The organism is Sphingomonas aestuarii (assembly GCF_054457155.1).
This window is the reverse complement of record NZ_JBTKVV010000010.1, coordinates 1-56602: the sequence shown is the minus strand read 5'-3', so window position 1 is coordinate 56602 and position 56602 is coordinate 1. Positions and strand designations below refer to the sequence as shown.

Sequence of the window (56602 nt, the reverse complement as noted above, 5' to 3'; positions counted from 1 at the left end):
GATCGGCACACCATCGACCAAAGCGCTTTCCAGTCTTTGGATCAGGACCCGTTCAAATTGTTCGGCATGCGTTGCCTGATGCAGGAGATCGGCGGTCATGCCGCTGGATGACCGTGCAAGCTGATGGTCGCGGACAAAGCCGCGGTGGGACATGTCCATCAAAGGCCCCTCAAGGGCTTCCATCCAGCCCTTTGAATCAACGGATCAAGGTGCAAGATGAGCTCACGCCGATAGGCGAGAGGATCGAGGCCCGATTTTTCTCCCCAAGGCTCTTCACCCGCAAGCCAATGGCCCAGCAAGGCATTGAGTGCTTCGCTCGACAATTTTCCACGCAACTGGGTTCGAAGGAAATGGCGTCCGGCATTGGCTCGAGAATATCCAAGCGCGTCCCGCACAACCGACCGGATGATGCGCGGCGTAAGTCGTGTCTGTGCATGCGACGGCTCGATCAAGAACGGGATGGGATCAGCCGCAATCGCAATCTTTGATCGTAAGATTTCCAGATGGGCTTCGTAATGCGCCAACTGTTCCCGCAAGGCTGTCGGCATCCATAGAAGCCGCGATTTGAAATTGTCGGCCAGCGGCTTATCGTCGATGATCAGAAACCCGGTAACGGGGTCGATGGCGCGCGATGATGGGATCAGCCGCGCGGCTGGACGAAACCCGGCTGCAAACAGGCTCATCAGACAGGTGTGCAAGGTTATGGCGTTATGGGTTTCGACCCAGTCGCGACGTTTGTGCCGGGCCGGTCGCTGAAGCGGCGCAGCAAGGCGGGAAGTCAGCTTATGCAGCTGATCCATTGAAGGGGCATAGCGGCTTCCCAGGTCAAGCGGGGGCAGGGGGCTACTGGTCGGTATCGTATCAAACCCGACCAACGCCTGCGTCAACTGCGCGTGGATTTCGGCCGTTTCCATATGGGTATAATGGATCGCGGTTTGGGCGATCGGCGGAACATGGCCGGTGATCATGGCGGCAACCGCAACGTCGCCCTTTTCCTGTGATGCTATCCGGTAAAATAGCCAATTCTGCAGCTCTGAAAGCGAAGCCGATATGCCGGCCCGGCGGCCTGCCGCTCTCAAATTCATGTTTGGATTGGTTAAACTCAGGGCACTCGCCAGAAACGGCTGTTCGGGTGTGAGCATGCATCGTTCGATCAGACGACGTGTTCGATCGGTGCAGGGCAGGGGGACGAGCGCGGGCCGGGATATGGTTTGAACCGGTATGTTGGGATCCGGCAGCTGGGCGCTGCTCGGCTCTCCCGGTGGAAGCCACCAGGTCCAGTGTTCGCCCATGACCAGCGCGGGTTCCGTTGGGATGGTATCCGAAGCTGATAGTCGAACCCTGGCCAATGCCTGAGCATGACGACCGGTTGTCAGGACCGATGACAACAGGGCTGCTCCACCCAGTTCGTTCCGCCGAGGTTCGGTTCGGAGCTGCTCATCCAGATAGTTGGATAGCCGTAGCGCTGCGCCAGGGGACAGACAGGTGCCGGCATAGGGAAGCAGTTGGTTCTGACGCGAATAGGCCCTCGACCAACCTGCGATCATCTGCCGGCGGGTCTGCTGTGTCGCCTGCAACAGATAATCGGAATAGCCGATCAGGCGTGCTGACGAATATCCGCCCAAATCTGAGATATCGTGCGAGCCCACAGCCGCGCACTGTCGGCATGACCCTGTAATATTACGTTAAATTGGAGCCACTCCAAGGACTGATCCAGTCCAGATCATCGCAATAGCAAGGGGGTAGTGCCCCTTAATTGGGAGGGGAAAAGCTTCCGCTGATGTGCGGATCAAGGAGTAAGAAATGTTTACGGAAGACGGCAAGCAACAGATTAAGGCTTATGCAGCAGCGATGCAGTTCATCGCAGACCCGCACCGGGCATTGCTGGCCAATAGCCAGCCTTGCGTCGAGGTCGTTGCGGGGGAGGCTATTCCGCTTCTTCAGCTCGCTGACCTGGCTGCATCGGCAAATGCCAGCGACGCAGACGTCATTTATCTGGAATTCGAACCTGGTTTTGAGGCTGAGGGGCCGCGAAGCATTCATGTCGCGTCCGTGCAGAAAGGCGTCACGCACATCAAAACGGATTGTGCGCCTTGGGCGAGCCCAAGTGGCGAAATGTTTCTGATCTGTCAGCAGGGCAAGGGTATGGTGAGCTTCCATCCAGATGGCATGGACTACCGTCCAGGGCGACCCAAAACGTCGATCGCAAAAGGTGAAGTTCGCGGTCGCGCCAAGTTCAAGGCGCGAGCGCAATCAATCCTGGCTTCGATTGCTGAATCAGCGGGTTTGGATCCAAATTCTCGAATTGCTGCGTGACCTTCCGGGGAGGCGTCTGCTGCACAGTGGGCGCCTCTTCGCTTAATCGTCTGTCTTTGCCGAGCGCATGTGCAAGCGGCTTTTTCCAACGACCTGATCTCTGGTGATGAATCAGAGATTTGATGATTATGATTTTTAGGACTTTGCTCGACCTGCCCATAGCTCTTCCAAATGATAGGCTGCTTGATTTTTCTGATCTAAACGCCATATGTCGTTTCTAGAACGACGTGAGACGTATCATGACACGGGCGGTAACCAAAGCAGACGAAACAGGTATGGAGAAGATTGTCTCCTTGCTTGGCGGCGCATCGATATTGGAAGATCCGTTTGCAACGCCGCTTGAAGCGCATGCGAGCATCGAGAAAGGATTTCCCAGCAAATCACTTGTGGCTTTCGTTCGCACCTTTCCGATGATGGGTCGGGAAGACACGATCGACAAAGTGATGGGCGTCAGTCTCCGTACCTTTCAACGGCATAAAAAGGCAGGTGCAAAAATCCGGCTAAGTCGCGAGCAGAGCGGTAAGCTTTATAGGGCTGCCGAAATTCTCGCAAAGGCCGTGGATATCTTCGGCTCTCAAAAAGCTGCCGAACGGTTTCTCGAGGAGCCCGCTATGGCGCTTGATCGTCAGCGTCCCATCGATCTGCTCTCAACGCCCGCGGGTGCTGAACTCGTTGAACAGCACCTCACACGGATCGATTTCGGCGTTTATACATGATCCCGCTCCCCGGTGCTTTGGGAGGCACTGAGCTTGTTGGCTGGCGGCTCGATCGTGCCAAACATGCGCCTACATGGGATAGCGGTGAAGGTGCGTTTCTCGTTGGCGGTCGGTGGAACAACGCAGGTGTGCGGGCTGTCTATGCAGCCCTTGATCCAGCAACATCCGTTCTGGAGGTGGCGGTTCACAAAGGCTTCGATGTCCTCGACACCGATCCACATATCTTGACGTGGTTTCGGATCGAAACTTCCGCAGACATCCACATTATCGATCCCAAAGATGTGCCTAACCCGAACTGGCTTGTTCCTGGTCTATCGGGGGCGGGGCAAAAAAGTTTTGGTGACGAAATGCTGGCCAAGCACGAGTTCGTTGTCATCCCAAGCGTCGTTTCAAGTCACAGTTGGAACGTGATCTTCGATCCTATCAAGACGAAAAGTGCCTTCTCCCTGATCGGGCAGGAGCCGTTTGCTCTCGATCCTCGCCTGAATCCGGCGGCCTAGTCCCATCTCATTTGCTGGAACGTGATGGGGCGCGACTGCGGCATATCTCCCATTCCCTTAGCCATTCGCCATGGTCGATTTTGAGGTCATGTCAGCATCCACAGCGCCATTCGTTCGAATAGCTTGTTGCCCTAGCAAGCGCCTCATCGGTTGATCGGCTTTCGATCCCGCGCGTGGATGGTCGGGTGCTTTCCCACCGCCCTGATCTTTGGTGGTGAGGGTGAGATTTGATGATGATTGATGATAATTTTTCGATTTCGCTGGACACTCATCGCCATTCTTAACGTCTCTTAATTCGGACAAGCCAAGTTGGTGGTCAAACCGCCATGCGCCGTCATCCCGGGGTTCAGGCCCAGATTATGTGACGAAATGTTCGCCTGCACAGAGCAGTGCTGAAGCCAAGCCGAACTCAGAAAAATATCCTCGGAAGCATGTCGCTCCGGGATCAAGCCGCCGCTTCTTGCGGCAACCAACGGAAGGAAAAACCAATGCCAACCCTCTATGAAGATCGACCTTTTAACCTGCGCTATTCGGTACTCGAACATGCCGGCCGATATCGGCCCGAACTGCTCCGGACGTTTCGAACTGCCCAAGCAAATTGGCTGTATATCAATCGGCAAAAGGGTGCGGGCCTTTACGGCCCCTTGCCGGATTGGTCACAGCGTAACGACTTGATTGCGACTGGACGCTGCGGGCCGAAGCGTAGCATCGATCCTGCCCTTGCCGGGGTGAAGCTGTGGCTGGATGCCGATTTGCAAGCGCAACGATATCGTCCTTCTGAGCCGGTATGCGCTCATGCTGTGGGCTCGTTACCGATGGGGCTGAACCGTGATGCCTGGATCGATCTAATTACTGGCTTTTGCGAAGATTATCTCACCCCGACTGGGATGATCGTCGATTGGGCAATCCATGCTCGTGACGAAGACGGGGTTGCTCCAGCAATTGCGCCCCACGCCCACCTTCTGATCACCACGAGGGTCTATAACCGTCAGCATGCCGAATTTGGCCGGCTAAGGCAGACCTGGCTTCGGACGGAAGTTGCCCGCAAGCGATTGGGCGAACGCTGGTGGAACCACACGGGCCTTTACCCGCAAAGCTACCGGATGGCCGCATAAATTCGGAGGCGAAACAAAACTACGGCGTAGCGGTTCAAGAACGATGACCGCCATATCAAAGCCAGGGCTGCAGCAATCTTCGCTGACAATCGCAGCGCCACTTGTGTTCGCTATCCTGCAGATCCTGACACCGGTGTTGCCGCAACTTGGCATCGGCGAGCCGATTGGGGATCGTTCGGACATGGTGCGGAGCCTGGTGACCCCGGCGGGTTGGGCCTTTTCCATTTGGGGACCACTCTATGCCGGATCCTTGGTGTTTGCGGTTTACCAGGCGCTACCATCTCAGCGCGACAACGGCCTGCTTGCAAACATTCGGATGCCTGCCACCAGCGCCTTTCTCGGCAATGCTCTATGGGCGCTCTACACCCAGTCCTATGGGTTGAGTGCGATCTCGGTGCTCATCATCGTGGGCACGCTGGTGTCCCTGCTGGTCGTCGTGCGTCGGTTCATGCAGTGGGATAGGCCTTTCACGTCCGGCGAGCGCTGGTGCGCGGTCCTGCCGCTTAGCGCACTGGCCAGCTGGCTGACCGCGGCCACGATCGTCAACATCACTGCCGCACTCAAATTTCACGGGGTAGAAGGCGACGAGGCAACGCCGATCATTGCGGCAGTAATCATCGTGGTGGGCGGCGTGATTGCTGGGGCGGCATTGTTCAGGATTGGAGGCAATCCCTTTTATGCGATCGTCTTCCTATGGGCCTTGGTCGCAATCTACAGCTCGGGTGGCCAAGAGGCTCAATCGGTCGCACTGGCCACCGGCATATCGGCAGTGATGGTGATTACTGCGACGATAATGGGATTGCGCGCTGGCGGTGCTAGGCGATGGTTTGGACATCGTGAATGATCTAAATATGCAGGCGGCGCTCAGTTGCAGCACGTGAGAAGCTTTCAGAGCCAGCGAGAGACTGAGTTCGGGCGACCCACGTTTGATTGAGGTGATGCTCTGGCGGGACACTCCGAGAAGTTCGGCAAGGCCAACGCTTCGTTAACCATCTGAATTTACCTCGGTAATCGCTTTGTTTTTGAAGCGGCCCCTGGGGGAAACAATGAATACGATGAAGTTTGCTGTCGCGCTCGCGGCAACTGTTTTTGCTATGCCTGCACTTGCTCAGCAAGGCCCGCGCGCAGAAGTCAGGGTTGGCTACGACCGTCCAGTATTGGTGGTCGAATACCGCGATGGCACCGATGATTTTCGCGAATCCGCTGGCGTTGACGGCTTCGCCTATGGCGGTGAAATTGGCTACGACATGGTAGCAGGCCAGACGATGTTCGGTGCTTATGCTGGCATTGAGGGCTCAACAGCACGCGAATGCAACGAACTCACAGAGTTGGACGAATTCTGCATCCGGTCGGGTCGCAACATCGCGGTCGGCGGTCGCGTAGGCTACATCTATACGCCGGGCTCGGCCCTGTACGCCAAAGGCGGCTACAGCAACGGACGCATTCGGGCGACTTATGAGGACTTCGAAGGCATTCTCGACAGCGAAGACGAAGGCGAAAACCTCGATGGCTTCCATCTTGGCGCGGGGTTCGAGACTGACATTCGGGCGGGCAGCTATCTGAAGCTCGAATACGTCTACACCAATTACAGCGGTGCGGAATTGATTGTGGACACGTCGCGTCTTGAGCTGGGCCTGGAACGTCACCAGGTTTTGGCGGGCTTCGGCTTCCGGTTCTAACTCGGGTGGGGGGTGGTCTAAGGGTCGCGGACCGCCCCCGATCCATTATCATCAAAGCGCTGCGCCATTATGACGAGGAAATCAGAGATCGTCCAAGGCTGGCTTCAATAGCTTGAGACGCTCGTTTAGCGCGCGTGAGATGCTGTCGTGCACTGCGTTCGAGAAATCGTCTGGCATTTGTTCACGCGCGCGTGCCGGGGCGCTTGATGCTGCATCTAATATTTCAGCGATGGCTTTCTTGATTGGGATAGGCCCCAGACCCGCTTCTTTGCCTGTTTCAACAAAATTCCGTCCGGCAATGTTCAGTATCTGATATTTGCGCGATCGGCCAACGGACATCGCCAGCTTGTAGCGATTGTTTGGGATTTGTCTTTTGTCGAAAGCAGGCTGCGCCGACAGCACGTCGTAGAACGGGGTGAGTTCGAACCCGCCGCCGGGCCGCAGGAAGACGCTGAAGTTCTTGCCATGCCCATCCGTGGCGCCAATTAGCCAGAATAGGATCTGGCTTTTGAAAAAATCGAGTTGGTCCTTGCTTGGCTCGTCGCTGCCGCGCAGCAGTTTCAGGATATCAAGGGCGCTGGGGCCGTTCTGATGGCCCTCGATGGTCGATTGGTATTTGCGGCTCGGCGGAATACCAAGCGCTTGGCAGCAATCTTCTTGTGGCAAACGTAGCAATCGACCGTCGCTGACGTGCTGGCGGTCGAACCGCTCAACGACGAGGACGCGGCGCTTCCCGAACGTCGTAATGGCCGTCGATGCGACCTTGAGTCCGAACGACTCCAGAAGCTTCAGGCAATAATGCTCGTTATCGACGCTGTCGGTCATGTCGATCACCCCTGTCGAGGTGGGTATCTGGCCCAGTTGCGGCTTCAGAATGTGCGTGGTCGGGGTGGTGCCGGTCGGTCGCAGCCATTTATGTTCGTCCTGAAGCAGGGCCGTTTTTTCCTGCGCGCCAGCAACCGAAATGCGGAATTCATGTTCGGGATCGATCCCCAATGGGACACCGCCAAGGTTGGCGAGCAGACGCTCGATCTCCTCATCGCTGATCGGCTCTCCCGTAAGTGCCGTCCGCTCCGCCTCGATCTCTTCCGGCAGGAACTGCATCGCCCCAACACAGTCGCGGCCGATCTGCTCTAACAGGCTGTAGGCGTCGGTTCCTTGGGCACCGGTGCGCTCGGCCACCCGGCGGCGGATATCTGGGTTGTCGGGCAGCAGATTGTCGAACACGGCGACAACGGGCGCGCCCTGGTAGGCCGTGGTGCGCAGGGGCAGGGACAGCGAGATCGCGAAGCGATGCTCCCATTCGAGCCATTTGTCGTCATATTGGAAGCGGGTCGCGCCGCTTGCCTCGCGTGCGAGCAGGCCCGCGATACGACCGTTGATCAACACTTTAAGGGGCGCGTGAGTCTTGCGGCGCACCAAGATCAGAAAATCTCGTCCAGTTTCACACTGGATTTGCGCCGTGGAGCCAGTTCAAGGTCGAGATGCAATGCAGCAAGCAGCGAAAAGATTGTGTCGATCTTTGCGCCGGGGCTGCCATTCTCGATACTCGAGATGGTTTTCTGATAGGTGCCGATGAGGTTAGCCAAATCTTTCTGCGACATTGATTGCTGCACGCGCGCCTGCTGGATAAGCGCGCCCAGTTGCTTCGGCGATCGGATCACCTGATCCATAGCTTTTTCCACTCTATCCCACACAGGTTATAATCTAATTATATACCATAAAAGGTATAATGGATAAGTAAACCCTGCAAGGTATATCGGGAATATATACCCTGAGAGGTATATTTGGTAGCTATGGGTAAACCGTATATTGGACGTTGAGCACCTATTCTCCGCTCCCCAGCAGGTCTCATAGGTCGACCTGTCGTTCACACGCCCGGCGAATGCAGAGCACTTTCGCGTCGTAGCCCTTAGATCGTCTTAAGCGGCATCCCTCAATGCATAGCCAACCCCGATTCGCTTCACGGCCGAACGCCGCCGGGTGAGTAATTGGCTGACATAGCGACGTGCGGTAGCTTCGTCGGGGAAACAGCGGATCAGGGTGCGACCGACACAACCACATCGTCCCCAGCGCGTCTCCACCAACAACGCCCCGAACAGATCGCGATAGGCAACGACGCTCCAGCGACGATGCACACCGCGCGGACCGTCGATCGCGGTCATTTCTAACGGGGCGTAGGGCAGGGGGGCCATTGTGAGAGACTATCTCGCGCGGGCGCGACTGTCTTACGGATCGATTGAATCAGTGAGGTCAGATTGATTCAGTCGCTCGATCACAAACGCTAGCGTGTTTCCCCGGGGAAACACGCGATGCTTTCATGTTCGTGACGACAGCGTTCAGTTTGGGACATTCGCGGCGTGCTATGGGTTTGCACATGAAGATGAGAACCGCTGTCATCGCCTCCACAGTCGCTGCGTCCGCATTGGGTTCGATCGTGATCGCTGCCGTACCGCTCGCCCAGCAATGGGAGATCGGGCCGATCATTCGCGGCAAAAACTACTCGGTGGGAATGCCGCTTCAGCCCGTGGCCACGCCGACAGGCTGGTATTTCGATTTCCCCCATAAGAGCAGGGCCGACGGCCACGTCCACTACGTCACCTTCACGCCCGGTTCGCTGGCGGGAAAGTCGCAGATCGTGGTGCGGTACAAGGTGACAGCGGCGCAAGGCACGCGTTTCGTTCCCCAGGAGCACCCAGAGCTACCAGGGACCGTGTCGTTGTTCTTCCAGCGCCGTGGCGACACCTGGAGCGCCAAGGGCCGCTATGAGCATTACCGCTGGTATGCCCCCAACCATGCGGTGCAAAACATCGCACCCGGCGTCCATGAGATGACGGTGAGCCTGCGCGACCCGGAATGGATTTCGGTATTTGGCAAGAATCCATCCGAACACCCTGCCGCCTACGCCGCGGCGCTCCGGGATACCGATCGGCTCGGACTGGTATTTGGATCGACCGCAGCGCGGGGGCACGGGGTATTTGCGACAGCCCCCGCCAGGTTCGAACTGCTGAGTTTTGCGATCAAATAAGCGTATCAGGAAAAGGTCTTCGCTGGCTCAGTTGAACAGCGATGCCTGATCTTCCTTCCGACGGTTATGCAATCCCGATACCGGAGCATCCCGTGATTGGGAATATTCCATGAATTCCGCGCACGCCGCGAGGACCCCCGCCTGCGTACGGTTTGCTACGCCCAGCTTGGTCAGCAATGCCCGCACGCGCATCTTCACGGTGTTTTCAGTGCAGGCTTTGACGCGGGCAATTTCCTTGTTGGACATGCCCTGCGAGAGAAATTGGAGCAATTCCTTCTGAGCAGGATCTAGCTTTGCGGTCAGAATGGCTTTGCTGCGGGAGTGGTAATGAATGGCGCCGTCTGGTTCGCCGATGCAAATTCTGGGCACCTCCGCCGCCAAGGCCACAAGATGGCCCAATGCCTCGCAAGACAGATCAGTGGGCACACTGCAAGCGGGCTTTCCACGCGCGACCATCGCCGAATAAAAACCGCTATCATGTTCATCATGCATCACGATCCAGTTCCCAACAGGGATCTTGGCGGCCATCGCTGCTAGCTGCTCGCCTTCGGCTGAATGATGAGTATCCACATAGATGCCGACATCGGCCGAATTGACGACTGTCTTAAGCGCCGTCTGAAAATTGCGGGTCGATACCGAGACAGTGATTCCCTTTGCATCCAGCGCCTTACCGATCATTTCGCAGAACAATGAGCCCTGGCAAACCAGGACTACAGATAGCTGCTCGGACATGAGGCCCCCATGAATCTGAATCGTCAAACTACAGCGATCAGAAACAAACGGGTGTCCTTGCGATAACGCAAACAGACGACGCTCTGGCATTAAAAATATGGGTAAAGGGTGTTCCCTCTTGTCCCGCATGCCGAGCGAAGAAATCCGATTTGTTGCCGACCATCGATACGCAGTGCGACTCGGACCCGAGGGCGGAACAATAGATAAATAAATTCTAAACTCAATAGATATTTTCAGACACTAATGGGTGTTCATTAACACTAAAGCGCATCAGTCAGAGCATAAGCGTTTGCGCTAAGTCCATATAGATAGTTGATTTTATCGTATGACTGTTTCGCTCAACCACTTGAGCATCTCGAGCGCCCTACAGTGCGTCTCCATTATCTATCGATGCCGGTAAATTCGCTGACGGGGCACGATAGCATGCAGCAGAGACATATTTTAGGCGTCTGCGAGCGTGTTTGGGGGTCCTGTCACGGAAAAACCAACAGGAGACAGATCATGAAAACCATCGCAAAGATCGCCAGTGTTGCAGTCGGATCGCTTGTGCTTGCTGCAACGCCCGCAATGGCCCAGGATTCCGAAAGCTATGCAATTGCCCTTTCGGGATCGGTTGCCAGCAATTGTGAACTCGTTCCCGAAGGCAATGGCTCCTACACCGTCGATATGCTGGAAACCGGAAATCAGGGCGTCCTGACCATCCTTTATTCCTGCAACTCGCCCTATACCGTATCGCTGCAGTCGCAAAACGGCGGAATGCGGCATGTCGAGAGCGGCGGCGCAGTGAACATCGATTATGACGTGGAAGCCAGCTTCCTGGGTCTGGGCATTGGCGCCACCAGCACCAATTCCGCAAGCATGCAGGCGGCACCCGTCAACATCGTCACCAACAATGACTGGGTCAACATCCTGCTCAATGGTGGCACCCGTACCGGCAACCTCGATCTGTCGTTCGACAGTCTCGCTGAATATGCGGTCGCCGGCACCTACGAGGATGAGCTGACGATTACGCTGACAGCGAACCTCTAAGCACCCCCAGCATAGAGGTTTGCTTTGGGTCGGGAGGAACGCGTCTTCCCGACCCACTTCAGTCACCAGGCATCAGATGGGGGATCTGTCATGTCACCACGTTTGAAAATCATAGGATTACTTGTTGCAGTAGCAGCGATCGCAACGGCCGCTCACGTGGCTGCTTACGACCTCAAGCCAATTGTTTTTCAGCTGGCACCATCCGGCCCAGGCTCAAGCCAGGCCATGATGATCACCAATTCGCACGAAGTCCCGATTGCGATCGAAGTGCGCGCCTATGGGCGAAAGCAGTTAGCTGACGGCGGGGACGTGCTGACGCCAGAGGACGACGATATCGTAATTTATCCGCCTCAGATGGTGATCCAGCCAAAAACCAGCCAGAGTTTCAAGGTCCAGTGGGTCGGGGATCCAACGCCAAAGCAAGAGCTCGCCTATCGGATCGTAACAAACCAGCTTCCCATCAAATTCAAACGCGCCGAGTCGAACGGTCGCGTCGCCGATGTGACGATGAAATATCGGTATGAGGCAGCGCTTTATGTAGTTCCCAAGGGAGCAACGCCATCGGCCTCTCTAACCTCGGTCACGAGAGTTACGGAGGCTGGTGGCGGGGCTTCGCTCGAACTACGAATCCGTTCGGACGGCACGCTTCGCGCCATTCTTGACCAGCCATCGCTCCAACTGACCACGGCCACAGGCCGAAGCGTTACGTTGACCGGTGATCAGGTCAAACCCTTGGTTGGCCTTAACATCCTGCCTGGCGTGGAACGTGTTGTGCGTATCCCTGCGCCTGCGGATCTTGAGGCTGGGCCGCTACAGGGGCAGCTGCAGACCAAGTATACGACGCTTTAAAAGGGATATGTCGTGCACATCTCCCTTCACATGCCGGTGGCAGCAGCGAGTCTGTTGATGAGCTGCGCCACCCCGGCGCACGCAATGCGACAAGAAGTGCCCGAAACGCCCACTCCGACCGATGCTTCAAAACCATCGGATCAGGAAGTGCCGCGGGTCACCGATACCCAGGATACGGAAGCATTGTTTCGCCAGGTTTTTGGCACCGATCGGCCAGCGCCGGCGGCGGGCGAATATTCCGTGCTGGTCGATGACATCAATGTTGGCGATTATCGGATAACGCCCGGAAAAAGCACCGAAGGCAGCATCGATGCCAGCTTGGTTCGAAACGCCTTGTTGCCGATCGGGCTGCCCGAGTTGGCGACAAAGCTGAAAGCCATCTCCCAAAAGCCCATCGTTCAGTTCGAGGAATTGCGAGCGGTCGGGTTGGATGTGGCATTCGATCCGGGGCAACTGGTGCTGCGGATTCGCGTGCCGACCCGCTTGAGAAACGTTCGTGAGCTGGCGTTGAGAACCGCACGGCAACGTCAGGATATCGAGTACGCCGATCAGGCGGTCGTCTCAGCCTATGCCTCTTTCCGAGCAGGCGTTGATGTCATCGCTCAAACGACCACGCGGGATCGGGGGTTTAGCGGCAAGGCGGTCGATATTGACCTGGGGGCCAATCTGTTCGGTGTCGCTGCCCAAGCTCGGTTCCGATATAATGAGCGTCGCCGCAATAGTTGGTCTCGTGGCGATATCCGTCTGACCTATGACGATGTCAGCCGGTTAATCCGTTACGAATTGGGCGACCTAAGCGTGGGGAGGCGACCCTTCCAGCTTGCTCCTCGAATGGCTGGGATCTCTGCCTATCGGGAGTATCCGATCGATCCCTATCGCAACATCAGGCCAACCTCCGAACAAGGCTTTGAACTCGATCGGCCCGCCAGAGTGGAAATCGTCCTGAACGGCGTTCCCACCCGCAGCTTCGACTTGCCCGCGGGCCGGTTCAGTCTGCGGGACTTTCCACTGGTCCCATCGGCCGCCAACGATATTGAGCTGCGGATCACTTACGCCACCGGCGAAGTGCAGATCATCTCTTTTCCCGCTTATTATGACATCGAGCTGCTGAGTCCGGGATTGGTAGACTTCGCCCTGAATCTTGGCGTTCCCTATCAGGATGATGACCGCGGCCGGGTTTACGACGACGGCAATTACAACCTGCTTGGCTATGTCCGCTACGGATTGAGCAATACGCTGACAATCGGCGCCAATATTGAGGGCGACCGATACTTTAATCTTGTTGGGGCAGAGGCGATCTGGGCGTCGCCCATCGGATCCTTTGCCCTCAATGTCGGGACGAACGTCAATAATCTCGGGCTGTCCAGCAGTCGCCTCGCGCTTCAATATGCCTGGAGAGATGCCAACGCGCAGACAGGTCGCTCGATCGATGCTCTACTAACGGTAACCGGCGAGGATTATCGGTCGTTAAATCAGATTTTCGGCAGCAATCTGATCACGATGTCCGCATCGCTTCGCGCGGGTCAGATGATCAACGACCGAATGCGCGTACAAGGCTATGGTGGATATGAAGAGGTAAGGGGTTTTGGAAGCCGCTACTATGTCGGCGCCAATCTCTCATATCAGCTGCCTTGGGGGTCACTCGCCATTGGTGGCGAATATCGAAAAAGCCCCGAAGAGACAGGACCCGTTTTTCGGGCATCGCTGTCTGTGCCGTTGGGCCGGGGAGCGCTCAACGCCAGCTACACCACGCAGAACAATTCAGCGCGCGTCGAATATAACCGATTGGCCGCCTTGGGGGTTGGCGCGATCGGCATGAGTGCCGGGATCGAGCATCGTGACGACTTCGATCGGCAGTTTGCGCGAATGACCTATATCGGCAATCGTTTTGAGGCCTCGGCCGATCTGACCCGCTCCACAGGTCAAGGCGGACAGCATGATCTGCGAACTGGCCTGTCATTCGGTTCGTCCATTGTCATGGCAGATGGGACCTTTGCGATCGGACGCCCGATCAGCAACAGCTTTGCGTTGATCGATCTCGTATCGGACGCTGCTGACTATCAGATTGCGGTAGAGCCGCGTCAGGGGTTTGGCTCTACGACGACCCGGTACACCGCGTATAGTGGCGCACTTGGGCCTGCGGTCATCCCCAATCTTCCAGCCTATTTCGATCGGACCATTCAGGTGGACGCGCCATCTGCGCCTGCCGGGACCTCTGTTGGTGGCCAGGTGTTCGTCGTGCGGCCTGGATATCGCAGCGGCTTCAAACTCCTCGTGGGCAGCGAAAACAACGTCTCCCTCATCGGAACGCTGGTGGACAAGGCCGGCAATCCAGTGGGCTTTGCATCGGGACAAGCCCGGAAAATGGGGGGGGATGACAACGACGAGCCGTTGCTCGTGTTCACCAACAATAGCGGACGGTTCTTCCTGGAAAATGTTGCCGCCGGTGCCGCTTACGAACTCACCATCACCTCAGGCGAAGTGAGCACGCGCACGACGGTCAATATCCCCGCGGAGACCGTTGGAATTTATCGGATCGAGCAGCCGATCGCACTCGACCTGACCATGCCTGAGCGCAAAGGAGATCAGCCGTGAGCCCCGATCGTTATGCCGCCTTGTGGTGTGCCGCAGTCGCCATGCCACTTTCTTCAAGTCTGGCACTGGCTCAGGACCTGCCCATCGACGCGGAATGTCGGTTGGAAATACAGGTGGAAAATGACGTGGAATGGCGCGGGCTTTACGGCCGCGGCTATGAGGTGTTCGATCAGGGAGGGGAGTTTGAGGTCGTACCGATCACCATTCGGCACGAAGGGGCCGCGTGCCGCTATTTCATCACTGCATCCGGGCTGACCGCAGGCGGAGATCGTTTTCTGACCGGGCCGCAAGACCAGCTACAATTCGACCTGTTGCGCGATCCCAATGGGCCGTCCGTGCTGTCTCCCGATTTCTCAGGCAACCAGTTGAGCCGCATTGCTGGCGCATTCCAAGCCGGGGCGTCCGCGGTCTCAATCCCGCTCTATGTTGCCGTTCCCGCCGGTCAATTCGTGCGTGGCGGCAATTATCAGGGCCAAGCGGCCATACGTCTGTTTCGGGACGATAACGGACCGGAGCTGGCAGACGAAGGGACCGTAGGTATCGCGGTTCCAGTTGCGTCAGTGCTAAAAGTAGAAAGCGTCGATGCTGGTCCAGGGGTCAAGGATTTAACGGTCGATTTGGGCGATTTGGCCCAAGGCGCGCGTCAGACCGTCACCTTTGCGATCCGCAGCAATGCCAATGTGACCGCGCGATTTGAATCCGCCAACAATGGGACCCTAAAGCACTCTGCAGGTGCCCCCCCGATCAAATACCAGGCAGCGCTGGCGGGGAGCCCGGTCGACCTAACCGGTGGAGGATGGCAATCGCTGTCGGTGTTTGGTCAGAATGATATGTCGGTGCCGTTGGACTTTATCGTCACCCCTCAGCCCTATGCCGGTGCGGGGGACTATACGGATATGGTAACGGTTACGTTTCGGGCAGATTGATGCGCTAATCCGGTGCTATAACAGTTCGGATTTGGACACTAAAAAAGCCGCGAGAAGTTTCCAACTCGCGGCTTGAAAAAGAACCCAAAAATCAGGTTTTGGCTTTTGGCTTACGACCAAGGCCGATTTTCTTAGCCATTGCGCGACGTTGTTCGGAATAACTCTCCGAAACCATCGGATAATCTGGCTTGAGATTATACCGCTCACGATATTGTTCAGGGGTCAGTCCGTGTCCGGAAAGATGACGACGCAGCGTCTTGTACGGCTTGCCATCGATCATCGAGATGATGTGATCTTTCGAGGCCAACGACTTGCGAGCAGATACCGCAGGAATATATTCTTCCGAGCTGGCATCACTCGCGTCACCTGTTGCTGAACCGCTCGAATTTTCCAGTTCGGTCAACGTTGCATGCATGGAACGCAGGAAAGCTGGAACTTGGTCTGCATCAACGCGATTGTTCTGGTTTGACAACCAGGCTGCAGTCAGTTCAGCGGCAAGCTCGACAGTACCGTAATTTGCTTCTTCAGACATATTTGACCCCGTTTAATTACCGGTGTCATAACAAACCTATTACCAGTTTCAAGTGCGATCAGTGGATTTTGCAGGCTAAAAAATAAAGCTACTGATCGGCTTTGGAGCCCCATAGCTCTGAATTGTGGCATCGAGCAAGAATGGCTGAGATCGAGAATATTCAATTACAAAGGCTTTCGGACCAGACCTCACCCGCCGAACATGATTAATCCAAACTTTCAATTGGTTGAAATCATGGGACGGAAGTCGTCTATGATCAGCCGGAAGAGGACAGATTTTCCCGATAGATTTCACCCTTGTCCAAGGTCCGGACAATTAATTCAGCATCCCATTCCGGCGTCACCCGCAACCGGACCATGACGGTCGGCTGATTGGGCTTCAGTCGTGCAACACCACGCTGGGTGGCACGATTGGCCCCGCCGCGTCCCGCTCGCGATGCGACGGTGAGTTCATATTCGAGTTCGACCGGGACAGACGTGTCACCCTCTACGATCAGCCACTCGATCCCATCAATTTCCCGGACCTCCATCTTGATTGGGTGAGAATGGATGGAGGCGGCCTGTGCTTGCATGGACGATTTTCCGATCATGGGTGTTGTGGTCACCGACAGAGCGCCGAGTAGCCAGACAGAAGCGATGTTCATTGCGGTGTTCCCTGGCGCGCGATCGCTTCGATGATGGCGGCCGTCGCAGCATCCATTGTCGGTTCCGCTTCCAACGTCTCCGGGGGCGTGGGTTGCGCGGAATCGAGCACGGTGGAAGCGAGGGCCTGGTCGGGGAACGCGTTGGCATCGCCGCGTGTCGCTAATCGCCGAATGGCTCCCGCCGATGCCTCTGCCTGCGCCTGATTTTCGATCAGGATGCGCTGTTCGGGTGATAGCGGGGTCGGGGCGGGGCGTGCGAATTCGGCTGAACGCGTTTCGATAACCCGCGAACATTGGGCCGGTAGGGGGGCCTGCGCCGCCAATCGCGGATCGCAACGGTCGTCACCTTCCACCGCTGACACCGCGGTATTCCGTCCTTCTGCGGGGGTGGAAAGCGGTGCACTTGGTTGTGCCGTTCGCCCACCGCTATAAAGCTGAGGCGAGCGTTCGCGTTCGCCAATCGTGGAAAGTTGATTGACCGGCGCTGGCCGGGCTTCGCGGGGGCCGGCCTGAAGGGTCACGCCTGCGGGATCTTGTCGGGACTTTTCCGGCTGAGTGATCTGCGCCGAACCGCTCCTGTCGGCTGCGGGCGATGATTGCTGCGATCGTATCTGGTCGATTTCGCTGGTCGATTGGGCGGCCGCGGGCAAGGCTAGGAGCAGCGTGGACGCAACAGCAATCAGTGGTCCAAGCCCATGCTTCATGCCGCTTCTCCTGCCATCAACCGCCGCCGCCGGCGCCACCGGTCTGATGGATGGCGATGCTCGCGCCGCCCATCTGCTCGACACCCAGATTGGCATTGGAATTCCCTTCCTGCGTCCAGGTCAAGCGATTGCCATCGCCCAACTGGCTGGCCGTCATCGCGTTGACGTTGCCATCCTGCGTCAAAGCCGCGCGATTGTCGCTACCATCCTGGGTCAGCGCCATTAGGTTGCCGCTACCAGTCTGCGCCAGGATCGCGCCGTTATGGCTGCCGGCGCCAGACTTCTGGTCGAGCAACGCGCGGTTGCCGACGCCATTTTGCGTCAGATAGGCGACATTCTGGCCGACGCCCTTCTGGGCTGCGAGCGATTGGTTGTCGTCGCCGTCCTGATCGATCTCGAGATAGGAGGTCGCACTTCCCTTTTGCTCGACATCGGCGCGGTTGCGGTCGCCGCGCTGGCCGATGCGGGCATAGGCGTGCGCGGCGGTCTGGACGATTGTCGCACGGTTGGCGTCGCCGATCTGGTCGATAATCGCCGTCCGGTTGGACACTGCAGGCATGTCGATCAGGATGGGCGGGGAAGGCTGGGGTTGATGCGGGTTGCCACCACCCTTGCCTTTGCCAGCGTTGCCCTGATGTCCGGCATTGCCGTTATTGCCGTTGCAGGGGTTACCGGTGCCCTTGCCGGGACCCGATCCGCACGGATTGCCGGGGGGAACATGTGCCGTCTGCTGCGCGAGCGCTGGAAGCGTCGCGAGCAACGCGCCACCCACCATCACTGCCAGAACATGTTTTGCCATGGTCGCCTCCCTCGGCATGAAACTTCGAAAAAGGGGCCGGTGCGCGTCCGGGGGGACCAGCGCACCGGCCATCAGGGTTTTACATCGGCGAGGCCGTGCCACCCTGAGTTACAGTCGCGGAATTGAACGCACCGCTCTGATTGATCATCGACTCGTTGCCGCCCATTGTCTGGGTAACCGTCGCGCTATGGTTGTTGCCCGACTGGATGATCGTTGATTCATTCGACAGGCCGTCCTGCGTGACGCTGGCCATGTGCATGCTGCCCGACTGGTCAATGTCGGAGATGTTGCGATCTCCGCCCTGAACCAGAGTGGCCGAGTGGTTAGAGCCGCGCTGTAGGATGTCAGACTGACCAAAAGTGCCCGTCTGGGTAACGTCGGCGGTCTGATTGGCACCGCCGAGCGTGCCCTGATCAATGCCCGAACGGTTGTCCGAGCCGATCTGTTCGACATAGGCGGTCTGGTTGTCGCCAAGCTGTGCAATGGTGGAGCTGTTCCGTTCGCCCGCCTGATCGACTTCGGCGAGGTGCGAACCGATCAGACCCTGATCGATCGACGAGCTATTGAAGCTGCCGCCCTGACGCAGCACGGCGTCTGAGAGAGCGCCGCGCTGAGTCACTGCCGATGTTCCGTTGTCGCCGCTTTGGGTAACAGTTGCGTCGTGGAGCGCGCCAAAGGTGCCGCCCTGATCGATCGTCGAAGTGTTGTCGCTGCCCGACTGACGGACGAACGCGTCCTGGCCACCACCGCTCTGCGTAACGGTCGAGGTGTTGCGATCGCCCGACTGGATTACGCCGCGGACATTGGCATTGTCGCCAACATCGTTGGCAAGTCCACCCTGGGTAACGGTCGACTGGTTGTCGTCGCCGGTCTGCTCGACGTTTGCCCAGTTTGCGCCAGCCCCGTTCTGCAGAATGTTGGAGCGGTTGCCTTCGCCACTTTGAGTCAGGATTGCGCTGTTGGCGCCCGACACCTGATTGATGACCGATCCGTTGTTGGTGCCGCGCTGAAGCACGTTTGCAACGTTGTCGCTACCCGACTGCGTGATATCGGAAGTCAGCGTCGAGCCGTTCTGGTTTACGGAGGCGTTATCATCGTCACCGGTCTGCAGAATGTCCGAGCTGTTGCCGTTACCGGTCTGGTCGACGGTCGCGATCGCGTCGTCGTTGAACTGGCGGATGCGCGAATAGGCGTCGCCATTCTGGGTGACGGTAGCGCTATTGCGGTCGTCGCTGGCATTTCCGAAGAAGCCGGTTCCGTTGTCCTGGCGAATTTCGGATTCGGCGCTGTTGCCGCTCTGCGTGACGCTGGCGGTGTTGTTGGCGCCGCCCTGATTGACGGTCGACGAGCCGTTCGAGCCGGACTGGGAAACGGTCGCCGAGCCGTTCGATCCGGTCTGCCCGACGGTTGAGGTGTTGCTTTGCGCAAAGGCGGGAGCCGCTGCGAACAGGGTCAGCGCCGACGCGCCGATGAGAAGATGACGTTTCATGATGATAATCCTTGAAAAATGAAACTGGCCGGGGCGACGCGATCAGGCGCCGCCCCGAAGTTAATCAGAGGCCGCCGCTCTGCGTGACGGTCGCGATGTTGCTGGAGCCGCCCTGCGAGATGGTCGAGGTGTGACCCGACCCCGACTGATCGACGAACGCCGAGTTGTTGGCACCGCCCTGCGTCACGTTCGACAGATGGCCGGAGCCGCCCTGCGTCACCTCGACCAGGCCGTTCGAGCCGGTCTGGGTGATGTTCGAGTTATTGAACGACGAACCGGCAAGCTGCAGCAGCGATGCTTGGTTGTTGCTGCCGCCCTGTTCCAGCGTGGACGTGCTGTCGCTGCCATACTGACGGATATTGGCGGCAAGAGCGACCGTCGAAGCGCCGGTCTGGTTGACCGTCGAGGTGTTGGCCTCACCAATCTGCTCGACGAACGCCGTCGTCAGTGCGGACTGAGTCACGGTCGACGAGTTGATGTCGCTCGCGCCTGCTGCCGCGTTGGTGTTTTCCTGACGAACCGTCGCCGTTGCACCGGCCGCCCCGCCCAGCTGCGCGACGCTCGACACGTTCTGCTGGCCGAGCTGGCCAACATCGGCGGTAGCGGCAGAGTCCTGCGTGATCGTCGAATCATTGGTCGGGAAATAGGTCGGATCGGTGCGATCCGCCCGTTGATCGACGATCGCGCTGGCGCCACCGACATTCTGGGTCACGACCGAACGGTTATCGCCATAAGCACCGCCCTGATAGACCTCGGCTTCCGATGCACCATTCTGGGTGACAGTCGATTCGTTGAAGATACCGATCTGGGTGACTTCGGCCTGCGCCGCGCCGCCATTCTGCGTGACGCGCGACAGGTTCAGCTGTCCGCGCTGATCGACATCGGCCACTGCGCCGGCAGCGCCACCACCCTGATTGATGGTCGAATAGTTCGCGCGGACTGGCTCACCGCCACGATCAGTGCGGGGACGACCGAAATTGTTGCCAATTTCTTCCTGACGCACGATCGCGGTCGCACCCGATTCTTGGGTAACGAACGAGTCGTTCTCGTTGCCGAACTGCTCAACGTCTACATTGCCGCCGACACCCGACTGGTTGATCATCGATGCGTTGCGATTACCATCCTGCAGCAACGACGCGGAATTGTCCGCCCCGGTCTGCGTCAGCATGGAGCTGTTGTCATCGCCGTTCTGATTGACATTGGCGATGAGGAGGCTTGGGGTAGTGCCGCTGGTCTGGGTCAGCGTCGAACTGTTGCGATCGCCGTCCTGCAACACCGATGCGCTGGAGTTTTCGTTGCCACCGTTGGTGCCAAGCGTTTCTTGACGCAGGTTTGAAATGTTGTTGTTACCGAACTGCGACACTGCTGCTTCGGACCAGGTCGTCGGATTCTGATCGATGTCCGAGCTGTTGTTATTACCAACCTGAACAACGCCAGTTGCTGCCGAATTCAGCGGCACACCTACCGTGGCTTGGCGGCCAGCCTGATCGATGTTCGAAAAGTTGCCATCGCCGGTCTGGTTGACTTCGGCGTCGAGCTGCGGCCCATCCTGACGAATGATCGAAGTGCTGTCGCCATTCTGACGGACGTCGGCACGGTTGCGATTGCCGCTGACCTGATTGATCGACGATTCTGCACCATTCCCGCTCTGTTCGACGCGGACGCGGTTGCGGCGGCTAAACTCTAAGCCGTCACCATCTTGCTGAACGGTCGATTGGGCATTGGACCCGGACTGGGTGACTACGGCTTCGTTCCAGGCGTTAGTCTGGTTAACAGTTGAGGTGTTATTTTGCGCCATTGCCGGCACCGCTGCGAACAATGCCGCTACGGAAACCGATGTGAGAATTGAACGTTTCATGGTTGTCATGCCTTCTACGAGGGGTGATAACCATGCTGGCCCGAAGCATTTCTGCTTCGAGGTCGCATGATTGGTTGCACACACATTCACTCATGCTCGCCCGTCGGAACTCCACTTCCGGCGGGCGAACCTTGTCTGGCTTGTATTGGTCTTGCGAACGCCAGACGGCTCGCCGGACCTTGGGGGTGGGCCGGAACGCTTTTACGCCCGACCAATCCCTGGTTTATCGACCTGCGCCAGCACCTCCGCCATTTTCCATGTCGGGGGCACGCGGCACTTCCTTCACCGGAACCTCGCGCGGGCGCAGCTTCATCGGTGCGGCCTTGCGGGCGGTGTCCATCGCCGATTGCACCTGCTGGGGGCTGAACATGCCGTCGCGTTCCTGGCGATAACGCCAGAGCATCGGCCAACCCGCTTGGGTGTCGGCAAAATTCCAGAGATTGAGGTCAACGCCCTCCATGACGAGGCCGTAAACCGCCTTTTCGATTGCCTGTTGCAGCGCGATATGATCGGGCTCGTTGGTGGTAAGGCCGATTTCGGCCTCGAGTAGTTCCTTGAAGCCCACGAAGCGAAACGCGTTGGCGCCCAGCGACTGCGATGCGATCGTCTTGGACGCGGTCACGGTAGTCAGCACTTCGCCGGTGCGAACTGAAATCGCGCGGAGATATACGGTGACCGTGTCTTGGCGATACTGGGTCTTGGCGCCAATACCCAGGAATGCAGCCCCCGCGCCACCGGTGACGGTATTGGTGTCGTAGCTGATGATTCCGCCTTCGAGCAGAACGCCGGCAAACAGCATGGCGGGCAGTGCCTGGGGATTGACGTTCGTCTCACCCAGATAACGTTCGCGCATCTCGCGAATGATCTGGCGTTCGTTCAGCAGGTTGCGAAGTTGCTCGCGCTCGACGATCGTGAACCATTTGCGGTTACCCGCATCCTGAAGCGCCCGCACCAGGATCGATGCGCCACCCTGGGTCACCGCACGCGACAGCGTTTGCGTACCGCCTTCGCCGACTCGGTACTGGCCAGTTTGATCCGTGAAATTATAGACGGCGATCGCGACCGGGCGCGACGGCTGCGGCAATTCCATCAGCAATTGCTGGGTCTGGGTGTAGCGCGGATACATGGCCATCGGGTTGGTCGACGGAATATCCGCGCGCCCTTCCTCCAGACTCATGCATCCACTTGCCAACACGGCCAGTCCTATCGCTGATAAGCAGGTTCTGAACACGACGTTCCCCCCCGGAAGCGTTTGATTTAACCCAGGTCGATAAAGGTCGGGACGACGATGGTCGTCGTTTCCCCGGTCGCCTCGGTGAAAATGGTGATGGTGACGTCGTCCAGACCACGCACGAAGCTGATCGTCTGACCGCCAAAGCTGAACGTGCCTCGCTCCTGCGGGTTTTCCCCGAAGATCGCGTCGACGAGCTGGGACGACAGCGCCGACAGCAATCGCGACTGAAGTTGGCGGGCAAAGATGTCGGCTTGCGAATTGGACGTGGTCGACCGCGGATCGCGATAGTCGTTTTGCGCGTTGGCCGTGCCAAGAATATGATTTGAATTGAACGGATTGCCGCCGAACGTCGGGCTGTAAGGCTGATAGGTCAGATCTTGCGCTGACACGCTTGCCGGTAACGCGAGAAGCGTCACGGCAATTGCCGAGTAAAGAATTCTCAATTTCCCCCCCCAACAGGAAGTTTGCAAACCCGACCCGTTTGTTAATCTCTTATTAACGTGCCTTGGGATGGAGGCGCATCCTCCATATGGGGTAGCGGGACGATTTTCTCGAACAGGTCCCGGTTTGGTACATGGTCGATTTTATTAAGCATCCGTACCGACCGGCGTCAGGCTGACATTAGTGCCGGCACCGACATGACGATCCGAACGATTTCGGTCTGTCGCGAGCATCCCATTTTGGCGGTGATCGACTTGAGCTGACTGCGAACGGTCGTAAGTGAAGTCGATCTCAGTCGAGCAATGGCCTCTGGATCTAAGCCGCGCGCCACAGCGCATGCGATTTCCGCCTCTGCGGCACCTAATCCAAAAAGCGATCGCAAAACGGGCATTGCGGCGTTGATCCTGGCGTCCGGGTCCGCAATTAATCCAATCAAGACTTGTTCGTCGGCAACCAGTCGCTTGGTAATTGTCATCATGTAGGGGGAGCCGCTGTCGCGCTCGATGCTGATCGCGCGGGTGTCGTCAGGGGCGGCAGCGCCCAGATCGGCCATTGCGCGTGAAAATCGCGCCATGTCCTGAGGTCGGCAAGCGTATATCCGACCGCTGCGAAGGCGCAACCCATCACCGTTTTTCAAGAACGTCCGCCCGGCACTATTCGCCTCTAACAGGCAGCCACTGGTATCGAACAACAGAACAGGCGTTGCGACCATCTCAACCACGGCACGAGAGCGGGCACAATCGCGCAACGCCGTGCGAAGCTTGTCGCGCGCGGTGATGGCTGCAATCAGCGGCTGCCCCAGCATCTGCAACTCATCGAGTGCTTCGTTTGAGAAGGGCGTATCGGTTGGCGCCCGTTTTACATCGATGGATAGCTCGAACGGGCCGCGCCCGAATTTTGCGGTGAGACTGTGAAAGTCGGTTTCCGGGTTCGTCGTCTGGCGATCACCGATCCGGCGGTTCCAGTCCGTCCCTGAAGCTGCATTGTGGCGCGATTTCGCAGAACCGATTTGTGGCCGAGAAGATGCTCGACTTCTTCTGTCCGAAACTGCGATTTGCGCAAATTGCGCGCGATTTCGCTCAAGCAACAGCCGCGCGACTTGCGACAACGCCTGATCATCCTCCAGCGCACTCAAAATCGGTACGATTTCCGCAGCCATCTCTATTCATCCCAAGGCGCGACCCAAGGCATGGAAAGTTAAGCAAAGCGCACTGACCCCCACCGGCTTGCGCCGGGCTATCGGTATATGGCTGCCAGCTTAACCGTGGAAACGCAAATTATCTGCCATTCTGGCGCAATAGGCTCGCAATTTGGCTCGGCGGTCGATTTGGTCAGGGGTTCACCTCACAAACTGCCCCGTCTCCGAGCCTGAAGTCTCAAAAGGCAAACAAATCCAATTTCAGCCGGAGACGATTTCGGTCCACCGCGCCCGTATCCGTGACGTCGCATTAGCTTCAAATTTGCTGCCAAGATTGAACAGCGCTCTTGGTGTCCAAAAGGGCGAGAAAGATTGGATTGGGCATCTATGCCATCGCCATGTGGAATGGTAGAAGGAAATGCAGTCTTCTATAAAGGTGCACGATGAGTCTTAACGTCAAAGATCCCGAAGCGCACCGGCTTGCCCAGGCCATCGCTCGAGAGACTGGCCACAGCATGACCCGCGTAGTGACGGAGGCGTTGCGCGAGCGGTTCGCCAAGATTGAGCGCTATAAGGGAAGGGCTAGCGTAGCCGAGCTGTTGGCAGTCGCCGATCGCGCCGCCGCACACCTGAAGCGGCCCTATGCTGACCATGCCGAACTGCTTTACGATGAAAACGGCCTTCCGAAATGATCCTCGACACGTCCGCCTTGGTAGCGATCCTCTATCGCGAACCCGAGGCGATGAACTTCACGCAGCTTGTCCATGACGCCGATGCTTGCCGCATTAGCGTGGCGAACCATGTCGAGTTATCGATGGTCATCGAAAGTCAGCTTGGTCCCGAAGGAACACGCCAAGCCGATGCCTTCTTCCGGCGTGCTGGCATTGGCATTGAGCCCGTGACGGCCGCGCATGGCGAGTTGGCGAGGCAGGCGTTTCTCGACTTCGGCAAAGGCCGTCACAAGGCGGCGCTGAATTTCGGCGACTGTTTCGCCTATGCGCTCGCTAAGGCGACGGGTGAGCCGCTGCTGTTCAAAGGCAATGATTTTGCCCTGACCGATATTGATTCAGCCGCATAAAAAGCAACGTCGAACTACCCAACACAATCTCGCCGAGCGCGTCCAACTTATGAAAATTGCTGGGCAAGTAGGGCAGAACGGGTCACTTGGGATTGTGGGCGAGCAGACCGATTGTCTGGTCGGTAGCCCCGGTCTTATTCACCCGGCTTCTCGGTAGCAGGGCGCAGGAAACGATAAACCGATCCGCGCGAGATACCAAGTTCGCGCGCGATGTGCGCCGGGCGCATACCGGCATCGGCGAGATTGCGGATTGCGCCCGGGTCGATCCGCGCCTTTCCGCCTTTATAAGCGCCCCGTGCTTTTGCAGCGGCGATCCCTTCCGCCTGGCGTTCACGGCGGAGGTTGGTTTCGAACTCAGCGAACACACCTAGCATGTCGAGGAAGGCCTTGCCGGCGGCTGTGCCCGTATCGATCGGCTGCTCCGTGGCCTTGAGCGCAATCCCCCTGACTTTAAGGTCGTGCACGATATCCTGAAGATCTTTCATGGAGCGCGCCAGACGATCGATCCTGGTGACGACAAGCGTGTCGCCCGTTCGCAAGAAATCGAGCAGCGTCTGCAACTCGGTCCTCGACCCTCGCTCGGACCCGGACTTTTTCTCCGACCGGATCGTCTGACACCCGGCAGCACGAAGCGCCCGTTCCTGTATGCCCAAATCCTGCTCGACGGTCGATACGCGTGCGTAACCAAAAAATGTCATTGGCAGCCCCATCTGTTCGATCAGGCTCTAGACCCTTCGGCAAGACTGTTCAATGCGCGTGAGAAGGACCCTGATTGAACGGAAAATGCGTTTCACGAGAACTGTTCCGGCAGGGTATACCTGTTTGATCAGCTTTGGTCCTTGAGCCATAGCGTCGTAAGATCACACCTTGTCGGCAAAGAGCTCGTTCATAAAATGCCGGTGCACCGACCGCTTACGATTTAAGACGACGTCGATTGATGCGACCGCAGCTGGGTCGAAAACCATGCCAGTTTTGATCGTCGCCACAGCACATCATCTGCAGTGCGCGCCCATTCGTGGTCGCGCATCCAGCTTACCTCAATTTCCGTCAGTCCCGCCCCCAGATCGGCGCCCATCCCGGCAGCATCCGAGACGCCGTCGAGCATCTTGAACAATCGCGTCCCATAAGCACGGGCCATCCGTTCCGCACGCACGGCGCCTAAGAACGGATAGCGGGTATGTACTATGTCCAAAAACTGTTCGAACGTATCGACATCACCTCCGGGCAGCAGTCTGTTGGCAGTGTTGGAGGACGTCGCTCGTCCTAATTTACCCAACTGCTGCATGGCGTCCTCACCTAACGCGCGAGCAGTAGTGATCTTGCCGCCATATACAGTCAGTAAAGGGGGGCCGTCATCGTCAACGATCAGGCTATAATCGCGAGTGACTTGGCTAGCGCTACCGGCGCCGTCATCGACCAACGCGCGGACCCCTGACCAGGCGTGGTGAATGTCGTTCCGTGCGATCTGAGGAAGAAACGCACGGTTGGAGGCGGCAATTAGGTAATTGATCTCGTTATCATCGACGACCGCTTGTTCGGGAGTCTCGACTGCGACATCCGTGGTTCCTAGCGCAGTATAGCGGTCGAGCCACGGCACCGCGAACACGATACGCCGGTCCGGTTGCTGGAGAATATAAGCATGGTCACCGGCATAAAGGCGATCGACAACAATATGGCTGCCCTTAACTAGCCGCAGTCCTAGACCAGGCTTTGCATCGATGCGCTGAGCGACTTGCGGCACCCATGGTCCTGCAGCGTTGACAAGCGCACCGGCCTTTTCGCTACGTCCGTCGGAAAGCGTGGCTTACCAGCCTTCTGGCGTGCGCTGAGCGGAGACCAGTGCAGTGCGAGTGGCGATGTGAGCGCCCATTTGAGCGGCATCGATTGCTTTTGACAGCGTCAGGCGCGCATCGTCCACCCACGCATTCGGAATAGACAAAGCCTTTACTGCCGCCCCGAAGTGGTGTGCGGTAAAGCATATCGGTTTTCCGCACACCACGCGATCGAGGCAGCGACGAGCGCCCACCTAGCAAATCATATACATACAGCCCGGCCCGGACCATCCACCACGGTCGCACCGCGTTATCATGGGGTAAAACAAATACCATCGGTCGGATCAAATGTGGCGCGGCGCGTATTAGGCGCTCGCGTTCATAAAGCGCTTCATGAACAAGTTTGAATTCGTAGGTCTCGAGATAGCGTAAACCACCGTGGATCAACTTGGTCGAGGCTGATGAGGTATGGCTTGCGAGATCGTCCTTCTCAACCAGCAACACCGACAAACCGTTGACTGCCGCCTCGCGTGCTATCGCGCAGCCGTTGATCCCGCCGCCGACAACCAAAAGGTCATATTCCACGCCGTTTCCTAAAATTAAGGCCTTCCAAAAACCATCAGGCTCGTCAAAGGAATGAGGCACACATCAGCGATGAGCAGCGACACTCCTACCAGCATTTGGCGGGGTAGCGCGACCCTGATCCAGTTGGACGCGAAGGTTAGGCGCACCCGACCGTCTTCCTCCTGTTCCACTACGAACCGTTAAAACGATCTGGGTCATCAGCCGGGTTTATGACACGCGAGGTGTCTGACCAGATCAGCCTTAGATTGCCATAGGACGAGCGCCGCTAGGCCTGCGGCTTAGCCTCTAGTTCTTAACGCTCCTAGGTCGTGAACTCATAAACGGGGATCAACGATCGAGGCTTTGGAGTGACCGTTGACGTTGGCCGATTGAGCGAACAAGCTTTGGTGATGAGCAATCGAAGGAGATGGTTTCCCAGCGGCGGTGCCCTTGCCGGGGTGGTCGGATCCTTCTCTGTGTTCCTGTTCATCGGCATGCCGATGATGGTGATGGTCCTTCAGTCTGGCGGCGGATGCGAAGGGTTGCCCCATCCTTGCGAGCCCGACAACACGCCCCTCTATATCGCGCTCGTCGCACTGCTTTTGCTCGTAGTTGGCACTTGGTGAGGAGTGCGGAGGCTCGTGAACTTCTTCTACCACGGCGATTGAGCGACCTCTTTCAGTCGCTAAGGTACGGCGCTTGCCAACGAGTGGCTTTCCATGCGCACGCAATCGTGATTCAGGCTTACCATGAGCCGATACGACCTGACCGACTTCGAGTGGCGAGTGATCGAGCCGCTGTTGCCCAACAAGCCGCGAGGCGTTCCACGCGTTGATGACCGCCGCGTACTGAACGGCATCTTTTGGGTGCTCCGGTCGGGCGCGCCGTGGCGCGACCTGCCAGAGCGCTACGGCCCGCGCACCACCTGTTACAACCGCTTCGTGCGATGGCGAAAGGCGGGTGTTTGGGATCGGATGATGGATGCCATCAGTGCCGCCCACGATGGCGAGATCCAGATGATCGACAGCACTTCCGTTCGCGCCCACCAGCAGGCCGCGACAGCAAAAAAGGGGGTCCAGATCATTGTCTCGGTCGATCACGCGGCGGGCTCACGACCAAGATCCACGTCGTCGTCGATGCGCAAGGCCTCCCGATCCGGCTCGGACTGACCGCCGGGCAGACGCACGACGGCCAGATCGCCGACACGCTGCTCGACCATCTCGGTCCACGTACTATCGTGCTGGCCGACAAGGCCTATGACGCCGACCGCATCCGCAAGCTGATCCAAGACCAAGGCGCTACGCCAAACATCCCACCCAAGAGCAACCGCAAGTGGAAGCCGTGCTTCAGCAAGCGGCTCTACCGCGGGCGCAACCTGATCGAACGGTTCTTCTCCAAGCTGAAGCACTTCCGCCGCGTCGCCACCCGCTACGACAAGCTCGCCGCCAACTTCCTTGCCATGGTCCAACTCGCATCAATGCGCCTGTGGCTGCGCACTTATGAGTCTACGGCCTAGTTCGGCTTAAATACCAGCGGTAGGTGTCTTGAATACCCGACCTTAGCTTGATCGTAGAGCGCCACCCTAACGCTTCAAGGCGCGCAGTATCCAACCTTTTCCGTGGCGTGCCATCCGGTTTAGCCGGATCTCTAAGTACTTTTCCGTCATAGCCCACTACGTCCGCAATTAAGTCAGCCAGTGATCCAATCGCGACCTCCTCGCCGCTACCAATGTTTACGATGTCAGCTGCAGAGTAATTCTTTGCCAAGAAAACGAGCGCGTCCGCGAGGTCGTCAACATGCAGGAACTCTCGTAGCGGTTTCCCGGACCCCCAAATTGTGAAGCTGGGGCTATCCGCCTCCTTAGCTTCATGAGCCTTTCGAATAAGTGCGGGAAGAACATGGCTAGAGGTCAAATCGAAGTTATCAAAAGGGCCATAAAGATTCGTGGGCTGCGCCGAAATAAAGTCTAGCCCGTATTGCTTGCGATAGGCCTGGCAAAGCTTAATCCCGGCAATCTTGGCAATTGCATACCATTCGTTGGTAGGCTCGAGGGCGCCGGTCAGTAACGCGTCTTCATGAATAGGTTGCTCAGCGTATTTTGGATATATGCAAGACGAACCGAGGAAAACGAGTTTCGATGTTCCCGACGCGCGTGCGGCCTCAATGATATTCGCTTCGATCATCAGGTTGTCGTACAAAAACTCCGCCGGACGAGTGTCGTTAGCGTGAATTCCTCCGACTTTCGCCGCTGCTACAAACACTAAATCTGGGCGGGCCTCCGCCATCCAGTTTTCGACGTCCTGTTGACGGCGCAGATCAACCCGTTCGCGTGGGGCGGGAATGATTTCACAAGCTTCTCGGCTCAAGCGTCGGACGAGGGCTTGACCGACCATTCCGCGGTGACCCGCGACCCATACGCGCCGACCATGCAGACTAAACGATTCCACCGGCCTTAAACTCCAGAGCGGGGTCGAAGTGCCGCTTCCTCGTCGATACGGCGCGTCTTTGCTTCACGTTCGACCGTACGTAAGTCTGCGACCATCATGTCGGTGACCAACTCTTCGAACGTGGTGGTCGCTTCCCAGCCTAGTTCGGCCTTGGCCTTTGCAGGGTCGCCAATCAACAGCTCGACCTCGGTCGGACGGAAGTAGCGCGGATCGACCTCAACCAGAACGCGGCCGGATTGGGCGCAGGTGCCAACCTCTTCCACGCCCGAACCCTGCCATACGACTTCGATGCCGACATGAGCGAACGCACGTTCTACGAACATACGCACAGTTTGCGTTTTACCCGTAGCCAAAACAAAGTCGTCTGCTTTGTCGTGCTGGAGGATGCGCCACATGCCTTCGACATAATCGCGGGCATGCCCCCAATCACGCTTAGCATCGAGATTACCTAGCCAAAGCTTGTCCTGGATGCCGAGATGTATAGCCGATACCGCTCTCGTGATTTTGCGCGTAACAAATGTCTCACCACGGATTGGGCTTTCGTGGTTAAACAAAATTCCGTTGGAAGCAAATATGTCATACGCCTCACGATAGTTTACTGTGATCCAGTACCCATAAAGTTTTGCGGCGGCATAGGGGGATCTTGGATAGAAGGGTGTTGTTTCGCGCTGTGGAACTTCCTGAACAAGACCATAAAGTTCTGAAGTAGACGCCTGATAAAATCTTGTTTTCTGAGTTAAACCCAAAATCTTGATCGCTTCAAGTAGACGCAGTGTTCCGATCGCGTCCGCGTTCGCTGTATACTCGGGCGTATCGAAACTAACTTGAACGTGGCTTTGAGCAGCCAAATTATAAATCTCATCGGGTGCGACTTCCTGAACAATCCTAATCAGGTTGGTCGAATCCGTCATATCACCGTAATGGAGATGCAGCTGCGCGCCGCTTTCATGCGGATCTTGATAAATGTGATCAATACGGCCGGTGTTGAATGACGACGACCGGCGCTTGAGCCCGTGGACCTGATAGCCCTTGGCCAACAGCAGTTCTGCTAGATAGGCACCATCTTGTCCGGTGACGCCAGTGATAAGCGCGGTTTTTGCCATAGTACTTCCGATAAGTTGAGGAGCGTTTGGTGTGGATAATTATCTCCGTCCTTAGCGGACGGACAAGCATCAGGTCTAGCGCTGAAAGCCGCAGAACAATTGCCCATTCAAGCATGCTTTTTTGGTAAAAATTAAAATCCCGCCTCAATCTCTTCGCGTCTTAGCGCGACGAAATCGACGATCTCACTCATTGGCGTGAACTCGGCTACCAGATCGCTCAGCACGGTCCGGGCGGACACCGAATCGCCGGCCTCAATCAGCTCGATGAGCCGGCCAAGGATGACCTGCAATTCGCCCCATTCGATAAAGTTTTCGTGCGCGCGCAATATGCGGGGGTGGCTGGACGGGCTGGGATTGTTACCGATAAGCAGTTCCTCATACAGCTTTTCACCCGGCCGCAGTCCGACATGTTCGATGGCGATATCGCCATCGCGGGCACCTTCCTCGCGCACCTTTAACCCAGACAGCTCAATCATTGACCGTGCTAGGTCAACGATCCGTACAGGCTCGCCCATGTCTAACACGAATACGTCGCCCCCCTGCGCCATACCTCCCGCCTGAATGACGAGTTGAGCCGCCTCGGATATCGTCATAAAATAGCGGGTGATATCCGGGTGAGTGATGGTGATTGGCCCGCCTGCCGCAATCTGGCTGCGAAACAGCGGCACAACTGAGCCACTGGATCCCAAGACGTTGCCGAAACGCACCATGCAGAATTTGCCCGGCACGCCATCCGCGTCGATCGCCTGCAGCAGGATTTCTGCAAGACGCTTGGTAGCACCCATGACGTTGGTCGGGCGCACTGCCTTGTCGGTGCTGACCAGCACAAAATTGGCAACGCCATGCGCTCGCGCCGCCGTGGCGACATTCAGCGTGCCCAGGACATTGTTGGCAATGCCGTCAATCAGATTATGCTCCACCAAAGGCACGTGTTTGTAGGCGGCGGCATGATAGATGGTGTGGGGCTGCCAGCTTCGTATGATCTCATCGACCCTGCGCGCATCCCGAACCGTTGCCAGCAGCGGCACGACCGACCGGACGGTGGCCGTGCCATCGGCCATTTCACTTAGCAATGACTGATGGATGGCGTAGAGATGATATTCACTCGAATCGAGCAGCAGCAGGATGTCAGGACCGAGCCGCGCGATCTGGCGACAGATTTCGCTGCCGATCGATCCTCCTGCCCCGGTCACTAGCACCACCTTTCCAGTCACGTTGCGGCGAAGCAGTGCCTCGTCGGGCGCGATCGGAGCACGCCCCAGCAAATCTTCGATCTCTAATTCCCTCAGATCGCTGAACGAGACGATCCCGCGGGCAAGGTCGTCAACGCCTGGCATCGCGCGGACATGAAGCCCGGTGCCCTTCAGCGTGCTGATGATTTCGTTACGCCGCGCGCGAGACGTCTTGCTGATCGCCAGCAGCACGTCGGTGACGCCCTGACGCTCGACCAGACGCGACAGGTCGTTCGGTGCATAAACCCGGACCCCGTTGATCGTTGCTTTCCGCAAGGTCGTGTCGTCGTCGATGAAGCCCACCACGCGGACTTGTCCGCTGACCTGCAGCGCCGATGCCAGCTGTCGCCCCGATGCGCCTGCTCCATAAATTGTCACGCGCGGCTTGTCCGCTTCGGCGACGGCGTTGCGATACTGGTGACCCAGCCACGCACTGGCCAGGCTTCGCGAGCCTGTGACAAGCAGCAACAGCAAGATCGGTTGGATCAAACCGATGGTTCTGGGTACGCCATCGATGCTAATGAAGGTGAAGATCAGCGCAAAGGGGAGGGCAAATACAGAAACGGCCTGCACGATGGCGACTAGAGCCGCTGCCCCTGCATATCGGAAGATTGCTCGATACAAACCGAAGACGACGAATAACGGCAATGCGATCAGGATTGTCGCGATGGTCGGATACAGGATCGGACCGAAGAATTCAGGCCATTCACTGGTTCGAAGATAATAGGCGAAATGCACGCTGGCCGCGCAAAGCACGGCGTCGGCCGACAAGGCGACGGCACGTTTGGTGCTGCGCGGAAGCGCCAGCACTCTGTTGGTAACCGACACTTCCCCCACACGAATACCTGTATTTTGCTGCGCAGGACCAAACGATGGATGATGCATCCGCGAACGCGCCTCTAGTGCGTGACCGATCGATCACCAAGCACCTTCACCATCGTTCTGGCAAGGATAAACAGGTCGAATGCCAGCGATCGGCGTTCCAAATACTCACGGTCAAATGCCACCTTGGCGGGGATCGGCAATTCGTCACGACCGTTGATTTGGGCCCATCCGGTTATTCCAGGCGCCAGCTGGTTGACCCCCGCCTGATCCCGAAGCGCAATTAGATCGTCCTGGTTGAACAGTGCCGGGCGTGGACCCACCAGGCTCATTTCGCCTGTCAGTACGCTCCAGATCTGGGGGATTTCGTCCAAGCTGGTGCGGCGTAGAAAGCCGCCGATAGGCGTCAGGGCCGACCCAGCATCGACCATCAGATGCGTGGCGACCGCCGGTGTGCCGATCTTCATCGTGCGAAATTTGGGCATCCGGAAAATCTGCGCGCCCCGTCCGACGCGGTCGGACCAGTAAAGCGCCGGGCCGGGCGAAGTGCATTTGACCGCGATAGCGACCAGCAAAGCCACCGGAGCGAGCACCAGTCCGGCTGCGACCGCGACCGCCACGTCCATAATACGCTTCGCGTTCACGGCCTCGGTTCCTTAAACATTCGCTCAAGAGCCCTATGCAACTGCTCGGAGGGTTTCCAACTTAATTGCCGCACGGCTTGCTCTGTCTCTACTCTCAAATCTCCAGTGAGACGGCGCACCTCGTCACGCTTTCCCAGCAACCCGCCAACCCCTTGGATTGCTGAAACCGGCACCGGAACCAAACGTGCCGGTTGGCCGATCGCTTGCCCAATAGCCTGCACCAGCGATCGTGTGGAAACATCTTCCCCATCCGCTAGTGTCAGAATAGTATCCTCGACTTTGCACCGGCGTAGTGCACATAGAATTGCCTCCGCGAAGTTGCGGACGGAAATCAAACTGCGGCGATTGTCTAATTTTCCAAACGGCAAAGGCACGCCACGTCTGACAGCGGCTACCAAACGACCAAAATTTCCACCCACATGAGCCCCATACACTAAGGGTGGCCGAAGGATAACAAGGTCCATATCAGTTTGTGTTGTTAGCCTGAAAAGCAAATTTTCTGCTTGAAGTTTTGTTCTGCCATAGTCGTCTTCGGGAGCGGGTGTATCTCGACCAGAAAAAATATGGCCGTTAAATGTTTGTTCGCCATTTACCTTAATTGAACTGGCAAAGACGAATTTGTGGATACCGGCCAAAATTGCGGCCTGCGCGATGATGTCCGTGCCGCTGACATTTGTAGCAGAATACTCTGCTGTCGCACCCCCACCATTTCGCATCACGTGCGTGCGCGCAGCTAAGTGAACGACTGACTGTACATTAGAAAGTCGTTCAGCTAAGTTTAGAACATCGGCCTCCTGCAAATTTCCGACTATAATTTCGTTAGCCAATCCGTTATGATAGCGAACAAGAGGAATTATCTCGATATCAAAAGCCTTGGATATCTTTATTAATTCCCGACCGACAAAACCGTTGCCCCCCGTTACTGCTACTCTCACCGAAAAAACTCCATTGCTTTCATCGGATATTTACTCATAACCATCGCCAGGTTGGAATAAACGCCGTTATCGCGACAAGCTTTTACGACTTCCCGGTTGATAATAAGTCGAGATCGCCAGTTTTCCGTACTCGCGCCGCCGAGGCGCATATGCACCAAAACTTCCGGCAGATGCGCAAACGGCAATCTGGCGCACGTAAGAGCTCGGAGCACGAAATCGAAGTCTGCCGCGATCTTCATATCTGTACGGTAGCGGCCGACACGATCATATGCCTTATGGGTAACGTACATACCGGGATGGGCCGGCATCCACCCCCAACGCGCTCTCTCCGGCGTGAAGCGCGCGCTATTGTACCGTCGAACAGGCCGAAGCTGGTCATTGACGAAGGCGACGTCCCCTAGAACCGCCTCGACATCACCGTAGCGCATGAAATGATCTGCGACTTTGGCAAGCGACGCGGCGTCGGCAAAAAAATCATCGGCGTTCAAAATTCCGATGACATCGCCACTTGCGAGATCGATGCCCTTGTTCATTGCGTCATAAAGACCGCGATCAGGTTCTGATACAAACACGGTGCTTTTGTCTGACATCCGTTCGACGACGGATTGAGTGCCATCGCTTGACAGGCCATCGATGATGATATGCTCAACATTGTCAAATGTTTGCGACTGGACGGACCTAACGGTATCGGCAATCGTCAAAGCTGCATTAAATGCAACCGTAATCACGCTAATTTTCATGTCGGATCAACCTTCGAGGCGCTTGGCTCCGCCGTTTAGTGCTGATGACCCCGGATTGACCGGTTGGCAACCGGCAAGAGCCATTGTCTGCAGTGAACCTAGCGTGGATCGGGCCGTCGATTGCTGCCCATCTGCCGATACACGAAAACTATCCCAATTGATTGTTGCGGTTTGTCGGTGCCTGGCTGTATGTATAGCGTCTTGTTGGCGGGCACGCTCTTTTATTCGATTGCCACCCCGACTTTGAACTGGTGCTGATCGTACGCGAGGAACGCCCGACCGCCACCCGTCGTCTCGTATCGACTAAGAGTTTGATTTGGAACCAAGCTGCTTAATTCCGTTTTGCGATACAGCGTGTGAAGGGGTGGGCGAAGGCGGCGAAGATCCGGGTGGTGGCCAAGACGATTGTCTGTTCAAAATCCTTGGAGAAGCGCCGGTTGCGATGGAGCCATGCGAGAGTTCGGTCAACGACTTAGCGGCGCAGTAGGATTTCAAAGCGCTTTCGGTAGCGCTGATGCTCTGACTGTTGATCACTCCGGTCCTCGGGCTAGCCACGCGACCGCTCGTCTCGCGCAGATAGTATTTCAGCTAATGCCAAAAGCCGTTACCGCGCCACGGAGGGAACCAGCGTCGTATAGTAGGAACAGCCGCAAAACAGGGCACAGAATGCACCACCGCACGTCGCCGCGCAATGGATACAGGATCGCCTCAACGACTTAGCGCATCGGCCACTGGCACGGGCGGCCTACATGCGAAGGACGCGGGGGGAACAGCTCCAGCAGCGCACACTAGGTGTTTGATCCCACGGTTCGATGGTGCGATCCTTTCGTTGGAATGGAAGGAAGCCGCATGGGACAGGTACGTCCATGGCGTAGAAGTGCCCACACGATCCGCACCATTTTGGCCGCAAGAGCGACGATGACGGTGTTTTGATGCGCCCGCGAGAGCAGGCCGCGCACCCAGGCGCCCAGACGTGTATTGCTCTGGCTCATCGTCGGTAGCAACGAACGTGCACCCTAGGGTCAGGACCCATTGATGTGAGCGTCGCGATCTGATTCAGGCTCCGCGAGGAGACCGGAATGAGTGACTTGTTTTGGCTGACGGATGAGCAGATTGAGCGGCTGCGGCCGTTCTTTCCCAAGAGCCACGGCCGGCCGCGGGTAGATGACCGACGGGTTCTGAGCGGCATCGTCTTCGTCAACCGCAATGGACTGCGCTGGCGCGATGCACCCAGCGCCTACGGGCCCCACAAGACGCTCTACAACCGCTGGAAGCGCTGGGGTGAGGCAGGCGAGTTCACGCGGATGATGGAAGGGCTGGCGGCGGCAGGCGCCGAGCCGAAGACGGTTATGATCGACGCCACCTACCTGAAGGCGCACCGCACGGCATCGAGCATGCGGGTAAAAAGGGGGGCCTTGGCCGCCTGATCGGCCGCACCAAGGGCGGCATGAACACCAAGCTCCATGCCGTAGCCGATGCGAACGGACGCCCTTTGAGCTTCTTTATGACCGCCGGTCAGGTCAGCGATTACACCGGTGCGGCCGCGTTGCTGGACGACCTGCCCAAGGCTCGGTGGCTGCTAGGTGACCGCGGCTACGACGCCGACTGGTTCAGGGATGCGCTCCAGGCCAAGGGCATCCAGCCCTGCATCCCAGGGCGGCGGTCCCGCAACGAGCCGGTCAAGTACGACAAGCGCCGCTACCGGCGCCGCAGCCGCATCGAGATCATGTTCGGCCGCCTCAAGGATTGGCGACGGATCGCCACCCGCTACGACCGCTGCCCGACCGCCTTCTTCTCCGCCGTCGCACTCGCTGCCACCGTCATCTTCTGGCTGTGATCAACGAGTCCTGACCCTAGATGGCCTCGACAGTTGCAACTATTTACAAACGCATTTATCGGGACGCCGCGTCAGTCGACAGCGGCGCCCTCTCATCAGGAATAGAATATGCTCAATTTCGGCGTGGTGGGCTGTGGAAGAATTTCCAAACGGCATCTTGATTTACTTGGAACGGGGCAGATTTCTGGCGCGAAGCTGACGGCGATTTGCGACATTCTGCCAAATCGGCTCGCTGAGACGCGTGAACGTCATCCTGTCGCGGCCTATGGCTCGCTCGATGCGATGCTTGCCGATCCCGATATCGATGTGGTCACGATTCTGACGCCTAGCGGAATGCACGCCGAACACGCAATTGCGGCGGCCAAGGCCGGCAAGCATGTGGTCGTAGAGAAGCCAATGGCGCTGCGTTTGGAGGATGCCGATGCGATGATCGAAGCATGCGACCGGGCGCGAGTGAAGTTGTTTGTTGTCAAACAGAACCGTCTAAACGTGCCGGTCGTCAAAGCCCGCGAAGCGCTAGACTCGGGACGGTTCGGAAAATTGGTACTCGGGACTGTGCGCGTCCGCTGGCGGCGCGACCAGAGCTACTACAATCAGGACAGCTGGCGTGGTACCTGGGCTCAGGACGGCGGCGTACTCGCCAATCAGGCCAGCCACCATGTCGATCTTCTAGAATATTTTATGGGCGATGTGGTTTCAGTGCATGCGCGTGCGTCTCGTACCCTTGTTGACATCGAGGCAGAAGACACAGCCATCGCAACGCTGCAGTTCGCCAATGGCGCGCTTGGCATCGTTGAGGCAACCAATGCCGCGCGGCCCCGGGATCTGGAAGGGTCGCTGTCCATCCTCGGCGAAGGTGGCACGGTCGTGATCGGGGGATTTGCCGTCAACAAGATGGTGACATGGGAGTTTACCGAGCCGCAGTCGGGCGATGAGAACGTGCTAGAACAGTTCTCGGTCAATCCGCCGAACGTATATGGTTATGGGCACCAAGCCTATTACGAACATGTCGTCGATTGCATGAACAACGACACAGCAGCGCTGGTCGATGGGCTTGAAGGGCGGCGCAGTTTGGAACTCATCACCGCGCTCTATGAGTCGATAGAATCCGGCCAAGATGTGCCCCTGCGCTTCCGCTCACGCCATTCGCGGCTCGGCGGCTGAAATGGGCGAAATCAAACGTCATTTTGCCAGTGTGCGCGGTGTCGTCACTGGCGATGGCGTCACCATTGTCGAACCGACCAACCTGTATGAATGCATACTGGGCGATCGCGTGTTCGTGGGACCGTTTTGCGAGGTCCAAAAGGGCGTCGTGATCGGTTCGGGTACGCGCGTCCAAAGTCACAGCTTCATCTGCGAATTGGTGACGATTGGTGAGGATTGCTTCGTCGGGCACGGCGTGATGTTCGTGAACGACCGGTTTGCGGGTGGTGGCCCTGCGCGCGGCGACGCACGCAGATGGGAAAGTACCGCGATCGGCGATCGCGTATCGATCGGATCGAATGCCACGATCATGCCGATCTCGATCTGCGATGATGTCGTTATCGGTGCAGGCGCGGTTGTAACAAAGAATATCACCCAGCCCGGTAGCTATGCGGGCAATCCGGCGCGCTTACTGCGCGCCTATTCCTGACCCGTTTTTGCGGAGAGCATATGTCTATCCCTTTTGTCGACCTGTACGCCCAATATTTGTCGCTCAAGGATGAGATCGACGCCGCGATCGCGCGGACCATCGCGGACAGCAGCTTTGTGCGCGGTCCCGATGTCGAAGCGTTCGAGGTTGAATATTCTGAGCTGATGGGCGCCACACACACCGTTTCATGCGCGAATGGTACCGACGCCATTTACATCGCGATGAAGGCTCTTGGCGTAAAGCCGGGTGACGAAGTTATCACGACCGCCCAGAGCTGGATATCGACGTCGGAGACGATTGGTCAGCATGGTGCGACCCCGATTTTCGTCGATATCGATCCCGTGACCTCGGTGATCGACGTGTCGAAGATCGAAGAGAAGATCACGAGCCGAACCGTCGGCATCATCCCAGTCCATCTTTACGGCCAGATGGCAGACATGCCCGCATTGATGACGGTTGCAAAGAAGCATGGTCTGTGGGTGATCGAGGATTGTGCACAATCGCACCTCGCGACCATGGATGGCCGTAAAGCTGGCCGCTATGGCGATATTGCGACCTGGTCTTTCTACCCCGGCAAGAATCTGGGTGCGATGGGTGACGCTGGCGCGATCACCACCGATGACGCCGCCCTCGCTCGCCATATGGCCTGCTTTGCACGTCATGGCGGATTGGTGAAGGGCCAGCACGAGATGGAGGGCATCAACTCCCGTCTTGACGGGCTTCAGGCTGCTGTCCTGCGCGTCAAGCTGCCCCATCTCACCGAATGGACCGCCAGCCGCCGTGCTGTGGCCAAGCGCTATGACCAGCTTCTTGCTGGCACGCCCGGCATCACGCTTCCGACCGAGGTCCAAGGGCGCGAGCATGTCTATCATCTGTATGTCATTGAAACGGATGACCGCGAAGGACTGGCTGCAGCACTCAAGGCGCGCGGGGTGCCAACGGTTGTGAATTATAGATGCTCACTACCCTTCCTCCCCGCCTATGCCCATCTCGGTCATACGCCAGAAGAGTTTCCTGTGGCGTACCGGCTCCAAAGTCGCGTCCTGTCCCTGCCTATTTTCGCCGAACTAACAGAGGCGCAGCAGGATCGGGTAGCGAACGCCGTGCGCGAGTCAGCTACGGTCGCAGCATGAACCGGTCACGCGTCTATGCAATGCCGGTGCTTGGTCGTTACGGACTGACACATGGACTGCTGGCATGGGCGCGTTGCCGTGTTTGGTGTGAGCAAAATGGGGCGGCGATGATTGCCCCCTTCTGGCTCAAGTTGCGCGTTGGTCCCTATCTTCGTCGTGAGCGCGACAAACGAAATTATTTTATGCTGTTCAACGGCGGTGGGGCGATTTCCGGTATCGGTCGCCTTTTGACGCTAGGTCGGGCTCGCCGGATCGAGGTCGGAACGGAATGGCCCGCCAATCCCTCTGAAGAAGGAGGGAGCCCTGTCCTGATGCGCTTTCACAACGCGATGAAGGATAACGAGAAAAAGTCTTTCTCACAGATATTGGGGCACGGTGCCTTTTTGCGCAGGGAAGTGTTGGCCATGACGCGTCAACGCTACCATCCGTCCGTGCCGAACGACCCTTTCGTTGCAATTCATGTGCGAATGGGCGATTTTACACCGATTTCCTCACAAGGCGAAGTTGGCGCGGAGGCCACCAACACAAGGCTTCCGATAGACTGGTACGGTGATCGCTTGGACGCGCTTCGCCGTAGCTTGGGCCACGAAATCCAGGCCATCGTTTTCTCGGACGGATCCGATGAAGATTTGGAACCCTTACTTAGACGCAGCGGTGTTAATCGTGCGGCGAAACAGCAGTCCATCACCGATCTGCTTACCATAGGTCACGGCGTCGCATTGATCGCGTCCGGATCTGGCTTCAGTTTGTGGGGCGCGTTTCTTGGTTCCGTACCGAGAATTTCGTATCCGGGTCAATCGATTGTGCCAATTGACAAGGATGAAACGCGCGATATCGAACTGAGTTTTGGCGAAAACATTCCTCAAACTTTCGCTAAGCATGTGCAGTTGCGAATGGCGGACAAATGACGTGATTCGCGCAATTGCTACTGTATTGCGCGGAAGCATTCTGGCGCAGGCTATCGGCTTTGCCGTCTTGCCACTTCTATCTCGCAACTTCGCACCCGATGCGTTTGGCCACTTTCAAGCATTTCAGGCAATATTTTCATTCCTGCTTATTGCAGTTAGTTTAAGGTACGAAGTAGCAATTCTACGCGCTTCAGATGGAGAAGAGCTATTCTCCGTCATATGGCTTTGTGCTGTTCTCACCGTGACGACATCGATATTAGTCGGTATATTATTAGCGTTTGCATATTTTTTGTCATGGCCAAGCTTTATATTTTCAATCGGGTTTCCATTATGGCTAATTCCGGTAGCGATGATGGTTTCTGGCATCACTCAGCTTCTCGGATATCTGGCTACAAGAGCACATGCCTATAATGTAATCTCGGCGAGCAAAACCGGTCAGGGAATTGCCAATGCCGCACTGGGGTCAAGCCTCGCGTTATATGCGCCAATATCAAGCGGGCTTATACTTGCAGACCTTGTGGGTAGATTTGCCAATCTTGTGATTCTTTTTCGTGGATTGAGATTTGTAATTCCGTCTAAAAATACCTTTGATATTTACTCTATTAAATCGGCTTTTTTTCGGTTCAGTGATCTTTCGGTAGTATCGTTACCAAGTACATTGATCAGCACTGCCGGAACATCAATTACCCCATTGTTTATATATGGTAGTTTTGATGCGGTCACGTCGGGGCAGTTTGGACTGGTTGAGCGGTCAGCGGGTTTACCGATTGCGTTGATCGTCATTGCTGTTTCACAGGTGCATATGGCGCATCTGGCATCCGATCTCCGCAACAATACCGGAACCGCTCGACATAATTTCCGTCGCATTACACTTTTGCTTGGCTGTGTAGCTATTGTTCCGGCCGTTCTGTGCGCGATCTATGCTGAAACGCTATATGCGACCATTTTTGGACCCGGTTGGACCCAAGCTGCGAAGTTTGCGCAATTAATGATGCCTGCTTATCTGCTTGCACTGGTGACGGGCGGAATTAATATGACGCTGACCGTCGTTGGACGTCAAAAAACTCAGTTTGCATGGGACGCCTCCCGGTTCGTGGCTATGGCGTTGCTATGGATAATCGCCCCGGCGATGGACTGGTCGATCATGTCGATCATCGCAGTTCATTCGGCGATAATGAGCATCTTCAGCATCATCATGCTTGTCATATCATATCGCGCCTTGCCGGATGGAACAAAGGCGCTAGATGAAACTGCCGGGATACGCGTTTGTTCTACTAATGGCGCATCGGAAACGGGGGCGTCTCATGACAACATCTCGGCCTAATCGGTTTGGACCGGCAAAATGATCACAATTGTTGACTACGGCGTAGGAAATATCGCTTCGATATCGAACATGTTTGAGCATGTCGGCGTCGATGCGCGCCTGAGCGGCGACCCATATTCCATCGAGCGCGCCAACCGCCTTTTGCTGCCTGGCGTCGGGTCATTTGCTCACGCGATGAAGGTGCTGGAGCACAAGGGTCTTGATACCGCGATCCGTGCCGCTGTGGGCAACGGTGCCAAGGTGTTGGGGGTCTGCCTGGGCATGCAACTGCTTGCCCGCTACAGTGAGGAAGGCAATGTCGGCGGACTAGGATTGATCGCCGCAGACGTTCGCCGGATCCAGCCCTCGACCGAGAATGTCAAAGTACCGAACATGGGCTGGCGTGAGATTGTTCCGGCGACGAGTTCATGGCTCGCAATCCGCGGTGACGCAGTGGAGCGTTTCTATTTCGCGCACAGCTATCACATGATTTGCGACGATCCGGCCGATATCGCCGCAACAATCGATTACGATGGTCCAAAAACCGTGGTGGTGGCGCATGGCAATGTTTACGGAGCGCAGTTTCACCCCGAAAAGAGTCACCGGTTCGGTATGCGTCTTCTCGCCGACTTTGCAGCGCTTCCGTCATGATTCCGCCCCGACTCATTCCCGTGTTGCTGATCGATCGCGACCGTCGCGTGGTGAAGACGATCGGATTTGGCGAGCGAACTTATATTGGGGATCCGTTCAATATCATCCGGCTGTTTAATGAGAAACAGGTCGATGAAATCTGCGTGCTGGATATCGATGCGTCCGCCGATGGTCGCGAACCTGATTTCTCGTTCGCTGCCGCAATGGCAGCCGAATGTTTTATGCCGCTAAGTTATGGCGGCGGCATTTCGACTTTGGTCCATGTCCGTCGTCTGATTGGGGACGGAATCGAGAAAGTCGTGTTGCGTTCGCATACTGGCGAAAGCTTGATTAACGGCATCACACGAGAGTTCGGTGTCCAAGCCGTCGTCGCTTGTCTCGATTATCGGATGTTAAACAATCTCCGATTGGTCCAACCCGGAAACTCACCGCTGGAGCAGGAGGCCGCCCGTCTGGCAGCAGCTGGCGTCGGTGAGATGATCCTCCAGTCGATCGATCTGGACGGCGCGCGAACAGGGATGGACATCGCGGGCATCGCCGCTTTCGCTCCACAATCGCCAGTGCCCGTCATCGCGCTGGGCGGCGCGGGTGAGGTCCGGCATCTGAATGCGGCGATTACCGCAGGTGCGGATGCGGCGGCGGCAGGCAGTGCATTTGCGTTCATTGGACGACGGCGTGCCGTGTTGATAACTTACCCTGACTATATCGAGCGGCAGGAGGTGATGCGCTTATGATCCCCACTGCCAAGTCGTCCATTTGCTCGTTTTGCGTGATGACCGAGGATGCCGACGGCGTCGCGATCGGCGCCGATGGGCAATGTAATTGTTGCAAGGACGCGCTTGCTCGCAAGTCCAGCGAATGGTGGCCTGACGCTGAAGGTGAGCGCCGGATGGCTGCATTGGTCGGGCGGCTGAAGGCGGAGGGAGTTGGTAAACCGTACGATGCTCTGGTTGGGCTGAGCGGTGGCGTCGATAGCGCGTATCTGGCTCATATTATGGCGGCAAGGTACGAACTTCGGTTGCTGGCGGTGCATGTCGATGCCGGATGGAATAGCGAACCCGCGGTCCACAACATCGAAAAGCTCGTCCGCGGCCTTGATCTGGATCTTGTAACCTGCGTGATCGAGTGGTCCGAGGTGCGCGACGTTCAGCGCGCATTCTTGCGTGCAGGCGTGCTGAACCAGGATTTTCCGCAGGACCACGCCTTTTTTGCGATGCTACTGCGACTGGCGCGCCAATATGGCGTCAAATCATTTCTGTCGGGGGTGAATTTCGCGTCGGAAAATCTGCAAATTCCGCATGACGCGCCCAGTTCGACCGACGGCAAGCATGTCTACGAAATCCACCGCCAGTTTGGCCAGCGCCCGCTGGACAACTATCCGATCATGACAATGCTCGAATATCTGTGGACGACTAGGGTGCGGGGCATGCCGAAACGCTATCGCCCGCTCGATTATATGAATTACGACAAGGAAACCGCCCGCGCTGAATTGGAGGCAGTGTACGGGTGGCGCGATTACGGCCCCAAGCATAGCGAATCTCGCTTCACTAAATTCTACCAAGAAGTCTATCTTCCGCGGAAGCTAGGGTTCGACAAACGGCGCTTGCATCTGTCGTCACTGATCGTGTCGGGCCAACTGACGCGCGATCAGGCGCTGGAAGAACTGTCTCGGCCTATTACCAGCGAGCGGCAGGCCGAGCGAGATGCAAGATTCGTCGCTAAGAAGCTTGAGATGTCGCCGGAAGAGTTGTTCGCGCTAATCGACGCACCGGTCGTCTCCCATGACCGCTATGGCAGCGACAAGGCGGTTACGGACCGCTTGCTGAGCGTCCGTGCCAAGTTAAGGAAATTGGTACGCCGATGATGTCTGCCCAGACGCTGTCGGCCGATCGCCACCAACCCGCTGCGCTACAACGCGCGGTGGCGTCAACAAGCTATCTATGGCTAGGCAACATTCTCGTCGCGCTTGCGCTGGTCGGTTATCCACTGGTCTCGTCGGTCACGCAGGCGATCGGCGTGGGCTCCAGCGAGGTCAATATCGGTTATCGCGCGGTAGTCATGGCGTTGAGCCTGTTTCTGACCGGCTGGTCACTGGTGCGTGGCACCTACCGGGTGGACCCCCTGATCGGATTGTTCTTCGCGCTTTATTCGATCCGTCTGATGATCGATCTCAATTACTCGATGCTCTCATCTATTGAGGATGATGCTGCGTTCTTCGTGGCGACGGTTTTAATCCCGACGCTGGCGATGGGGGGGGCCAAAGATTGGTTCCGGGAACGCAGGACTCTGGTCGCGACCATGATCCTTGGCGGTATCGCGGGGCTGTTTATTGCTTATCATCTCGCAACCGGGGCATTGTCCGCAGAACTGGCCGAGCAAAGCGGGGGTCGCGCGACCCTTGAATTCCTGAACCCCATCTCAATTGGATACCATGGATTGTTCATGGCGATGGCGGCGGTGATCCTGATCGCGCAGCATCGCCGCCGAACCTTGGTCGTGCCCTGTCTATTTGTAGCGGCGCTGGGCGCATATCTACTTATCGCATCGGGATCCCGAGGACCAATCCTGGCGATGTTGATCGGACTGATCGTTACAGGTGCAGCCAATCGCCACGCCAATGCGACCTATGTTGTGGGAGCCATGTTGGCGGCAGGTGCCATAGGTTATCTTGGCCTGCCAGAAGGGGTAATCGACCGATTTCGCGACATCGGCTCAGACGCATCCGCACTGGACCGTCTGTATGCCATTCAGTTGTCGATCGATGCCGCGCTCGAAAATCTCTGGTTTGGATATGCCTATATTGAGCCAGTAACGGGTCTGTATCCTCATAACCTGTTGATAGAGGCTGGACTAGCGATGGGGATCATCGGCCTCGTTTTGATGATATGGATCCAAATTTGGCTGCTGTGGAATGCGTGGCACAGGGCGATGACGGGGCAATGGATGTTACCTTATTTGGCGGCGCTGATGTTCACCAATGCATGGATATCGGGGGCAATCTGGAACTCCTCTATATTCTTTATTGTGACATTACTAATGCGGTCTATCCCCGCCCAGAACATAGGTAGGTCGTCATACTAGCTGGGTTATCTCTCATGAGAATACTTCAAAATATTAATTTCTATTCTAGCAATGCAAAGATCTTCAGCCAAAGCGCATCGAGTGGAATTGGTTATATTGAACAGAAGCGCTCGATTATTGAAAGCTTGTTATTAGGCTCACATATTCTTGAGCCTGTTCTCGACTGTGATGAATCAACGTTTTTGTCCGCTGGCAATTTGCTTGCGTTTCAGAAACAGTGGGCACGTGAACATGGCTGGAACAATCCCAAATCCGAAAGTGAAATCCTACTGGCTCAGCTAGAAAGCCATCGATCAGAGGTTTTCTATAATCTTGATCCTGTAAGGTTCGACGATAATTTTATCGCAAAACTTCCGGGGTGTGTAAAAGTCAAAATCGCATGGCTGGCAGCACCATCGCGTAGCGCCACGTTTAATAGGTATGACCGCATCGTAAATAATTTTCCTAGCATCCTACTTGGACAAGCGCGCAGAGGGTTAAATAGCGAATATTTTTTCCCAAGTCATGATGAACGCTTGAACAGGTTTTCCAACAATTCCAATCGAGAAGTTGACATCGTTTTTGTCGGCGGGTTTTCTAGACATCATCTAAACAGGACTGCAATGTTGGGGGAGCTTGCTATTTTATCGGAGAAATACAAAATTGCCCTTCATTTGGACTTGTCGAAGGCGACGAAAATCGCGGAAACTCCATTTGGCTTTATCCCACCGCTTAGGCGTTTCCGGAGATCGGCTCCAATAAAACGGATCTCTCAACCCCCCTTGTTTGGACGGTCAATGTTTGAAAGGTTCTCAAATTCAAAAGTGGTCGTTAATGGCGCGATAGATATGGCCGGTGGAGACCGTGGAAACTTACGGTGCTGGGAAGCTTTAGGTTGTGGTTCACTCCTCCTCACCGACAAGGGAAGCTATCCCGCAGGATTTGAACAGGGCAAGACTCATATTGAGTATGACTCTGGGTATGGAATATCTAACGTACTCGAAGACCTTCTCTCAAATCCCGAGCTTATATCTAGCGTATCCCGAGCTGGGCATCGAATGATTTCGTCCGTTTACTCAAAGTCGAACCAATGGAAGTCGTTTCAACAAATAATAGGTGGTGTTTGATGCTCGATCTCTAAATTCTTTAAATATGCTCACCTTATAAAGGGTTTTCGCATAATGCCTGTTAAACTACAAATACGGTGTTGGTAAATAGAATGACATCGTATAAAATAGTGTATTCACACGACATTTTCGACGCCCAATCTGTGGGAGGGATCAGCCGTTACTATCGCGAGATTCGCCGTGAAATTCAGTCTCTGGAAAATGGGCCGGGAGTAGTCTTTTTTAGTGAACTTTTGGGGGCGTTACCAATCAGTCGCAGATCTATCAATAATCTCTTTTATATTATGTCTCGCGAGATAAAGCTTTGGCAATATTTAAAGAAAAGTTGCAACGTTTTACTGCATCGCACATATTACCCGATTTTCGATTTTTCTCCACGGAATGTATCCGTTATTCACACAATTCATGATATGTACGATGAAGAACACGATCGGTTTTCATTGCGAAAATCGATTCGAAGTCATCTGAAATATAGAGCCGCTAAAAGAGCCGATTTTATTATATGCGTTTCCCAGTTTACGATGGATAGACTGAGTTTTCTGTGGCCGGAGTTTTCAAAAAAGGCCCGGCTTATCCATCATGGTGTAACGCGACTTCCTCACGTTGAGGCGCGCGAACCAAATATACCTTATGCTTTGTTTGTTGGAAAACGGGATAATTACAAAAACTTTTTATTAGTGCTCAAGGCGATATCCAAGGTGCCTGACATAAGGCTCGTCTGCGTTGGAGGGGGAATGCCATCGCATGACGAAACTACTGAAATACAGAGACTGGAATTGCGGGATCGAGTTATTTTTACCAACGCCAATGATGCGCAGCTAGGTGAGCTTTACACGAATGCGGAGTTCTTTGTATACCCGTCATGTTATGAAGGTTTTGGCCTTCCAATATTGGAGAGTTTTGCAAATGGGTGCCCTGTAATTCTAGCTAATATCCCTGTTTTCAGAGAAGTTGCTGGATCTGCCGCAGTATTTGTAGACACTGACGATTGGCTCGGGTGGGCTGAAACGATGCGTAGTATCATGGGTGATCGCGTCTTTAGGGCGCACCTGGTTTCAGCAGGCTATCAGAGGGTGAGCAATTTTCAATGGGAATCCGCTGCGGCGCGCCACATTTGTGTCTACGATGAGCTCATGGATACCAGTAAATAATCGGCAGCATAGCAGGCCCGGAAGTTTGTTAGGTACGCGCTTCTCTACTATTTGGGGTTAGCAAAGCGCGACTGTTGAGCAGGGCAAAGGAGTTGGTAGTCCGATGCTTTTATCCGATCTGCCAGCTCACCAAGAGCAGATGCTCTGTACAAGACCGTAACTGAAAACGTTACTGCGCTTTCATACGTGGGATTAGTGCTGAGTTGTAATTTCAGAAGAAATCTTCTGCCCAGGCAAACAAGCGCGCAGCCCGGTACCCTACTTCCTTCGGGCCTTACCACCAGCACATCTTACGCGCCTGATCTGAAATTGGGCATCGTGGACAAAGGTTGACGTGCGGCTTGCGTGTTGATTCAAGGCTGTCTTTTGGAGGCGGTTGGGCGAGCGGATTGGGGTGTCGGATGAAGAGTGGGCGCTGATCGGGCCGTTGCTGCCCGTTGAGCATGGTCGTGGGTGCCGTCCTGCCGGAGACAACCGACCTTATTTTGAAGGCATGATGTGGATGGCGCGGTCGGGGGCGCAGTGGCGCTTGCTGTCGGACGAAGATGGCAAGTGGAACAGCGTGTTCCGGCGCTACCGGCGCTGGGTCGAGACCGGCGTGTTCGATGCGTTGCTGGAGACGCTGGCCGAAATGGTGGAGCGCGACACCAGCGCCGACATGATCGACAGCACGGTGGTTCGGGCGCATCATTGCGCCGTCGGGCTAAAAAAGGGGATCAAGAGACCCAGGGGCTCGGCCGCTCACGCGGCGGCTTCACCACCAAACTCCACGCCCGCTGCGATGGACACGGTCGCCCGCTCTGCTTCGTCCTGACACCGGGCCAGACGCGCGACGTGCACGGCTTCGGCCCGCTGTTCCGGATGCTCGGCGACCGGATCGAGGCGCTGCTCGCCGACAAAGGTTATGACGCCGACGCCATCCGCGCGGAACTTGCCACTGCTGACGTCGAGGCGGTTATCCCCGCCAAGAGCAATCGCCGCATCCTCATCTCGTACGATCGCGCGAAATATCGCTGGCGTAACCTCGTCGAGCGCCTGTTCAGCAAACTCAAGAACTGGCGACGCATCGCCACACGCTACGACAAAACCAAAGAATCCTACCTCGGCTTCGTCGCTCTCGCTTCAATCAAGCTCTGGATACCCTTTGTCCACGACGCCTAAGTTGAGTGGTATCGGCGCGTTAGCTCGACAGCTGCCCTGGACGCCTGAATCGGGGGTGCGACAAACTTCCGAAGGTCGTCGATGTAGACCGACACCACTCGCGTACACTCTGCACGCGCGAGCAACACGTTGCCAGCGATTTGACCAATGCTACGTGTTTAATCTCGGCATCTGGTGGATCGGGTTTACGTTGAACCGGCCTGGCTCTGACGTGCAGACCTTGGCGATGTATTCGTAGGGTGTGAGCCCGCTGAGCGTCTTGAGGCGGCGGGCAAAATTGTAGGCTACCGTGAAGTCGGTGAGGTGGGTCCGAAGCTGGTCATGGCTGTCGTAATGGAAACGTTTGACGGTCGCCTCCTTGATCGTCCGGTTCATCCGCTCGACTTGGTCGTTGGTCCACGGAAGGTTCGGTCTCTTGAGCCGGGGCTCAATGCCGTTTGCCTCGCAGATCATGTCGAAGCCCATCTGCCGCGACCAGGCGGTGTTGCAGTTGCGGGGTTGCTCAGCGAACTGAATGCCATTGTCGGTCAGAATGGTGTGGATGCGACAAGGCACGGCTTTCAGCAGATGGTCGAGGAACTCCCACTCAGTGCGCCTGTCGGCCTTGTCGATAGTTGAATGACCGCGAACTTGCTCTTGCGGTCGATGCCAACGAACAGGTAGAGCCTGCCTTCGGCGGTTTGCACTTCGGCAATATCGACGTGGAAGAGGCCGATGGGATAGCGCTTGAAGCGTTGCCGCTTCGGTTTGTCGCCTTCGACGTCAGGCCGACGGGATATGCCGTGCCGCTGAAGGCAACGATGCAGCGCTGACCGGGCCAAGTACGGGATCGACGGCTGCAAGGCGTAGAGGCAGTCATCGAGCGGCAGTAACGTGTAACGGCGGAATGCCACACCCATTGCCCCCTTCGCCTCGGACAAGGTGGTGGAATGAGGGGCCTTCGGCCCGGTCTTCAGATCCTCGACCGTCGCCCGCTTACGCCACCTCGCGACCGTCTTCGGATTTATCCCCGGATCACGGCTCAGCGTCGAGAGCGAAGCTTGCGATCGCTGTATTGCTGCTCGGACGGCGTGCGTGGTCGTGGCGCACCCATGACGTACCTGTCCCATGCGGCTTCCTTCCATTCCAACGAAAGGATCGCACCATCAAACCGTGGGATCAGACACCTAACGCCATCGCTGCCTTTAAGGCTATGGCGATCTCAAGGAGGTGTGTGCACGGACGGCGATTTGGGGCAGATCCCACACCTGGTTGGTGGTCGGACTATATGGTTTGCAATCCCGCAACCGCGCTCGACAGAACCGGTTACATTTGACTTTGTCATAGGTTCGACTACGCCGCACAATTATGAACGGCACGAAATTAAGGAACGGTTGGAGCCGACCGGCCTTCTCGTTGATTCTGCTCTTCGCCTTTATAACCGTGTTGTGGGTGAGTGGGGGGAGCTCGCGGGGCGACGTGCTCGGCCAGACAGTAGTCAGGGCCGCAGCTTGGCTGTTTCTGGTGATGGGCGTTTTGGGGCTCGGTACGATTGAAGTGCGCGACTGTCGGCCTGTCGCCCTGCTGTTGCTGGGAATCGTCGCCCTCCCGTTATTACAACTTTTGCCGCTTCCGCCATCGGCTTGGTCTCGATTACCGATCGGCGAGCTGTACAGCGCTCCTGTTCTCGATAGCCAACTTTGGCGGCCGCTGGCGATGTCACCAGGTGCGACGCTTAATTCGCTATCTTCGCTCATCGTGCCGCTGACCACGTTGCTTCTGATGGCCGGACTTGCGCAGGAAGACCGGCATAGGGTCGTCCATTTGCTGCTCGTTATGGTAGTTCTTTCGATATTAATTGGGCTGATACAGCTTTCTGGAAGCGGTTTTTTTAATCCGTTAGTCAATTACCGAGCGGGCAGCGTCAGCGGCACCTTTGCCAATCGTAACCATTTCGCACTGTTGCTGGCGATAGGCTGCATGATCGCCCCACTCTGGGCGCTGACCCGTCGCGATCAGGCCGGCTGGCGTTTGCCGGTGGCCATTGCGCTGACGTTGCTGGTTGCACTCACGATTCTAGCAAGTGGTTCACGCGCTGGCGTGTTGCTTGGGGCACTTGCCCTGATACTGGCACCCCTGATAACGCGGGAACAGGTCGTCCGCATTTTTCGAGGCCTGCCACGATGGGCAATGCCGACTGCGATTGGCGCGATATTTGCTGCCGCGATCGTGATTATTGCGATCAGCTTCTACGCAGGCCGCGCGGAGTCGATCGATCGGCTGGCGTCAGCGGATATTGACAGCGACATGCGCAAATTGGGGCTGCCAGCGGTTGTCGAAATCGCGACATCCTATTTCCCATTCGGCGTGGGGTTTGGCAGTTTCGACGCTGCCTTCCGAATTGCGGAGCCAAGCGAAATTCTACAAATCTATTACTTCAATCATGCCCATAATGATTGGCTTGAGCTGGTGTTGGAATCAGGCGCATTCGGTCTAGTTGTGGCAGGGGCGGCAACGCTTTGGTGGCTGGCAGCTAGCTGGAAGGTTTGGCAGCACAGCAAATCCGTTTCTCAGACAAGGGTAAATGGGCGTTTCGGGTCTGCGGCGCTTTTTCTAATCATGCTCGCGAGTGTCGTCGACTACCCTGCACGGACCCCCATGATCATGGCAATTGCGGTCGTCGCAGCCTGTTTGCTGGCCTGGGGATCTAAGGCACATGGCAACGATAGTTTACCCGGTGAAGACCGGTCCCTATAGACACCTTGTTTCCCAGAAATTTGGAACCGCCGCGCATGCGCAAAATCTGCATTTCTCTCTCCCTCCTGCTGTGCGTCAGTGCTTGCGGATCGCCCGAGCCGATCCGTTCCAGCGGTGAACTGACTGTAGTAGAAGGAAGCAGCATATTGCCTGCGCCCGACCGTGGCGATTTGACCGCCGCAGATCGACCTGCACTGATTGGCCCGTTGGATACGATTGAAGTCGATGTGTTTGGGATCCCAGATCTACGCCGCGAAATGCAGGTTGATGCAGGCGGGCGAATTGCCATGCCGTTGGCAGGAACTGTGGATGCCCGCGGCAAAACTGCGGAAGAGCTGTCGCGAGCGATCGAGGCCGCATTAAGCGCGCGTTACGTCCGCGATCCCCAAGTGACGGTCAACATCAAGAGTTCGGTCAGCCAAGTCGTTACAATTGATGGTCAGGTGGTCGAACCGGGCCTTTATCCGGTGACAAACCAAATGACGTTGATGCGAGTAATTGCCTCCGCGAAGGGCTTTTCGGAATTTGCTCGGCAGGAGGATGTGGTCATCCTGCGCACAGTGGGGGAACAAAGGATGGCGGGGCTGTATAACGTCGCTGCCATCCGCCGCGGTGCATATGACGATCCCCCGATTTACGCCAACGACGTGATTATCGTTGGCGATTCTCCGCAACGTCGCCTGTTCCGCGACTTCGTTGCAGTGTCGCCGCTTCTGGCGGCACCCCTGATCGCCGTTCTTCAGTAAGGCTGCGTTTTTCGATGAATCTCGTCACGACCAATTTGCCAGGCGGCGCTGGCTATGCTGCACCGCTTCCGAGCGACTCGCGCATCGCCCATGCCGACACGACGCCGGTGATCCGCCAATATCTGCGGATCGCGATACGGTGGCGCTATGTCATTATCGGCATCACGGCGGCGTGCGTCATCCTTGGCTTGATCGCCACTTTGCTGATGACGCCTCAATATACGGCGACAACCGAAATCGAGATTCAGCGCGAATCGAACCAGTTGACCAACTTCCAAGGCGCTGAGACTGAAACCAGCATCGCCGATCAAGAATTCTATCAGACCCAATACGGCTTATTGCAGTCGCGCACGCTGGCCGAGCGGGTTGCGGCTCAGTTGCGGTTAATTGACGACCCTGCATTTTTCGAGCGATTCGGCGTTGATGCAGATGAACCCGGCTTCGAGCAGGCGGGGGGACGCTATACCGCCGCCGGTCGAGCGACCCGTCAACGCGTGGCAGGCGAATTGTTGCTCGACAACTTGGCGGTATCGCCAACGCGCCTGTCGCGACTGGTCGATATCAATTTCACGAGTCCTGACCCACAATTCTCTGCGCAGGTGGTGAATGCCTGGGCAGAAAATTTCATCCAGACGAACCTGGAACGTAAGGTGCAGGCGACAGCATACGGCCGAAACCTGCTTGAGCGAGAACTTACACAAGCGAAGGAACGGCTTGATGAATCGCAACGACAACTGGTTGGCTATGCGACTGATCAACGCCTGATCAATCTGCCGACACAGGGCAATACTGAGGGTACAACGTCCGAACGTTCGATCGTGGCCGACGACCTGGTCGCTCTGAACACGGCATTGTCGCAGGCCACTGCCGATCGCATTGCCGTCGAAGCGCGCTACCGCCAAGCCGGACGAGCAGGTGCGTCGAGCGAGGCATTGCGCAATCAGGCAATCAATAATCTGCGTCAGAGGCGCGCCGAGCTGGCGGCCGAATACCAGGAATTAATGGTACAGTTCGAACCCGAATATCCCGCGGCTCGGGCCATCCAGTCGCAGATTAGTCAGCTCGATCGCAGCATCGCGAGCGAAGAGACGCGGGTGTCGAATTCGCTACTGGCCGATTATCGTCAGGCGCAGGAGCGCGAGCAGGGACTTCAAACGCGCGTCGATCAGCTTAAATCCAGCTTCCTGGACGACCGGCGGCGCAGCATCCAATACAATATCTTCCAGCAGGAAGTGGATACCAACCGCGCGCTGTATGACGGCCTGCTTCAGCGATACAAAGAAATCGGCGTCGCCGGGGGCGTTGGCGTTAACAATGTGTCCGTCGTCGATCAGGCTGATGTGCCGCAGCGGCCGTCTAGTCCACGCTTGCTCGTCAATCTGGCAATTGCACTGCTGGCCGGACTTGGTCTTGGCGCTGCCGCGGCCTTCGCACTGGAGCAGATGGATGAAGCCATTGCCGACCCTGCAGAAGTCGAGCGTCGCCTTGGTCTGCCGCTGCTCGGATCGGTGCCCAAGGTCGATGGCATGACCCCCAAGGAGGCCTTGCTCGACCGCAAGTCCGAACTGGTCGACGCCTATCTGGCGATCCAGACCAACTTGGCCTTTACCACCGAGCATGGCGCCCCAAGGTCGCTCGCTGTTACATCCACGCGGCCTGCCGAGGGCAAATCGACCACTGCGCTTGCGGTGGCGACGATGTTTGCCCGTGCGCAAAAGAAGGTCATTCTGGTCGATGGCGACATGCGCTCCCCGTCGGTGCATCATCTAGGCGGCGTTGATCATGACCGAGGGTTGAGCAATTTCCTTGCCGGACAGGATGACATCGCCCCGCTGCTGTTCGAGATGCGTGACCTTGGTTTTACGGCAATGTCAGCTGGCCCCATTCCGCCTAATGCGGCGGAACTGCTGACGGGCAACCGGCTCGCCCTGCTGATCTCGCGGCTGCTCGAAACCTACGACCATGTCGTGATCGATTCGCCGCCGGTTATGGGGCTTGCTGATGCCCCGCTGATCGCAAGTCGCGTCGAAGGTATTGTTTATGCGGTCGAGTCACACGGCATCCGCTCAAGTCTGGTCAAGACCGCACTGGCAAGATTAGCGGCCGCGAATGCGCGTATCTTTGGCGGCGTGCTCACCAAATTCGAAGCGCGCAAGGCGCATTACGGTTATGGATATGAATATGGGTATGGCTATGGCCGTGATGGCAAGAACGATGCCTGACGCTGATGGGTCGTCGTAAATCCCGTCTGTCCTCGCGGACGCCTAGAGAATGGGGCATCCGCGCCGCCATCGCGGCGATAGCACTTGTGCTCGCTTATTTTGCGGTTACCCATTCATTAGCCCAGGTGCTGCGCACAAAAGCCCCGGAGCGGGCTTATGCTATGTCACCTTATGATGGTCGAATTACTGCTTATCTCTCAGGCGAAATGTCAGGGCCAGAAGCGACGACCGAACAACGGGCGAAATCCGATAGGCTCGCGCTGCGGGCGTTGCAGCAAGATGTAACCGCTGTTGCCGCGGTCGCGACGCTTGGCCTGAACGCGCACATTCGTGGCGAATTGGCCAACGCGCGCCACTATTTTGCGTACTCTAATAAATTATCACGACGCGACTTGCGCACGCGTTTGTGGTTGATTGAGGACGCCGTCGCGCGCGAGGACGTTGCCGGGGCACTCCGGAATTATGATATAGCCCTGCGAACATCTCGCGCTGCGCCGGATCTACTTTATCCAGTCTTGGCGTCGGCAATCAACGACCCCGCAATCCGGACTGAATTAGTCAAAATATTCGCCAACGGACCAGAATGGGGCGTCCATTTTCTTAATTATCTCGCCACTCAGGGAGATGATCCTGAGGCAGCGGCACAACTATACATTGAACTGAGCCGTGCGGACTTGGCCATATCGGATTTTGCTACATCGGGCATAATAAACAAATTAATCGATGAAGAGAACTACATCATAGCCTGGACGTATTATAGCGCGGCTAGGAATATCAAAGAGCGCGATAGGGTGCGAGACCCCAACTTCAAAAGCACGTTGGCGAATCCATCTCAGTTCGATTGGACCCCAATGGGTGGTGAGGCTGGAATTTCCACGGTAATCCGGGGGGAAGCATCTGGTGGCGGCTTCGAATTTTCGGCTCCTTCTAGTGTTGGTGGTCCTCTTCTTCAACAATTGCAGATGCTATTACCGGGTACCTATTTGCTAGAAGGACGAAGCATCGGGATTGATCAAGACATACGTTCTCTACCTTATTGGAGCCTGACATGCATCGATGGCCGAGAATTGGGCCGAGTAGTTGTCGCCAATTCTCGTCAATCGAGTAGAGGATTTAGCGGACGTTTTATCGTCCCTGCGGACTGCCCTACGCAACGTCTCCGTCTTGTAGCGCAGTCGTCCAGTGCTATCGGCGGACAATCTGGAAAAATTGAAGAAGTGCGTATTCGCGCTGTTCCATAGTTTCGGGAACAACGTCTAGTTCTCGACAACAGC

At 56.7% G+C, this 56602-nt stretch carries 57 protein-coding genes and 4 pseudogenes (1 of these 61 cut by a window edge); 33 read left to right on the top strand and 28 right to left on the bottom strand.

From position 1 onward, the window contains the following. Both ACX0GZ_RS14120 and ACX0GZ_RS14115 read right to left on the bottom strand, forming a co-directional pair. A protein-coding gene (locus tag ACX0GZ_RS14120) for a site-specific integrase (protein ID WP_458817392.1) crosses the window boundary here: on the bottom strand, positions 1–99 show its 5' end (the start). 2718 nt of this gene lie to the left of the window's left edge; the window shows 99 of its 2817 coding nt (coding positions 1–99); its start codon is at positions 97–99; its stop codon lies off the left edge, out of view. Positions 100–158: 59 nt separating this feature from the next. Beyond that, complete coding sequence (locus ACX0GZ_RS14115) at positions 159–1625, bottom strand: hypothetical protein (RefSeq protein ID WP_458817391.1); 1467 nt, start codon at positions 1623–1625, stop codon at positions 159–161. A 178-nt stretch (positions 1626–1803) separates the two neighbouring features. Here ACX0GZ_RS14115 and ACX0GZ_RS14110 point away from each other — a divergent pair, with 178 nt between their 5' ends. The 3 genes from ACX0GZ_RS14110 to ACX0GZ_RS14100 all read left to right on the top strand — a co-directional run bounded on the left by ACX0GZ_RS14110 (position 1804) and on the right by ACX0GZ_RS14100 (position 3532). Further along, positions 1804–2316, top strand: coding sequence for a hypothetical protein (locus ACX0GZ_RS14110; RefSeq protein ID WP_458817390.1), 513 nt, complete (start codon positions 1804–1806; stop codon positions 2314–2316). A gap of 239 nt (positions 2317–2555) precedes the next feature. Beyond that, the gene (parS, locus tag ACX0GZ_RS14105; RefSeq protein ID WP_458817389.1) at positions 2556–3032 is read left to right on the top strand and encodes a type II RES/Xre toxin-antitoxin system antitoxin; all 477 of its coding nucleotides are present in this window, start codon (positions 2556–2558) and stop codon (positions 3030–3032) included. Then, positions 3029–3532 (top strand): RES family NAD+ phosphorylase, encoded by a 504-nt coding sequence (locus ACX0GZ_RS14100; protein ID WP_458817388.1) that lies wholly within the window; start codon positions 3029–3031, stop codon positions 3530–3532. The genes parS and ACX0GZ_RS14100 overlap by 4 nt, the downstream gene beginning before the upstream one ends. Before the next feature lie 57 nt (positions 3533–3589). On the opposite strand, the gene ACX0GZ_RS14095 is transcribed toward ACX0GZ_RS14100, so the two are convergent. Then, the gene (locus tag ACX0GZ_RS14095; RefSeq protein ID WP_458817386.1) at positions 3590–3835 is read right to left on the bottom strand and encodes a hypothetical protein; all 246 of its coding nucleotides are present in this window, start codon (positions 3833–3835) and stop codon (positions 3590–3592) included. Positions 3836–4020: 185 nt separating this feature from the next. Between ACX0GZ_RS14095 and ACX0GZ_RS14090 the strand changes: the two genes are divergently transcribed. Together ACX0GZ_RS14090 and ACX0GZ_RS14085 are read left to right on the top strand one after the other, a co-directional pair. Then, positions 4021–4647, top strand: a complete 627-nt coding sequence (locus tag ACX0GZ_RS14090; RefSeq protein WP_458817384.1) for a MobA/MobL family protein — start codon at positions 4021–4023, stop codon at positions 4645–4647. Between the two features lie 43 nt (positions 4648–4690). Then, positions 4691–5491 (top strand): hypothetical protein, encoded by an 801-nt coding sequence (locus ACX0GZ_RS14085; protein ID WP_458817383.1) that lies wholly within the window; start codon positions 4691–4693, stop codon positions 5489–5491. 30 nt (positions 5492–5521) lie between these two features. Here ACX0GZ_RS14085 and ACX0GZ_RS14080 read toward each other — a convergent pair. Next, positions 5522–5608, bottom strand: a pseudogene (locus ACX0GZ_RS14080) (hypothetical protein); the annotation flags it as partial. A gap of 94 nt (positions 5609–5702) precedes the next feature. Between ACX0GZ_RS14080 and ACX0GZ_RS14075 the strand changes: the two are divergent. Then, complete coding sequence (locus ACX0GZ_RS14075; RefSeq protein ID WP_458817382.1) at positions 5703–6326, top strand: outer membrane protein; 624 nt, start codon at positions 5703–5705, stop codon at positions 6324–6326. A gap of 81 nt (positions 6327–6407) precedes the next feature. Here the strand turns inward: ACX0GZ_RS14075 and ACX0GZ_RS14070 are convergent, their stop codons facing one another. The 3 genes from ACX0GZ_RS14070 to ACX0GZ_RS14060 form a co-directional block, all read right to left on the bottom strand. Then, entirely contained in the window at positions 6408–7745 is a 1338-nt protein-coding gene (locus tag ACX0GZ_RS14070; protein WP_458817381.1) for a type II toxin-antitoxin system HipA family toxin, read from the bottom strand. Between the two features lie 5 nt (positions 7746–7750). Next, the gene (locus tag ACX0GZ_RS14065) at positions 7751–7999 is read right to left on the bottom strand and encodes a helix-turn-helix transcriptional regulator (RefSeq protein WP_458817379.1); all 249 of its coding nucleotides are present in this window, start codon (positions 7997–7999) and stop codon (positions 7751–7753) included. Positions 8000–8248: 249 nt separating this feature from the next. Continuing rightward, entirely contained in the window at positions 8249–8491 is a 243-nt protein-coding gene (locus ACX0GZ_RS14060; protein ID WP_458817378.1) for a WGR domain-containing protein, read from the bottom strand. 155 nt (positions 8492–8646) lie between these two features. On the opposite strand from ACX0GZ_RS14060, the gene ACX0GZ_RS14055 reads away from it, so the two are divergent. After that, the gene (locus ACX0GZ_RS14055; protein WP_458817376.1) at positions 8647–9354 is read left to right on the top strand and encodes a hypothetical protein; all 708 of its coding nucleotides are present in this window, start codon (positions 8647–8649) and stop codon (positions 9352–9354) included. Between the two features lie 27 nt (positions 9355–9381). On the opposite strand, the gene ACX0GZ_RS14050 is transcribed toward ACX0GZ_RS14055, so the two are convergent. After that, entirely contained in the window at positions 9382–10086 is a 705-nt protein-coding gene (locus ACX0GZ_RS14050) for a response regulator transcription factor (RefSeq protein WP_458817375.1), read from the bottom strand. A gap of 501 nt (positions 10087–10587) precedes the next feature. On the opposite strand from ACX0GZ_RS14050, the gene ACX0GZ_RS14045 reads away from it, so the two are divergent. The 4 genes from ACX0GZ_RS14045 (at position 10588) to ACX0GZ_RS14030 (ending at position 15485) form a co-directional block, all read left to right on the top strand. Next, positions 10588–11115: a hypothetical protein gene (locus ACX0GZ_RS14045; protein ID WP_458817373.1), complete on the top strand. Its 528-nt coding sequence runs from the start codon at positions 10588–10590 to the stop codon at positions 11113–11115. A 90-nt stretch (positions 11116–11205) separates the two neighbouring features. Beyond that, positions 11206–11964, top strand: a complete 759-nt coding sequence (locus tag ACX0GZ_RS14040; protein WP_458817372.1) for a fimbria/pilus periplasmic chaperone — start codon at positions 11206–11208, stop codon at positions 11962–11964. A 30-nt stretch (positions 11965–11994) separates the two neighbouring features. Beyond that, a complete protein-coding gene (locus ACX0GZ_RS14035; RefSeq protein WP_458817371.1) occupies positions 11995–14559 on the top strand; it encodes a fimbria/pilus outer membrane usher protein in 2565 nt (854 codons plus the stop codon). Continuing rightward, positions 14556–15485: a COG1361 family protein gene (locus ACX0GZ_RS14030; protein WP_458817369.1), complete on the top strand. Its 930-nt coding sequence runs from the start codon at positions 14556–14558 to the stop codon at positions 15483–15485. Before ACX0GZ_RS14035 ends, ACX0GZ_RS14030 begins: the two co-directional genes overlap by 4 nt. A gap of 91 nt (positions 15486–15576) precedes the next feature. Here the strand turns inward: ACX0GZ_RS14030 and ACX0GZ_RS14025 are convergent, their stop codons facing one another. The 9 genes from ACX0GZ_RS14025 to ACX0GZ_RS13985 all read right to left on the bottom strand — a co-directional run bounded on the left by ACX0GZ_RS14025 (position 15577) and on the right by ACX0GZ_RS13985 (position 24344). Next, the gene (locus tag ACX0GZ_RS14025; protein WP_458817367.1) at positions 15577–16017 is read right to left on the bottom strand and encodes a Ros/MucR family transcriptional regulator; all 441 of its coding nucleotides are present in this window, start codon (positions 16015–16017) and stop codon (positions 15577–15579) included. Between the two features lie 256 nt (positions 16018–16273). Next, the gene (locus ACX0GZ_RS14020; protein ID WP_458817366.1) at positions 16274–16660 is read right to left on the bottom strand and encodes a hypothetical protein; all 387 of its coding nucleotides are present in this window, start codon (positions 16658–16660) and stop codon (positions 16274–16276) included. Continuing rightward, positions 16657–17364: a hypothetical protein gene (locus ACX0GZ_RS14015; RefSeq protein ID WP_458817364.1), complete on the bottom strand. Its 708-nt coding sequence runs from the start codon at positions 17362–17364 to the stop codon at positions 16657–16659. Before ACX0GZ_RS14015 ends, ACX0GZ_RS14020 begins: the two co-directional genes overlap by 4 nt. A 16-nt stretch (positions 17365–17380) precedes the next feature. Continuing rightward, a complete protein-coding gene (locus ACX0GZ_RS14010) occupies positions 17381–18163 on the bottom strand; it encodes a hypothetical protein (protein ID WP_458817362.1) in 783 nt (260 codons plus the stop codon). Between the two features lie 79 nt (positions 18164–18242). Further along, positions 18243–19652, bottom strand: a complete 1410-nt coding sequence (locus tag ACX0GZ_RS14005; RefSeq protein ID WP_458817360.1) for a hypothetical protein — start codon at positions 19650–19652, stop codon at positions 18243–18245. A 64-nt stretch (positions 19653–19716) separates the two neighbouring features. Continuing rightward, positions 19717–21510 carry a hypothetical protein gene (locus tag ACX0GZ_RS14000; protein WP_458817359.1) on the bottom strand — a complete coding sequence of 598 codons (1794 nt, stop codon included), beginning with the start codon at positions 21508–21510 and terminating at the stop codon, positions 19717–19719. A 223-nt stretch (positions 21511–21733) separates the two neighbouring features. Continuing rightward, the gene (locus tag ACX0GZ_RS13995; RefSeq protein WP_458817357.1) at positions 21734–22705 is read right to left on the bottom strand and encodes a CsgG/HfaB family protein; all 972 of its coding nucleotides are present in this window, start codon (positions 22703–22705) and stop codon (positions 21734–21736) included. Positions 22706–22767: 62 nt separating this feature from the next. Beyond that, a complete protein-coding gene (locus ACX0GZ_RS13990; protein WP_458817403.1) occupies positions 22768–23160 on the bottom strand; it encodes a curli assembly protein CsgF in 393 nt (130 codons plus the stop codon). A 194-nt stretch (positions 23161–23354) separates the two neighbouring features. After that, positions 23355–24344 carry a helix-turn-helix transcriptional regulator gene (locus tag ACX0GZ_RS13985; RefSeq protein ID WP_458817355.1) on the bottom strand — a complete coding sequence of 330 codons (990 nt, stop codon included), beginning with the start codon at positions 24342–24344 and terminating at the stop codon, positions 23355–23357. A gap of 422 nt (positions 24345–24766) precedes the next feature. Here ACX0GZ_RS13985 and ACX0GZ_RS13980 point away from each other — a divergent pair, with 422 nt between their 5' ends. Together ACX0GZ_RS13980 and ACX0GZ_RS13975 are read left to right on the top strand one after the other, a co-directional pair. Beyond that, positions 24767–25015, top strand: coding sequence for a type II toxin-antitoxin system VapB family antitoxin (locus ACX0GZ_RS13980; RefSeq protein WP_458817353.1), 249 nt, complete (start codon positions 24767–24769; stop codon positions 25013–25015). Beyond that, entirely contained in the window at positions 25012–25401 is a 390-nt protein-coding gene (locus ACX0GZ_RS13975) for a type II toxin-antitoxin system VapC family toxin (protein WP_458817352.1), read from the top strand. Before ACX0GZ_RS13980 ends, ACX0GZ_RS13975 begins: the two co-directional genes overlap by 4 nt. A gap of 134 nt (positions 25402–25535) precedes the next feature. Here the strand turns inward: ACX0GZ_RS13975 and ACX0GZ_RS13970 are convergent, their stop codons facing one another. The 3 genes from ACX0GZ_RS13970 to ACX0GZ_RS13960 form a co-directional block, all read right to left on the bottom strand. Further along, on the bottom strand, positions 25536–26099 hold the full coding sequence (locus ACX0GZ_RS13970; protein ID WP_458817351.1) for a recombinase family protein: 564 nt from the start codon (positions 26097–26099) through the stop codon (positions 25536–25538). Positions 26100–26320: 221 nt separating this feature from the next. Further along, positions 26321–27142 carry an FAD-dependent oxidoreductase gene (locus ACX0GZ_RS13965; protein WP_458817350.1) on the bottom strand — a complete coding sequence of 274 codons (822 nt, stop codon included), beginning with the start codon at positions 27140–27142 and terminating at the stop codon, positions 26321–26323. Positions 27143–27182: 40 nt separating this feature from the next. Then, positions 27183–27758, bottom strand: coding sequence for an FAD-dependent oxidoreductase (locus ACX0GZ_RS13960; protein ID WP_458817349.1), 576 nt, complete (start codon positions 27756–27758; stop codon positions 27183–27185). A 368-nt stretch (positions 27759–28126) separates the two neighbouring features. Between ACX0GZ_RS13960 and ACX0GZ_RS13955 the strand changes: the two genes are divergently transcribed. Together ACX0GZ_RS13955 and ACX0GZ_RS13950 are read left to right on the top strand one after the other, a co-directional pair. Beyond that, the gene (locus tag ACX0GZ_RS13955) at positions 28127–28363 is read left to right on the top strand and encodes a hypothetical protein (RefSeq protein ID WP_458817348.1); all 237 of its coding nucleotides are present in this window, start codon (positions 28127–28129) and stop codon (positions 28361–28363) included. A 123-nt stretch (positions 28364–28486) separates the two neighbouring features. Then, a protein-coding gene (locus ACX0GZ_RS13950; RefSeq protein ID WP_458817346.1) for an IS5 family transposase occupies positions 28487–29253 on the top strand; the annotation gives its coding sequence in 2 pieces (ribosomal slippage) (positions 28487–28811 and positions 28811–29253; 768 coding nt in all). On the opposite strand, the gene fcl is transcribed toward ACX0GZ_RS13950, so the two are convergent. From fcl to ACX0GZ_RS13915, 7 genes and pseudogenes are all read right to left on the bottom strand, one after another. After that, positions 29243–30184: a GDP-L-fucose synthase gene (fcl, locus tag ACX0GZ_RS13945; protein ID WP_458817344.1), complete on the bottom strand. Its 942-nt coding sequence runs from the start codon at positions 30182–30184 to the stop codon at positions 29243–29245. The genes ACX0GZ_RS13950 and fcl overlap by 11 nt on opposite strands. Before the next feature lie 5 nt (positions 30185–30189). Then, entirely contained in the window at positions 30190–31287 is a 1098-nt protein-coding gene (gene gmd, locus ACX0GZ_RS13940; RefSeq protein WP_458817343.1) for a GDP-mannose 4,6-dehydratase, read from the bottom strand. Positions 31288–31418: 131 nt separating this feature from the next. Continuing rightward, positions 31419–33404, bottom strand: coding sequence for a polysaccharide biosynthesis protein (locus tag ACX0GZ_RS13935; protein ID WP_458817342.1), 1986 nt, complete (start codon positions 33402–33404; stop codon positions 31419–31421). Positions 33405–33418: 14 nt separating this feature from the next. Continuing rightward, the gene (locus ACX0GZ_RS13930; protein ID WP_458817341.1) at positions 33419–33985 is read right to left on the bottom strand and encodes a sugar transferase; all 567 of its coding nucleotides are present in this window, start codon (positions 33983–33985) and stop codon (positions 33419–33421) included. Further along, a complete protein-coding gene (locus tag ACX0GZ_RS13925) occupies positions 33982–34920 on the bottom strand; it encodes an NAD-dependent epimerase/dehydratase family protein (RefSeq protein WP_458817339.1) in 939 nt (312 codons plus the stop codon). The genes ACX0GZ_RS13930 and ACX0GZ_RS13925 overlap by 4 nt, the downstream gene beginning before the upstream one ends. After that, positions 34917–35660 carry a glycosyltransferase family 2 protein gene (locus tag ACX0GZ_RS13920; protein ID WP_458817338.1) on the bottom strand — a complete coding sequence of 248 codons (744 nt, stop codon included), beginning with the start codon at positions 35658–35660 and terminating at the stop codon, positions 34917–34919. The genes ACX0GZ_RS13925 and ACX0GZ_RS13920 overlap by 4 nt, the downstream gene beginning before the upstream one ends. A 788-nt stretch (positions 35661–36448) precedes the next feature. Beyond that, a pseudogene (locus ACX0GZ_RS13915) lies at positions 36449–36676 on the bottom strand (hypothetical protein); the annotation flags it as partial. Positions 36677–36739: 63 nt separating this feature from the next. Between ACX0GZ_RS13915 and ACX0GZ_RS13910 the strand changes: the two are divergent. From ACX0GZ_RS13910 to ACX0GZ_RS13845, 14 genes and pseudogenes are all read left to right on the top strand, one after another. Then, a protein-coding gene (locus ACX0GZ_RS13910) for an IS5 family transposase (RefSeq protein ID WP_458817337.1) occupies positions 36740–37497 on the top strand; the annotation gives its coding sequence in 2 pieces (ribosomal slippage) (positions 36740–37061 and positions 37061–37497; 759 coding nt in all). A 108-nt stretch (positions 37498–37605) separates the two neighbouring features. Beyond that, the gene (locus ACX0GZ_RS13905) at positions 37606–38661 is read left to right on the top strand and encodes a Gfo/Idh/MocA family protein (protein WP_458817336.1); all 1056 of its coding nucleotides are present in this window, start codon (positions 37606–37608) and stop codon (positions 38659–38661) included. A gap of 1 nt (position 38662) precedes the next feature. Beyond that, a complete protein-coding gene (locus ACX0GZ_RS13900) occupies positions 38663–39130 on the top strand; it encodes an acyltransferase (RefSeq protein WP_458817335.1) in 468 nt (155 codons plus the stop codon). Positions 39131–39150: 20 nt separating this feature from the next. After that, entirely contained in the window at positions 39151–40263 is a 1113-nt protein-coding gene (locus ACX0GZ_RS13895; protein ID WP_458817334.1) for a DegT/DnrJ/EryC1/StrS family aminotransferase, read from the top strand. Further along, positions 40260–41171, top strand: coding sequence for an O-fucosyltransferase family protein (locus ACX0GZ_RS13890; protein WP_458817333.1), 912 nt, complete (start codon positions 40260–40262; stop codon positions 41169–41171). Before ACX0GZ_RS13895 ends, ACX0GZ_RS13890 begins: the two co-directional genes overlap by 4 nt. Position 41172: 1 nt before the next feature. Beyond that, a complete protein-coding gene (locus ACX0GZ_RS13885) occupies positions 41173–42495 on the top strand; it encodes a lipopolysaccharide biosynthesis protein (protein ID WP_458817332.1) in 1323 nt (440 codons plus the stop codon). Between the two features lie 18 nt (positions 42496–42513). After that, complete coding sequence (gene hisH / locus ACX0GZ_RS13880) at positions 42514–43125, top strand: imidazole glycerol phosphate synthase subunit HisH (protein WP_458817330.1); 612 nt, start codon at positions 42514–42516, stop codon at positions 43123–43125. Beyond that, on the top strand, positions 43122–43859 hold the full coding sequence (locus tag ACX0GZ_RS13875) for a HisA/HisF-related TIM barrel protein (protein ID WP_458817329.1): 738 nt from the start codon (positions 43122–43124) through the stop codon (positions 43857–43859). The genes hisH and ACX0GZ_RS13875 overlap by 4 nt, the downstream gene beginning before the upstream one ends. After that, on the top strand, positions 43856–44989 hold the full coding sequence (locus tag ACX0GZ_RS13870; RefSeq protein WP_458817327.1) for an N-acetyl sugar amidotransferase: 1134 nt from the start codon (positions 43856–43858) through the stop codon (positions 44987–44989). The genes ACX0GZ_RS13875 and ACX0GZ_RS13870 overlap by 4 nt, the downstream gene beginning before the upstream one ends. Next, a complete protein-coding gene (locus tag ACX0GZ_RS13865) occupies positions 44986–46206 on the top strand; it encodes an O-antigen ligase family protein (RefSeq protein WP_458817324.1) in 1221 nt (406 codons plus the stop codon). Before ACX0GZ_RS13870 ends, ACX0GZ_RS13865 begins: the two co-directional genes overlap by 4 nt. Positions 46207–46220: 14 nt before the next feature. Then, positions 46221–47312 (top strand): glycosyltransferase family protein, encoded by a 1092-nt coding sequence (locus tag ACX0GZ_RS13860; protein WP_458817322.1) that lies wholly within the window; start codon positions 46221–46223, stop codon positions 47310–47312. 92 nt (positions 47313–47404) lie between these two features. Continuing rightward, positions 47405–48463: a glycosyltransferase family 4 protein gene (locus ACX0GZ_RS13855; RefSeq protein WP_458817320.1), complete on the top strand. Its 1059-nt coding sequence runs from the start codon at positions 47405–47407 to the stop codon at positions 48461–48463. A 394-nt stretch (positions 48464–48857) separates the two neighbouring features. Next, positions 48858–49016 (top strand): annotated as a pseudogene (locus ACX0GZ_RS13850) (transposase); the annotation flags it as partial. Beyond that, entirely contained in the window at positions 48962–49624 is a 663-nt protein-coding gene (locus tag ACX0GZ_RS13845; RefSeq protein WP_458817318.1) for an IS5 family transposase, read from the top strand. The pseudogene ACX0GZ_RS13850 and the gene ACX0GZ_RS13845, both read left to right, overlap by 55 nt. A 150-nt stretch (positions 49625–49774) precedes the next feature. Here the strand turns inward: ACX0GZ_RS13845 and ACX0GZ_RS13840 are convergent. Continuing rightward, positions 49775–50733 (bottom strand): annotated as a pseudogene (locus ACX0GZ_RS13840) (IS481 family transposase). A 238-nt stretch (positions 50734–50971) separates the two neighbouring features. Here ACX0GZ_RS13840 and ACX0GZ_RS13835 point away from each other — a divergent pair. From ACX0GZ_RS13835 to ACX0GZ_RS13820, 4 genes are read left to right on the top strand one after another with little or no spacing between them, the layout of a single operon-like run. Next, on the top strand, positions 50972–52360 hold the full coding sequence (locus ACX0GZ_RS13835) for an O-antigen ligase family protein (RefSeq protein ID WP_458817316.1): 1389 nt from the start codon (positions 50972–50974) through the stop codon (positions 52358–52360). Between the two features lie 35 nt (positions 52361–52395). After that, positions 52396–53106: a polysaccharide biosynthesis/export family protein gene (locus ACX0GZ_RS13830; protein ID WP_458817314.1), complete on the top strand. Its 711-nt coding sequence runs from the start codon at positions 52396–52398 to the stop codon at positions 53104–53106. Positions 53107–53120: 14 nt separating this feature from the next. Continuing rightward, on the top strand, positions 53121–55328 hold the full coding sequence (locus tag ACX0GZ_RS13825; RefSeq protein WP_458817312.1) for a GumC family protein: 2208 nt from the start codon (positions 53121–53123) through the stop codon (positions 55326–55328). Between the two features lie 5 nt (positions 55329–55333). Further along, positions 55334–56569, top strand: a complete 1236-nt coding sequence (locus tag ACX0GZ_RS13820) for a tetratricopeptide repeat protein (protein WP_458817310.1) — start codon at positions 55334–55336, stop codon at positions 56567–56569. The last annotated feature ends 33 nt before the right edge of the window (positions 56570–56602 follow it).

Bases quoted from the DNA above. Each gene is read 5' to 3' on its own strand.
- ACX0GZ_RS14010 (WP_458817362.1), bottom strand. From the start codon at position 18,163: ATGGCAAAACATGTTCTGGCAGTGATGGTGGGTGGCGCGTTGCTCGCG.
- parS (WP_458817389.1), top strand. From the start codon at position 2,556: ATGACACGGGCGGTAACCAAAGCAGACGAAACAGGTATGGAGAAGATT.
- ACX0GZ_RS14040 (WP_458817372.1), top strand. From the start codon at position 11,206: ATGTCACCACGTTTGAAAATCATAGGATTACTTGTTGCAGTAGCAGCG.
- ACX0GZ_RS13830 (WP_458817314.1), top strand. From the start codon at position 52,396: ATGCGCAAAATCTGCATTTCTCTCTCCCTCCTGCTGTGCGTCAGTGCT.
- gmd (WP_458817343.1), bottom strand. From the start codon at position 31,287: ATGGCAAAAACCGCGCTTATCACTGGCGTCACCGGACAAGATGGTGCC.
- ACX0GZ_RS14085 (WP_458817383.1), top strand. From the start codon at position 4,691: ATGACCGCCATATCAAAGCCAGGGCTGCAGCAATCTTCGCTGACAATC.
- ACX0GZ_RS14045 (WP_458817373.1), top strand. From the start codon at position 10,588: ATGAAAACCATCGCAAAGATCGCCAGTGTTGCAGTCGGATCGCTTGTG.
- ACX0GZ_RS13900 (WP_458817335.1), top strand. From the start codon at position 38,663: ATGGGCGAAATCAAACGTCATTTTGCCAGTGTGCGCGGTGTCGTCACT.
- ACX0GZ_RS14000 (WP_458817359.1), bottom strand. From the start codon at position 21,510: ATGAAACGTTCAATTCTCACATCGGTTTCCGTAGCGGCATTGTTCGCA.
- ACX0GZ_RS13975 (WP_458817352.1), top strand. From the start codon at position 25,012: ATGATCCTCGACACGTCCGCCTTGGTAGCGATCCTCTATCGCGAACCC.
- ACX0GZ_RS13935 (WP_458817342.1), bottom strand. From the start codon at position 33,404: ATGCATCATCCATCGTTTGGTCCTGCGCAGCAAAATACAGGTATTCGT.
- ACX0GZ_RS13870 (WP_458817327.1), top strand. From the start codon at position 43,856: ATGATCCCCACTGCCAAGTCGTCCATTTGCTCGTTTTGCGTGATGACC.
- ACX0GZ_RS14055 (WP_458817376.1), top strand. From the start codon at position 8,647: ATGTTCGTGACGACAGCGTTCAGTTTGGGACATTCGCGGCGTGCTATG.
- ACX0GZ_RS14065 (WP_458817379.1), bottom strand. From the start codon at position 7,999: ATGGATCAGGTGATCCGATCGCCGAAGCAACTGGGCGCGCTTATCCAG.
- ACX0GZ_RS13970 (WP_458817351.1), bottom strand. From the start codon at position 26,099: ATGACATTTTTTGGTTACGCACGCGTATCGACCGTCGAGCAGGATTTG.
- ACX0GZ_RS13895 (WP_458817334.1), top strand. From the start codon at position 39,151: ATGTCTATCCCTTTTGTCGACCTGTACGCCCAATATTTGTCGCTCAAG.
- ACX0GZ_RS13825 (WP_458817312.1), top strand. From the start codon at position 53,121: ATGAATCTCGTCACGACCAATTTGCCAGGCGGCGCTGGCTATGCTGCA.
- ACX0GZ_RS13820 (WP_458817310.1), top strand. From the start codon at position 55,334: ATGGGTCGTCGTAAATCCCGTCTGTCCTCGCGGACGCCTAGAGAATGG.
- ACX0GZ_RS14100 (WP_458817388.1), top strand. From the start codon at position 3,029: ATGATCCCGCTCCCCGGTGCTTTGGGAGGCACTGAGCTTGTTGGCTGG.
- ACX0GZ_RS13905 (WP_458817336.1), top strand. From the start codon at position 37,606: ATGCTCAATTTCGGCGTGGTGGGCTGTGGAAGAATTTCCAAACGGCAT.
- ACX0GZ_RS13980 (WP_458817353.1), top strand. From the start codon at position 24,767: ATGAGTCTTAACGTCAAAGATCCCGAAGCGCACCGGCTTGCCCAGGCC.
- ACX0GZ_RS14050 (WP_458817375.1), bottom strand. From the start codon at position 10,086: ATGTCCGAGCAGCTATCTGTAGTCCTGGTTTGCCAGGGCTCATTGTTC.
- ACX0GZ_RS13855 (WP_458817320.1), top strand. From the start codon at position 47,405: ATGACATCGTATAAAATAGTGTATTCACACGACATTTTCGACGCCCAA.
- ACX0GZ_RS13920 (WP_458817338.1), bottom strand. From the start codon at position 35,660: ATGAAAATTAGCGTGATTACGGTTGCATTTAATGCAGCTTTGACGATT.
- hisH (WP_458817330.1), top strand. From the start codon at position 42,514: ATGATCACAATTGTTGACTACGGCGTAGGAAATATCGCTTCGATATCG.
- ACX0GZ_RS14025 (WP_458817367.1), bottom strand. From the start codon at position 16,017: ATGTCTGAAGAAGCAAATTACGGTACTGTCGAGCTTGCCGCTGAACTG.
- ACX0GZ_RS13875 (WP_458817329.1), top strand. From the start codon at position 43,122: ATGATTCCGCCCCGACTCATTCCCGTGTTGCTGATCGATCGCGACCGT.
- ACX0GZ_RS13835 (WP_458817316.1), top strand. From the start codon at position 50,972: ATGAACGGCACGAAATTAAGGAACGGTTGGAGCCGACCGGCCTTCTCG.
- ACX0GZ_RS14090 (WP_458817384.1), top strand. From the start codon at position 4,021: ATGCCAACCCTCTATGAAGATCGACCTTTTAACCTGCGCTATTCGGTA.
- ACX0GZ_RS13865 (WP_458817324.1), top strand. From the start codon at position 44,986: ATGATGTCTGCCCAGACGCTGTCGGCCGATCGCCACCAACCCGCTGCG.
- ACX0GZ_RS14005 (WP_458817360.1), bottom strand. From the start codon at position 19,652: ATGAAACGTCATCTTCTCATCGGCGCGTCGGCGCTGACCCTGTTCGCA.
- ACX0GZ_RS13890 (WP_458817333.1), top strand. From the start codon at position 40,260: ATGAACCGGTCACGCGTCTATGCAATGCCGGTGCTTGGTCGTTACGGA.
- ACX0GZ_RS14060 (WP_458817378.1), bottom strand. From the start codon at position 8,491: ATGACCGCGATCGACGGTCCGCGCGGTGTGCATCGTCGCTGGAGCGTC.
- ACX0GZ_RS14110 (WP_458817390.1), top strand. From the start codon at position 1,804: ATGTTTACGGAAGACGGCAAGCAACAGATTAAGGCTTATGCAGCAGCG.
- ACX0GZ_RS14020 (WP_458817366.1), bottom strand. From the start codon at position 16,660: ATGAACATCGCTTCTGTCTGGCTACTCGGCGCTCTGTCGGTGACCACA.
- ACX0GZ_RS13860 (WP_458817322.1), top strand. From the start codon at position 46,221: ATGAGAATACTTCAAAATATTAATTTCTATTCTAGCAATGCAAAGATC.
- ACX0GZ_RS14015 (WP_458817364.1), bottom strand. From the start codon at position 17,364: ATGAAGCATGGGCTTGGACCACTGATTGCTGTTGCGTCCACGCTGCTC.
- ACX0GZ_RS14035 (WP_458817371.1), top strand. From the start codon at position 11,995: ATGCCGGTGGCAGCAGCGAGTCTGTTGATGAGCTGCGCCACCCCGGCG.
- ACX0GZ_RS13985 (WP_458817355.1), bottom strand. From the start codon at position 24,344: ATGGCTGCGGAAATCGTACCGATTTTGAGTGCGCTGGAGGATGATCAG.
- ACX0GZ_RS14075 (WP_458817382.1), top strand. From the start codon at position 5,703: ATGAAGTTTGCTGTCGCGCTCGCGGCAACTGTTTTTGCTATGCCTGCA.